This is a genomic window from Arthrobacter sp. ISL-30, assembly GCF_018613855.1.
GTDB lineage: Bacteria > Actinomycetota > Actinomycetes > Actinomycetales > Micrococcaceae > Arthrobacter.
In genome coordinates, this window is sequence record NZ_JAGGPK010000030.1 from 1 (window position 1) to 57,671 (window position 57,671).

The 57,671-nt window shown below is 63.8% G+C and carries 48 protein-coding genes and 1 tRNA gene (1 of these 49 running past the window's edge); 11 read left to right on the top strand and 38 right to left on the bottom strand.

Annotated features, from left to right (window positions below):
- Positions 1-1,035 (top strand): IS110 family transposase (locus J7E82_RS12400; RefSeq protein ID WP_214863061.1); only part of this gene is annotated, 1,035 nt, incomplete at its 5' end.
- Between the two features lie 78 nt (positions 1,036-1,113).
- On the opposite strand, the gene J7E82_RS12405 is transcribed toward J7E82_RS12400, so the two are convergent.
- The 4 genes from J7E82_RS12405 to galU form a co-directional block, all read right to left on the bottom strand.
- Positions 1,114-1,186, bottom strand: a tRNA-Ala gene (locus tag J7E82_RS12405).
- Between the two features lie 204 nt (positions 1,187-1,390).
- Positions 1,391-2,380, bottom strand: coding sequence for a hypothetical protein (locus J7E82_RS12410; RefSeq protein WP_308113793.1), 990 nt, complete (start codon positions 2,378-2,380; stop codon positions 1,391-1,393).
- A 130-nt stretch (positions 2,381-2,510) separates the two neighbouring features.
- The gene (locus J7E82_RS12415) at positions 2,511-3,158 is read right to left on the bottom strand and encodes a GNAT family N-acetyltransferase (protein WP_214863063.1); all 648 of its coding nucleotides are present in this window, start codon (positions 3,156-3,158) and stop codon (positions 2,511-2,513) included.
- A 6-nt stretch (positions 3,159-3,164) separates the two neighbouring features.
- Positions 3,165-4,070: a UTP--glucose-1-phosphate uridylyltransferase GalU gene (gene galU, locus J7E82_RS12420; protein WP_214863065.1), complete on the bottom strand. Its 906-nt coding sequence runs from the start codon at positions 4,068-4,070 to the stop codon at positions 3,165-3,167.
- A gap of 107 nt (positions 4,071-4,177) precedes the next feature.
- Between galU and J7E82_RS12425 the strand changes: the two genes are divergently transcribed.
- From J7E82_RS12425 to J7E82_RS12435, 3 genes are all read left to right on the top strand, one after another.
- The gene (locus J7E82_RS12425; RefSeq protein WP_214863067.1) at positions 4,178-4,780 is read left to right on the top strand and encodes a 5-formyltetrahydrofolate cyclo-ligase; all 603 of its coding nucleotides are present in this window, start codon (positions 4,178-4,180) and stop codon (positions 4,778-4,780) included.
- A gap of 102 nt (positions 4,781-4,882) precedes the next feature.
- Positions 4,883-5,179: an FmdB family zinc ribbon protein gene (locus tag J7E82_RS12430; protein ID WP_214863069.1), complete on the top strand. Its 297-nt coding sequence runs from the start codon at positions 4,883-4,885 to the stop codon at positions 5,177-5,179.
- 79 nt (positions 5,180-5,258) lie between these two features.
- Positions 5,259-6,056 carry an RcpC/CpaB family pilus assembly protein gene (locus tag J7E82_RS12435; protein WP_214863071.1) on the top strand — a complete coding sequence of 266 codons (798 nt, stop codon included), beginning with the start codon at positions 5,259-5,261 and terminating at the stop codon, positions 6,054-6,056.
- Between the two features lie 99 nt (positions 6,057-6,155).
- On the opposite strand, the gene J7E82_RS12440 is transcribed toward J7E82_RS12435, so the two are convergent.
- From J7E82_RS12440 to J7E82_RS12520, 17 genes are all read right to left on the bottom strand, one after another.
- Positions 6,156-10,226: an AAA family ATPase gene (locus J7E82_RS12440; protein ID WP_214863073.1), complete on the bottom strand. Its 4,071-nt coding sequence runs from the start codon at positions 10,224-10,226 to the stop codon at positions 6,156-6,158.
- Positions 10,227-10,363: 137 nt separating this feature from the next.
- Positions 10,364-11,953, bottom strand: a complete 1,590-nt coding sequence (guaA, locus tag J7E82_RS12445; RefSeq protein WP_308113794.1) for a glutamine-hydrolyzing GMP synthase — start codon at positions 11,951-11,953, stop codon at positions 10,364-10,366.
- A 119-nt stretch (positions 11,954-12,072) separates the two neighbouring features.
- Positions 12,073-12,594, bottom strand: coding sequence for a DUF3817 domain-containing protein (locus tag J7E82_RS12450; protein ID WP_214863077.1), 522 nt, complete (start codon positions 12,592-12,594; stop codon positions 12,073-12,075).
- On the bottom strand, positions 12,591-13,496 hold the full coding sequence (locus J7E82_RS12455) for an SURF1 family protein (RefSeq protein WP_214863079.1): 906 nt from the start codon (positions 13,494-13,496) through the stop codon (positions 12,591-12,593). The genes J7E82_RS12450 and J7E82_RS12455 overlap by 4 nt, the downstream gene beginning before the upstream one ends.
- Positions 13,497-13,592: 96 nt before the next feature.
- Entirely contained in the window at positions 13,593-14,081 is a 489-nt protein-coding gene (locus J7E82_RS12460; protein WP_214863081.1) for a PTS sugar transporter subunit IIA, read from the bottom strand.
- Positions 14,082-14,126: 45 nt separating this feature from the next.
- Positions 14,127-15,887, bottom strand: a complete 1,761-nt coding sequence (locus J7E82_RS12465; protein WP_214863083.1) for a glycerol-3-phosphate dehydrogenase/oxidase — start codon at positions 15,885-15,887, stop codon at positions 14,127-14,129.
- Positions 15,888-15,974: 87 nt separating this feature from the next.
- Complete coding sequence (locus J7E82_RS12470; RefSeq protein ID WP_214863085.1) at positions 15,975-17,111, bottom strand: GuaB3 family IMP dehydrogenase-related protein; 1,137 nt, start codon at positions 17,109-17,111, stop codon at positions 15,975-15,977.
- 49 nt (positions 17,112-17,160) lie between these two features.
- Positions 17,161-19,014, bottom strand: a complete 1,854-nt coding sequence (locus tag J7E82_RS12475; RefSeq protein ID WP_214863086.1) for an ABC transporter ATP-binding protein — start codon at positions 19,012-19,014, stop codon at positions 17,161-17,163.
- 182 nt (positions 19,015-19,196) lie between these two features.
- Positions 19,197-20,708 carry an IMP dehydrogenase gene (guaB, locus tag J7E82_RS12480; RefSeq protein WP_214863088.1) on the bottom strand — a complete coding sequence of 504 codons (1,512 nt, stop codon included), beginning with the start codon at positions 20,706-20,708 and terminating at the stop codon, positions 19,197-19,199.
- Between the two features lie 245 nt (positions 20,709-20,953).
- On the bottom strand, positions 20,954-23,056 hold the full coding sequence (locus tag J7E82_RS12485) for an acyltransferase family protein (RefSeq protein ID WP_214863090.1): 2,103 nt from the start codon (positions 23,054-23,056) through the stop codon (positions 20,954-20,956).
- A 104-nt stretch (positions 23,057-23,160) separates the two neighbouring features.
- Positions 23,161-23,610 (bottom strand): isoprenylcysteine carboxylmethyltransferase family protein, encoded by a 450-nt coding sequence (locus J7E82_RS12490; protein WP_214863092.1) that lies wholly within the window; start codon positions 23,608-23,610, stop codon positions 23,161-23,163.
- An 86-nt stretch (positions 23,611-23,696) separates the two neighbouring features.
- Positions 23,697-24,890 carry an NAD(P)/FAD-dependent oxidoreductase gene (locus J7E82_RS12495; protein WP_214863100.1) on the bottom strand — a complete coding sequence of 398 codons (1,194 nt, stop codon included), beginning with the start codon at positions 24,888-24,890 and terminating at the stop codon, positions 23,697-23,699.
- Positions 24,891-24,910: 20 nt separating this feature from the next.
- Positions 24,911-25,276, bottom strand: a complete 366-nt coding sequence (locus J7E82_RS12500) for a hypothetical protein (protein WP_251041826.1) — start codon at positions 25,274-25,276, stop codon at positions 24,911-24,913.
- A 127-nt stretch (positions 25,277-25,403) separates the two neighbouring features.
- Positions 25,404-27,035, bottom strand: coding sequence for a helix-turn-helix transcriptional regulator (locus J7E82_RS12505; RefSeq protein WP_214863102.1), 1,632 nt, complete (start codon positions 27,033-27,035; stop codon positions 25,404-25,406).
- A 185-nt stretch (positions 27,036-27,220) separates the two neighbouring features.
- Positions 27,221-28,831: a chaperonin GroEL gene (groL, locus tag J7E82_RS12510; RefSeq protein WP_214863104.1), complete on the bottom strand. Its 1,611-nt coding sequence runs from the start codon at positions 28,829-28,831 to the stop codon at positions 27,221-27,223.
- 84 nt (positions 28,832-28,915) lie between these two features.
- Positions 28,916-29,212 carry a co-chaperone GroES gene (groES, locus tag J7E82_RS12515; protein WP_211711208.1) on the bottom strand — a complete coding sequence of 99 codons (297 nt, stop codon included), beginning with the start codon at positions 29,210-29,212 and terminating at the stop codon, positions 28,916-28,918.
- Between the two features lie 224 nt (positions 29,213-29,436).
- Positions 29,437-29,850: a hypothetical protein gene (locus tag J7E82_RS12520; protein WP_251041827.1), complete on the bottom strand. Its 414-nt coding sequence runs from the start codon at positions 29,848-29,850 to the stop codon at positions 29,437-29,439.
- A gap of 93 nt (positions 29,851-29,943) precedes the next feature.
- Between J7E82_RS12520 and J7E82_RS12525 the strand changes: the two genes are divergently transcribed.
- The gene (locus J7E82_RS12525) at positions 29,944-31,176 is read left to right on the top strand and encodes a class I SAM-dependent methyltransferase (RefSeq protein ID WP_214863106.1); all 1,233 of its coding nucleotides are present in this window, start codon (positions 29,944-29,946) and stop codon (positions 31,174-31,176) included.
- Here J7E82_RS12525 and J7E82_RS12530 read toward each other — a convergent pair.
- The gene (locus J7E82_RS12530) at positions 31,160-31,957 is read right to left on the bottom strand and encodes a shikimate 5-dehydrogenase (protein WP_214863109.1); all 798 of its coding nucleotides are present in this window, start codon (positions 31,955-31,957) and stop codon (positions 31,160-31,162) included. The two genes, J7E82_RS12525 and J7E82_RS12530, sit on opposite strands and share 17 nt — an antisense overlap.
- Before the next feature lie 199 nt (positions 31,958-32,156).
- On the opposite strand from J7E82_RS12530, the gene J7E82_RS12535 reads away from it, so the two are divergent.
- Positions 32,157-33,677: a transposase gene (locus tag J7E82_RS12535; protein WP_251041828.1), complete on the top strand. Its 1,521-nt coding sequence runs from the start codon at positions 32,157-32,159 to the stop codon at positions 33,675-33,677.
- Between the two features lie 122 nt (positions 33,678-33,799).
- On the opposite strand, the gene J7E82_RS12540 is transcribed toward J7E82_RS12535, so the two are convergent.
- The 3 genes from J7E82_RS12540 to J7E82_RS12550 form a co-directional block, all read right to left on the bottom strand.
- A complete protein-coding gene (locus J7E82_RS12540) occupies positions 33,800-33,922 on the bottom strand; it encodes a ribosomal protein bL36 (RefSeq protein WP_214863113.1) in 123 nt (40 codons plus the stop codon).
- A 61-nt stretch (positions 33,923-33,983) separates the two neighbouring features.
- Positions 33,984-35,066: a GTP-binding protein gene (locus J7E82_RS12545; protein WP_214863115.1), complete on the bottom strand. Its 1,083-nt coding sequence runs from the start codon at positions 35,064-35,066 to the stop codon at positions 33,984-33,986.
- An 80-nt stretch (positions 35,067-35,146) separates the two neighbouring features.
- A complete protein-coding gene (locus J7E82_RS12550; RefSeq protein WP_251041829.1) occupies positions 35,147-36,922 on the bottom strand; it encodes a glycoside hydrolase family 3 protein in 1,776 nt (591 codons plus the stop codon).
- Between the two features lie 93 nt (positions 36,923-37,015).
- On the opposite strand from J7E82_RS12550, the gene J7E82_RS12555 reads away from it, so the two are divergent.
- The gene (locus tag J7E82_RS12555; protein WP_214863117.1) at positions 37,016-38,167 is read left to right on the top strand and encodes a glutamate--cysteine ligase; all 1,152 of its coding nucleotides are present in this window, start codon (positions 37,016-37,018) and stop codon (positions 38,165-38,167) included.
- 50 nt (positions 38,168-38,217) lie between these two features.
- Here J7E82_RS12555 and tsaD read toward each other — a convergent pair whose 3' ends face one another.
- The 6 genes from tsaD to J7E82_RS12585 form a co-directional block, all read right to left on the bottom strand.
- The gene (tsaD, locus tag J7E82_RS12560) at positions 38,218-39,336 is read right to left on the bottom strand and encodes a tRNA (adenosine(37)-N6)-threonylcarbamoyltransferase complex transferase subunit TsaD (RefSeq protein ID WP_214863119.1); all 1,119 of its coding nucleotides are present in this window, start codon (positions 39,334-39,336) and stop codon (positions 38,218-38,220) included.
- Complete coding sequence (gene rimI / locus J7E82_RS12565; protein WP_308113795.1) at positions 39,333-39,833, bottom strand: ribosomal protein S18-alanine N-acetyltransferase; 501 nt, start codon at positions 39,831-39,833, stop codon at positions 39,333-39,335. The genes tsaD and rimI overlap by 4 nt, the downstream gene beginning before the upstream one ends.
- Complete coding sequence (gene tsaB, locus J7E82_RS12570) at positions 39,830-40,501, bottom strand: tRNA (adenosine(37)-N6)-threonylcarbamoyltransferase complex dimerization subunit type 1 TsaB (RefSeq protein ID WP_214863121.1); 672 nt, start codon at positions 40,499-40,501, stop codon at positions 39,830-39,832. Before tsaB ends, rimI begins: the two co-directional genes overlap by 4 nt.
- Positions 40,501-41,139: a tRNA (adenosine(37)-N6)-threonylcarbamoyltransferase complex ATPase subunit type 1 TsaE gene (gene tsaE, locus J7E82_RS12575; RefSeq protein WP_214863441.1), complete on the bottom strand. Its 639-nt coding sequence runs from the start codon at positions 41,137-41,139 to the stop codon at positions 40,501-40,503. The genes tsaB and tsaE overlap by 1 nt, the downstream gene beginning before the upstream one ends.
- A 35-nt stretch (positions 41,140-41,174) precedes the next feature.
- The gene (gene alr / locus J7E82_RS12580) at positions 41,175-42,362 is read right to left on the bottom strand and encodes an alanine racemase (protein ID WP_214863443.1); all 1,188 of its coding nucleotides are present in this window, start codon (positions 42,360-42,362) and stop codon (positions 41,175-41,177) included.
- Positions 42,363-42,504: 142 nt separating this feature from the next.
- Positions 42,505-43,596, bottom strand: a complete 1,092-nt coding sequence (locus J7E82_RS12585; RefSeq protein WP_214863128.1) for a carbohydrate kinase family protein — start codon at positions 43,594-43,596, stop codon at positions 42,505-42,507.
- Between the two features lie 133 nt (positions 43,597-43,729).
- On the opposite strand from J7E82_RS12585, the gene J7E82_RS12590 reads away from it, so the two are divergent.
- On the top strand, positions 43,730-45,166 hold the full coding sequence (locus tag J7E82_RS12590) for a 6-phospho-beta-glucosidase (RefSeq protein ID WP_214863130.1): 1,437 nt from the start codon (positions 43,730-43,732) through the stop codon (positions 45,164-45,166).
- 123 nt (positions 45,167-45,289) lie between these two features.
- On the opposite strand, the gene J7E82_RS12595 is transcribed toward J7E82_RS12590, so the two are convergent.
- Positions 45,290-45,811, bottom strand: a complete 522-nt coding sequence (locus J7E82_RS12595) for a GNAT family N-acetyltransferase (protein WP_214863131.1) — start codon at positions 45,809-45,811, stop codon at positions 45,290-45,292.
- A 121-nt stretch (positions 45,812-45,932) separates the two neighbouring features.
- On the opposite strand from J7E82_RS12595, the gene mshA reads away from it, so the two are divergent.
- Both mshA and J7E82_RS12605 read left to right on the top strand, forming a co-directional pair.
- Positions 45,933-47,177 (top strand): D-inositol-3-phosphate glycosyltransferase, encoded by a 1,245-nt coding sequence (gene mshA, locus J7E82_RS12600; RefSeq protein ID WP_214863133.1) that lies wholly within the window; start codon positions 45,933-45,935, stop codon positions 47,175-47,177.
- Positions 47,178-47,246: 69 nt separating this feature from the next.
- Positions 47,247-48,959, top strand: coding sequence for a formate--tetrahydrofolate ligase (locus J7E82_RS12605; RefSeq protein ID WP_214863134.1), 1,713 nt, complete (start codon positions 47,247-47,249; stop codon positions 48,957-48,959).
- A gap of 29 nt (positions 48,960-48,988) precedes the next feature.
- On the opposite strand, the gene J7E82_RS12610 is transcribed toward J7E82_RS12605, so the two are convergent.
- Complete coding sequence (locus J7E82_RS12610) at positions 48,989-49,498, bottom strand: DUF2306 domain-containing protein (RefSeq protein WP_214863136.1); 510 nt, start codon at positions 49,496-49,498, stop codon at positions 48,989-48,991.
- Positions 49,499-49,581: 83 nt separating this feature from the next.
- On the opposite strand from J7E82_RS12610, the gene J7E82_RS12615 reads away from it, so the two are divergent.
- Entirely contained in the window at positions 49,582-50,202 is a 621-nt protein-coding gene (locus J7E82_RS12615; RefSeq protein ID WP_214863138.1) for a MerR family transcriptional regulator, read from the top strand.
- Between the two features lie 198 nt (positions 50,203-50,400).
- Here the strand turns inward: J7E82_RS12615 and J7E82_RS12620 are convergent, their stop codons facing one another.
- From J7E82_RS12620 to glgX, 5 genes are all read right to left on the bottom strand, one after another.
- Entirely contained in the window at positions 50,401-51,486 is a 1,086-nt protein-coding gene (locus J7E82_RS12620; RefSeq protein WP_214863140.1) for an inositol-3-phosphate synthase, read from the bottom strand.
- Positions 51,487-51,661: 175 nt separating this feature from the next.
- On the bottom strand, positions 51,662-52,708 hold the full coding sequence (gene mgrA, locus J7E82_RS12625; RefSeq protein ID WP_214863142.1) for an L-glyceraldehyde 3-phosphate reductase: 1,047 nt from the start codon (positions 52,706-52,708) through the stop codon (positions 51,662-51,664).
- 61 nt (positions 52,709-52,769) lie between these two features.
- Positions 52,770-54,578 carry a malto-oligosyltrehalose trehalohydrolase gene (gene treZ, locus J7E82_RS12630; RefSeq protein ID WP_214863144.1) on the bottom strand — a complete coding sequence of 603 codons (1,809 nt, stop codon included), beginning with the start codon at positions 54,576-54,578 and terminating at the stop codon, positions 52,770-52,772.
- A gap of 46 nt (positions 54,579-54,624) precedes the next feature.
- The gene (treY, locus tag J7E82_RS12635) at positions 54,625-56,955 is read right to left on the bottom strand and encodes a malto-oligosyltrehalose synthase (protein WP_214863146.1); all 2,331 of its coding nucleotides are present in this window, start codon (positions 56,953-56,955) and stop codon (positions 54,625-54,627) included.
- On the bottom strand, positions 56,952-57,671 hold the 3' portion of the coding sequence (gene glgX, locus J7E82_RS12640; protein WP_214863148.1) for a glycogen debranching protein GlgX. It continues 1,812 nt past the right edge of the window; only the last 720 of its 2,532 coding nucleotides appear in the window; its start codon lies off the right edge, out of view — the gene reads right to left on this strand; it ends in the stop codon at positions 56,952-56,954. The genes treY and glgX overlap by 4 nt, the downstream gene beginning before the upstream one ends.

Here is a 57,671-nt window from a genome sequence, read left to right on the forward strand (position 1 = left end):
GCCTTGGGCCGACTTCACTACTACCTCCTTGAGGACGCCGGGTTCGAGGTCATGCTGGTCAACGCCAGGCACGTCAAGAACTTGCCTGGCCGCAAGAGCGATGTCGCCGACGCGACGTGGCTGGCCCAGCTCGGCGCGCACGGCCTGGTCCGCGGGTCGTTCGTGCCCCCGGAGCCGATCCGCCAGTTGCGCGATCTGACCCGGGCCCGGACCGCGATCACCCGGGAACGTGGCCGGGAGATCCAACGGCTCGAGAAGCTGCTCGAGGACGCCAGCATCAAACTGTCCTCGGTCGCCTCCGACATCACTGGCGTCTCCGGACGGGCAATGCTCGAGGCGATGATCGCGGGGCAAGACGATCCCGCCGCACTCGCCGACCTGGCCAAGCGGCGGCTGCGCTCGAAGATCCCCGCGTTGACCGAGGCGCTGACCGGCCGGTTCACCGAACACCACGGCTTCCTGGCGCGGGTACATCTGGACCTGATCGACCGGCACACGAGGGCGATCGAGGACATCACCGCCCGGATCGAGGTGGTGATCGAACCCTTTCAGGGATTCCGGGACCTGATCGCCACCATCCCCGGCATCGGCACCCTCGTCGCCGACGTCGTCGTCGCCGAGACCGGCGCGGACATGACCAGGTTCGCCACCGCCGGGCACCTCGCGTCGTGGGCCGGGACCACACCGGGTCACAACGAGTCCGCCGGACGAGTCAAGTCGACCAAGACCCGGCCCGGAAACCCCTATCTCCAAGGAGCGCTCGGCGCTGCCGCGATGGCGTGCGCACAGAACCCCGGCACCTACCTGGGCGCCCGCTACCGCCGAATTTCGTCGCGGCGAGGCCCCATGAAAGCTAACGTTGCGATCCAACACACCATGCTCATCGCGATCTGGCACATGGGCCGCTACGGAACCCTCTACGAGGACCCGGGTGCAGACTTCTTCACCCGTCTCCACCCCGAACGCGCCAAGAACCGCGCACTCCACCAACTCGAGGCCATGGGCTACCAGGTCACCCTCGATCGGACGGGGTAACAAGACGCGATTCCCCTTTGACGCGAAAGGGGAATCTTCGCGTCAAAGGGGAATCTTCGCGTCAGAGGGCCTTTTCTGTGGAGCTAAGGAGATTCGAACTCCTGACCTCTTCGATGCGAACGAAGCGCTCTACCAACTGAGCTATAGCCCCGCGACAACTGCTTTCGCGGTTACCGGTGTCCCTAGGCTACAAAGTATCGCGTTGCTTTGCCAACCAAGCCTCAAAAGCCTCACTGCCGAACGGCCGCTCCGGGACCAAGTTCAACCCTTGTCTCAGGAATACGCCTGCCAGGCTACCTCCCGACCCAGCTGCCCGTCACGCCAGCGACACAGCTCCTTGCCAGCACCAGGACAATCAGGCCCGGCGGCGCTGAAGGACGTCGTCGAGGTTACTCAGGGCACTCTGGGTCTTTGCGGCGCCGTTCGACTGCGCTGCAATGTTGGGCTGGGCGGCGGGGGTCCCTGTTACAGACTGGGAACCGGGGGTGCTCATGGCGCCTTGCTTCAACGACGGCTTGCCAACGGGTTTGGGGGCTTCGGGCAGGTCCAGCGGTTCCGGCGCCGGTCGCTCGGCCTTGGCAGCGTCAACATATGTCGGCTTGGGCAATTCCACGGGCTCCCACGCCTCATCCTTCGCCATCGCCGCAGACTTTGACTCGGCCAGGGCGGATTCGTCCCCCGCTTCCCTGGCCACGGCAAGCGCTGCTTGTCGCAGTTCAAAGGCGCACAGCGGGGGCGGCGGTGCCTGCTTGCCGGCCTCGGCGTCGAAGACCTTCGCTTCCCTGCGATCAGCCGAAGGAGCACTGGACGGGGCGGCAACAGGTTTGGCCGACGGAGCAGTCATTGCTGCGGTGAAGGCCGCGCTGACCCTCCGACGCCGATCCCGCAGTGCGAGTCTCCTCAGGAGCAGGATTGAACCCATCGCGCCGGCAAGCCCGATAATCGGCAGCCAAATTGATCCGATACCGATGATCCGGAGTATGCCCGTGACGGGCACGGCCAGCAGCATCACCAGGCCCAGCAGGGCGATAGTGCAGCGGCCGTACTTGACTCGCAGGGGGGCCACTGCTGCCGCAGGATCCCGATGCCGGTCGTGTGTGGTTTTGGAGTCCAATCCTGTTGACGTGCTCTGCGAGGTATCCATAGATTTCTCCTGCTGGGCGGCCAGCATCAGAGCCGACCCGGCTTGCGATTCTTGTGGTTCATAGTCAGCGGCATGGCCCACCGCCTCGCCGACAGCCTCGAACTGCTGCCGGCCGTTCCTGAGCACATAGGGAGCTACCCACACAATCCACAGCGCGACAGCGACCATGAGGATCACTGAGCTGCTGAGAGGAAAGTCCACACTCAAAACGGTAGAAGCATTCCCTCGACCGTGGCCGCATTCCCCCCGGTGTGTCGTGGGACGAGCGGCAATTGATTGGACTTATAGCGGGCGGCCAAATCCGGGCTTTCCAGGATGGTCATGCCAGGTTTTAAGCTGAGCGCGTCGGCTCATCAGTGCCCCGGGCGCTACCCTTGAGCCATCTGTGGAGCAGGCCGTCCGGCACTTCCTCAGAAGTGAGGGCAAAGCTCCTGTGGTCAGCCCACTGTCCGTTGATATGCAAGAAGCGCTCACGATACCCCTCGTCGCGGAAATTCAGCTTTTCCACAACCCTCAGGCTCGCCCGGTTCTCCGGACGAATGTTGATTTCCATCCGGTGAAGTCCGAGCTCCTTGAAGCAATGATCCGTGGCCATCGCGACAGCCGTCGGCGCTATGCCTCGTCCTGCCCTTGCCTGGTCCACCCAGTAACCCAAGGTGGCCATCATGGCCGAACCCCAAACGATGGACGAGACAGTAAGCTGTCCGACGATCACGGGATCCTGATGACCTGGGGTTTGCTCGGTGATCAGAAAGGGAAGGGCAGTGGATTGGCGCGCCTGTGCGTTAAGGGACCGCACCATTTGCCGATAACTCGGCAGGCGTCCCCCGGGCGCAGGGTTCGAAGCCTCCCACGGCGCCAGCCACTCGTTATTGCGGGACCGGACCTGGGTCCATTCCTTCTGATCGCGGTACCGGATAGGCCGCAGGACAAGTTCGCCGCATTCCAGCGTCACCGGCCAAATGGACGGACCCCACATTGGGTCTTACTTATCCAGGCCGTTGGCGAATCCGGGCAACCACGCACGCAGGCCGGGGCCAAGGTCTTCACTGTCGCAAGCGAGTTCAACGCAGGCCTTCAGGTAGCTCAGCTTGTCTCCGGTGTCGTAGCGGCGTCCGCGGAAAACCACACCGTAAACACCGGAGCCTTCTCCCTCGCCGGCCGCGAGAACCTGGAGGGCGTCGGTCAGCTGAATCTCGTCGCCCCGACCCGGCTCGGTATGTTCCAGGACGTCGAAGACGGCCGGATGCAGCACATAGCGGCCAATCAATGCAAGGTTTGAGGGAGCCTCCTCCAATGAGGGCTTCTCCACAAGTTCGTTGATCCGGACATAGCCGTCTTCGCCGCTAGGCACGACGTCAGCACATCCATAGGCGCTGATCTGGTCCGGCTCCACCTCGATAAGCGCCACCACAGAACCGCCGGTCCTGGCCTGGACATCCATCATGACGCTGAGGAGGTCATCTCGGGGATCGATCAAGTCATCGCCCAGGAGGACCGCGAAGGGTTCATTGCCCACGTGCTGCTTTGCCCGAAGGACAGCATGGCCAAGGCCCTTGGGATCGCCCTGGCGGACATAGTGTATATCTCCGAGGTTGCTGGCGGACTGCACCGATTCAAGCTTCCCGGTGTCCCCCTTTTCCTCAAGGGTGGCCTCCAGCGCCGGTACCCGATCGAAGTGATCCTCGAGCGCCCGCTTGTTCCGACCAGTAATCATCAGGATGTCGTTCAGGCCAACATTTACTGCCTCCTCAACCACATACTGGATGGCAGGCTTATCCACCACGGGCAGCATTTCCTTGGGCATGGCCTTGGTAGCAGGCAGGAACCTGGTGCCAAGCCCGGCTGCGGGGATAACGGCTTTTCGGACAGATGAGTTATTCGAGATCACCGGACTAATCTATCGGAAGCAGCACCATTGCGGTAAAAGTCACAACGCCCTCGCATCCACTGCCGCACGCGGGCCCTAGCCCCGGCAACGTCCACAATTGGAGGATCATGCAGTCCAAGGAACTGATCCGTGCCGAGCATCGCGCTAGGCGGAAGTCGCTTACTGATGAGCAGATTGCCAGGGCGGGGAAAGCCCTGGCAAGGCACGGGGTGGAATGGGCCTCAGAATTCGCGGACGCCCCAGGATCGGCTTTTGCCGTCTATCTGGGCACAGGCTCCGAACCCCCGACCCTGCCGCTGATTACAGCCCTCTACGATTCCGGCTATCGTGTCCTGCTCCCGGTCTGTGAGCCGGAACGTCGGCTCAGCTGGGTTTACTGGACGCCGTCGACACCGCTCGTCCGCTCCCGCTACGCCCCAATCGACGAGCCCGACGGAGAGAAGTTGCCGCAGTTCCCGGCGGACGAAGTGGCCGGTATCTTCCTTCCGGCGACGGCGGTGTCCCTGGATGGCAGCCGAATCGGCCAAGGGGGCGGCTACTACGACCGGTTGCTGGCCTCGTTGGATTCGGAGGGACGGCGACCTCCCGCCGTCGCCCTGGTCTATGACGCCGAAGTGCTGGAGGCCGGGGCCATTCCAGCAGAACCCTTCGACCGTCCGGTTGCCAGCGCTCTAACACCGTCAGGACTGGTTCTCCTAAACCAGACTTAACGGATGATAGAATTAGCACTCAGGCCCCGGGACTGCTAAGTGCGCGGAACGTTTCGCGGACAGCCACCGGGACCTGATGTTCGTCCCGGAGGAGGATTATCAGTGCCTACATATGCCTACGCCTGCAAAGACTGCGGCCACGCCTTTGACATCGTCCAGGCCTTTACAGACAGTTCCCTGACCGCCTGCCCCGAATGCGGGGGTACGCTGCGCAAGAAGTTCAACAGTGTCGGCGTGGTTTTCAAGGGTTCAGGCTTCTACCGCACCGATTCGCGCGACTCCAAGGGAAGCTCCGTTAACGCTGCACCAGCAGCTCCGTCGACTGCTTCTGCCCCCGCGCCCTCTGCTGCCCCGGCAGCGACTGCTGCTTCGCCCGTTCCTGCCGCAGCAGCCAGCTAGCGCTCCGCGCGACCCCTTTTATCCACATAAGGACGAACTGTCCTAGGGGCCGGGGATGGCGTTGGCTAGCGTTGCGACCATGCCAGTTACATCCTCCGCCAGAAGATCGCTCCCGGACTCGAAATCCGGCACTGCACAATCCCCGCGGCCCGGCAAGCGGTACCAGGGCGGCAAGCTATTCCAGCCTCGGCTGGCTCCTCCGCGGCCCGGCTTCGGCGCGCGTTTCACGTGGCGGCAACGCTGGCGCGCACGCCTCAGCCGGAATCGTCGGCTCATTGTGGCTTTGCTTCTTTGCCTTGCCGCAGGCATCGCCGTGAACCAGCTGACCCCCGCTACAGAGCGACGCGTCGAGGTGATGTCAGCTGCACATGATCTTCCCGCCGGCTCCACGCTCGGTTCAGACGATATCGCTGTCCTCCACGTCGCACCGGGGGTAGCCCCCTCGGGCGCCTTCACAACCGTAGAGTCTCTCCAAGGCAAGCAATTGGCATCTCCGCTGCGCAAGGGACAGATCCCCACCGACGCCCAATTGCTCGGCCCGGGCCTGCTCGCTGGATCGCAGCCCGGTACAGCGGCGGTACCGTTGCGGATGGCTGATCCGTCTTCAGTGCAGCTCGTAGCGACGGGGCAACTCGTCAATGTGGTCATGACGTCCGACGGCGAGTATGGCCGAGTTGGGGCCAGCGAAGTTCTCGCCACTGCTGTCCCGGTCCTCTGGACATCATCCCAGGGTGGGAAGCCAGGTCAGTGGCTGGGAACCAACGAAACTGACGGCCTCCTTGTGGTGGCGGCAAATCCCGACCAGGCGGCGAAGCTTGCTGGAGCATCCACCCAGGGAAAGCTCTTCTTCACCCTGGTCAATGCACCACCACCTTGAAATCCGGCTGGGAGCCAACCAGCTGACTGGGGCAGCCCCAACGCCCGCGGGCCAGTAAGGCGAGCCGGCGATGGGCAGTATTTCGCGTGCCGGATGGCGTCAGCCCCAGTGCGGTGGCTTCTGTTCTTTCAGCCAGGCGTCGTGATCGTGACCGGATTCATCACCCCATCGGCGGGGATCGTCTTCCGCAGCCTTATTCGGCAGGATGCCGTCCCCGGACCCGGTATCCCCGGAACCCTTGGCCTCGCCGCCACGCTTCGTAGGCTCTTGTGCGCCATCCGCAGGCTCGTTGGCTTCGGACTCTCCTGGATGCTGCTGATCCGGGTCCATGGCAATTCCTTCCTCGCTGTCCACCCTCAATTGTTCAACGTCGACGTCAAGGAAGCCATGATCGGACTGGTTCCGAGCCGGCGAAGGCCGCTCGAGTCCAAGATAGGCACCGATCCTGTCCGCACACGCGGACGGATCCGTGAACACCTCAATGGTCCATAGGGACATGTAGCGCCAACCCATCCGCTCCAGAAGTTGCGGACGCAGCCTGCTCCGTTCCCGGACGGACATCCGACGGTAGCGTTCCGTGCCATCGGATTCGATCGCTACCGGGGTGGGAAGATCGGCATCATCGTGGCCAATGGTATGAATCGGATCAGCTGCCGCCACAACGTCCAGCACACCATCATAGTGATGCCAGACGCGCGCACCCCTGGCCCTGAGCCGTTCCCCAAGATCGGCTACCAGTGGGTCCTCCCCCAGAGCCTGTTCGCTTGCGGCGGCGCGGGAAGCCGGACTGCCCAGGTCGGTATTTCCGGACAGTTCGCGATCCAGGAGTTCATAGAAGTCTACGGCCCCGTGCGAGAGCCGGTCGAGGTCAAGATCCTCAGGCTTGAAGCAACTGAGCACGTGCATGGAGCGGCGGGCTCGAGTCATCGCAAGGGCGAAGCGGTTCCTGCCACCTTCGGCCGAAAGCGGACCGAAATTGTGCAGCGCCCGCCCATGCGGGGTGCGTCCATAGCCCAGGGAAAAAATCACATGGTCGCGAACGAGTCCATGGGCGCGCTCCAGGTCCACCACCCGGAAGGCTTCAGGTCCCGCACTGAAGAATCCCGCGAGGAGCGGATAATTGGGGAGCTGAAGCCGGATGGCCTCCCCGATCCTGGCGGCATGGCGCAGGCTGGCCGTCACAACAGCCAGGGATGTGCGAGGCCTCAGCCTTGCATGTTCGAACACGAGGTCCACCACGCGGTTGACCTCAGCCGCGACAGACTCCACGCCCTCCTGGTCAAAACTCGGCAGCCCTGTCCCGTTCGCAACGTATTCAACAATCACACCCCGCTCCAGGCCGGTGACAGACTGACCGTCCGGCAGCCGGCGGAGGGCGCCGTCGTAATAGTTCTTGCTCAGTTGCAGGACCAGGTCTTCATCCACGGATCGGTAGATCCAGTTCAACTGCCAGGAAGGCAGCACCCGGGCCAGGGCCTCGAAGGCACTGTCCACCGCCTGGTGTCCAGGCTCTCCCCGTGCCGGCAGTTCAACGGCCACACTAAAGGTCCGCGGGCTGGCGATCTTCGAATCGCCGAACGCAATGACCTGGCGTGCTCGGGCAATGGCAGGAAGGACTGCCTGGAGCGACGTCGTTTCGGCGTCCAGGATCACCACGGCGTCGAACTTCTGCTGGACGGGCAGGAGTCCGGTCAGCAGGTAGGGGCTGACGGCGCAGACCGGGACCAGCATCGGGACAAGTTGCGGTGCTTGGGCGCTCAGCGCTGCAAGCGTCACCCTGCCATCCTTAAGGAGGTTGCGGAGGAGTTCGGCCTGCCTCGGGTGTTCCGCGATGCCCTCCCGCCATCTTTCAGCGAGCTGCCACCGCAACCGCGCAGCTCCGCTGGCAATATGTGCGTTGTCCGCAAGCCTGAACTCGGCTTCGAGGCGGCGAAGGGATTCCCCATCGGCCATGGCGAGATAATCGTCCCCGCTAATCATGGCCTCCAGCGCCGACTGCCACCATGCCAGATCCAATTCGGCTGCCACGGATTCCGCAGGCACTTCCCGTTCCGCGAGGTCGGAGAGGAGCTCACCCAGGCCGTGCTCCCGCATGTTCTCCACAAGCAGGGTGCGTTCCGGGAGTGTCTCCAGGGTGCTTGTATCGGCGACCAGGCGCTCCAGCCGCGCCAGCAATTCCTCGTACGGAGTGTCCTTAAGTTTCCCGCCCTCCACGGTGTGCCTTATGGCATCTCCAAGCCGGCTCAGTTCGCTGTCCAGGCCCCGACAGGCAGCTCCCAGGTCGGCGAGTCCGGAGGGAACAGCAGGATGACGCTGGGTGGTCGCATACTCTGCCCACAGGGCCCGCTGTTCCTGGACGAGGAGCAACGAGCTGTGCAGGTCCGCGATATGCACTCCCGGACGCACGTACTCCTTGGCCACCCTGCGGAGACGGGATCGCTGCATGGAGGGCATCTCTATGCCGCGTTCGCGCCGCCACGCCGAGGTCGCCGTTGCCGAGATCAGATCGTGCACCGGGCGGTCAAAGATATCCGGTGTGAACTTGTCCAGGCTTTCACGGACAGCCATCAAAAGATCCAGCTGCGCGCCCCACTCGGCAAAAGTGGTGCCCAGGCGAATCTCGGCATGTTCGGCCAACTGTTGCATACGCTCGCGCAGGAGGGGAAGTTTCTCCGCCGCGGATTGCGCCAGGTGCTGGGCTTCCTCGGTCTCCTTGCGGGTAACCAGCCTGGCACCGTACCAGGGACTCGTGGTGGAGGCTCGGCTGAAACTGCCCAGTTCGGCGGCACGGCGGAGCCTGGTGGCAAGTTCCCCGCGATCCTTGATGTTGTCCAGGACACTGCGCTTGAGCCGGACTGTCGTGGCCGGCGGGGGCTGGATGGACGTCAGTTCAGCAAGGGACTGCATCGCCTGGTAAGGCGAGCACCCCCACCGCTCGCGCACGTTATGCAAGGACGCCACATGGTCTAGGAGCGCGTGACGGTGACCGATCAGCGTCTTGTGCAGATTGGCCAGCTGCGGTTCAAGGGACTTCTCGTTGCGGACAATTGCCCGAATCAGCTGCCCTTTGAGCTGCTGTGGCGTCGCACTTCCGCCCGGCCGCAGGAGCATCGAATCCAGGCCGAGGGCCTCAAACTGGGCTGCCAGCTCATTGAGGCTGGCTCGCCTGTCCCCCACCACGAGGACTGACTTGCCCTCCGCCACCAAGGCGCCTATCGCGTTGATAGCAGTCTGCGTCTGCCCGCTTCCGGGCGGGGTGCTCACTACAAGGGAATCCCCTGCACGCACCGCATCCACCACATATTGCTGGTCAGGGTCTGCATCAAGCAGCAGGAACTCGTCGGCCGGATCCCGTTCGTCCAGGCTTGGAAAGCGTCCTGACTTCACCGGTTCGGGCTCAATGTCCTCGCCCGCAGCCACATTGGCCAATGCTGTAACAATGTGGTGGTTTTGATTGATCCAGGGGTCGTCAAGGTTGCCCGAAAGGTCCGCGAACGTGGACAGCAGCAGGTTGTACTGCACGTCGGCGCCATGAATCGGCTGCACAAGTGTGGCAATCCGGTCCAGCACCGGCTGCGGATTCAGCCGTGCGGTGCTGTAGGCCATGCGGGTTACCGCATTGACATCGAACACGATCCCGTGGACCGTCTTCAGGTGCCGGATCAGGGCGGGATTGATTTTTGCCTGCTCGGTGAACTGCAGTTCATAATCGTCTTCGCCCGGACGGAGCGTCAAGGAGACTGCGGTCAGCATGACCGGCGCTGAGATGCGCTGTGGCTTTCCTCCGACGGCGGAGGTCCAGACTACGGTGCCGGCGGACAAGTAGCCGACGTCGATGCCGCGATCGTTGCCGAGTTCGAAGATCTTGGATCTGATGTTTCGCGCGGCGCGGGCAGCGACGACGTACTGCTGCCGGTCTCGAATCAGGGTGGAGAGCCTGGTTTTCCGCCCGGCCATCAGCTGCGCGAGTCCTGAGGGGTGGGCGTTGCTGAGATCGATGGAACCTTCCGGCGTCTTGACGAACCGAAGCATGGTGTCGGCGCCGGTGACCGGTTTGAGCCCCGACAGCCATTTCCTGAGCTCTTCCGAGCCCTCTTCGTGGCTTTGTCCTACTGACACTACTGCCTTCTTTTCTGTACTAACACGAGACGCCTTGGTCCATACCGGCATACTTTCGAGGGTAGCGGGAATCCCCCTGCTGTCCGGGTCGCAACACTGCAGCGGCCGGAAATTGCCGCTGATTTGACGAGCTTAAGCAAAGTGGCCGGCCCCGCAACAGGGGGCCGGCCACTTTGCTTAGCCTGGTGCTATTCCCACTCGATGGTTCCCGGGGGCTTGCTGGTGACGTCCAGCACCACCCGGTTTACGCCGTCGACCTCGTTGGTGATCCGGTTCGAAATCCGGGCCAGCAGTTCGTAAGGCAGGCGAGACCAATCAGCGGTCATCGCGTCCTCAGAGGAAACCGGACGCAGCACGATCGGGTGACCGTAGGTGCGCCCGTCGCCCTGGACACCAACACTGCGCACATCCGCCAGCAGGACCACGGGCATCTGCCACACATCGTGATCCAAGCCGGCCTCGGTAAGCTCCGCGCGGGCAATCGCGTCGGCTTTGCGGAGGAGTTCGAGGCGCTCGTGGTTGACCTCTCCCACGATCCGAATGCCGAGGCCCGGACCAGGGAACGGCTGCCGTCCAACGATCTCCTGTGGCAGACCAAGCTGAGCCCCAACGGCACGGACCTCGTCCTTGAAAAGGGCGCGCAGCGGTTCAACGAGTTCGAACTGCAGGTCCTCGGGAAGCCCGCCGACGTTGTGGTGGCTCTTGATGTTGGCGGCGCCTTCGCCGCCGCCGGACTCAACGACGTCGGGATAGAGCGTGCCTTGAACGAGGAACCTGATCTTCTCGCCCTCGGCTTCAGCCTGCTCGATGATGGCGCGTTCCGCTTCCTCGAAGGCACGAATGAACTCGCGGCCGATGATCTTGCGCTTGGTCTCGGGGTCGCTGACTCCGGCCAGGGCGGAAAGGAAGCGTTCCTGCTCGTTGGCGACGTAGAGGTTGACGCCGGTGGCGGCGACGAAATCGCGTTCGACCTGCTCGGCCTCGCCCTCGCGCAAGAGGCCATGGTCCACGAACACACAGGTCAGCTGGTCACCGACGGCCCGCTGGACAAGGGCTGCGGCCACGGCCGAGTCGACGCCGCCGGACAGTCCACAGATGACCTTGGAATCGCCAATCTGGCGGCGGATCCGTTCCACCTGCTCTTCGACGATGTTGCCCGTGGTCCAGTTCGGCTGCAGCTTCGCGCCCTTGAACAGGAAGTTCTCCAGCACCTGCTGCCCATAGGCAGAGTGCTTGACCTCGGGATGCCATTGCACGCCGTACAGGCACTTTTCCTCATTCGCAAAGGCGGCAACCGGGGCGCCTGCGGTGGTTGCCAGCACTTCGAAGCCCTCGGGGGCTTCGTGGACCGAGTCCCCATGGCTCATCCAGGTGTTTTGGGTTTCCGGAACACCGGCGAGGATGGAGCGGGCATCGCCAACTACCTTTGCCTCGGTGGCGCCATATTCCCGCAGACCCGTCTTTGCGACCTTGCCGCCGAGGGCATTGGCCATGGCCTGGAAGCCATAGCAGATGCCAAATACGGGAACGCCTGCCTCGAAGAGGTCGGCGCCGACGTTCGGCGCTCCGTCAGCGTAAACACTGGACGGCCCTCCAGAAAGGATTATTGCTGCCGGATTCTTGGCCAGGAGCTGCTCGGTGGTGAAGGTGTGCGGAACGATTTCCGAGTACACGTTCGCTTCACGGACGCGGCGGGCAATCAGCTGCGCGTATTGGGCACCGTAGTCAACAACCAGCACCGGCTTCTGTGAAGTCTGGGGTGCGGAGGGAATAGTCACCGTCATAGCCTACTTTGCACGACCGTCCCGGTGCATCTTCGCGACCGTCCGCAACCCCCTGGAGACGCCTCGAGTTAGGCATCTCACAGTGCCGTGCAGTGCCCGACGGCGGCACCGGTTCAGTAGCGCCTGGACGCCCCTGGATTATCGGCGATCTCGGCCTCTACTTCGGCATGGAACTTCTTCTCGACGATGAAGGACATCAGCGGAACTACCCCGCCGAGGGCGAGCAGCACGAGCTTGGTGAACGGCCAGCGCATCAGCGACCACAGGCGGAAGTTCGAGATGAGGTAGACGACATACATCCAGCCATGGACGATCAACACGGCCACCGAAATATTGGCCCCGCCGATCACGCCCTTGGGTTCAGCCTCGGCGAATCCGAGGCCAAAGGGCTGCCCTGTGACAGCGTTGGTCCCGCCGGCATAGAGGTAGACGCCAAAGGCGTAACGGGCTACGAGCTCCGCGCAAAGAAGCAGGAGCATGGCACCGGTGAGGTAGGCCAGTACCTTATAGAACTTCAGGGCCGAACGGATCTGCGGGATGGTCCCCCCGAAACGGCGTTTCTTGTTCCTGGCCGACTTGTTCCCGGCGGAGCCTCCCGACTGTTCGGGCTGGATGGCGGGTTTGGGATCAATCATTGCTGCACCTTTTGTTCGGTATCGCCTGCAGTTAGTTCAGGCTGGCCTGCAGGGAAATGGTCTCCGGGCTGAAGCTGGTCGGGGCCGTCTTCATGGCGATCGTCTTCGTGGTCCTCGAATTCGTGGCGATCGTCTTCCTGGTCCTCGAGGTCCCGGCGGTAATCGTCGGCAACCATGCGCCACCAGATATAGAGGGCAAATCCGGCAAAAACTACCCATTCGACCGAGTAGAAGACATTCAGCCAATTGACCTGCTGGGCTGGAGGCTGGGCAGGAATATTCAGGGCCTTCAGGTCGCCGCTCGCTCCCACGTCCTTCCCGCCCGATAACTCGGATGTGGCGGCGACAAAACCGGGGTAACTGGAGACTTCCCACTTGTTGATTAGTTCCGCGACGGAAACGGCCGAAGCCCGGCCGGGACCGGCGTCGACGTTTGGCAGCGGCGCCTCCGATGGCAACAGGCGACCGGTGAGTTCAATAGGGCCTGACGGCGGCGGCACGGCTTGCGCCGGATCAGCCACCCAAGCCCGGGCTACCGGAATCCAAGTCTCCGCGGAAGCCCCCATGCCGCTTAGGCGTGGAGCATCGTCCACCCTAAAGGCCGACACGATCCAGTAACCCTTTTGGCCCCCCTGCAGCCGGCCCTCCACCAGCACTTGTCGGGAGGAGTCGTAGCTTCCAGTGGCGCTGACCATCTGGTCCGACACGGAGCCGGGGAAGAACTGCCCGGGCTTCAGCACCTGCGTGAGGGGTTTCACTTCCTCCACCGACGGCGAGACCGGGCCTTCGCTCTGAATGGACCTGCCGAACTGCCATTGGCTGAGCAGGACGAACACCCCTGAAAGGAGGATCGCGAACACAAGTCCTACGATCCAACGGGGCTTCAGAGCGGTTTTCAACACCCCTTAACCGTACTTCGTCAAGCTGTAGAACAACGAAACGAAGCAAAGAAAGCCGCCGCTCAAAGGACTGCCTCAAAGGGCCTGCCCCAACTCGCGCTAGTGATCGAAGAAGACGAGGCTGGAGTTGATGAGCTCGGCGATCACTTCGGGGTCGTGTGCCCGACGCAGGGACTCCCGGAACGACTCCTTGGACAAGGACCGCGCCATAGTCGCTAGTACCTCGAGGTGGTCGGAGAATGAACTTGCCGGGGTGGCGATCAGCAGGACAAGGGTTGCGGGACCATCGCTGGCGCCGAAATCAAGGGAGTAGCCGTACCTCGTCACGCCGACCGCGATGGAGATTCTCGACACGAATTCGCTGCGTGCGTGGGGCAGCCCGATCCCGCCGGGAAGCCCGGTGGCCAGCTGATGCTCCCGGGAATTGACCTGCTGAAGGAAGCCATCAAGGTCGGACACCCTGCCGGCGGCGTGAAGCCTCCTGGCAAGCTGGGCCGCGGCATCCAGTTTGTCCGATGCTTCCAGCTCAAGGATCACCATGTCCGGCGTCGTAAGCTCGGCATCGTAGGGGTCCAGTGGTTCCGCCAAGTCGTGTCCCTTCAGAGTGGCCTGGCAGGCAGCGGACAGCGTTCTTCAGCGCAGGGGCACGATGTCGTCCACGCCCATTCGGGCGGCATCAGCGGACTCGTCGTCCGGCTGTTGCTGGCTTAGCCTTTCGGCCTCGACCCGTGCCAGATAGTGCTTGATCTCGCTTTCCCGCTGTGCCTCGCTCCAGCCAAGAATTTCTCCCATCAGCTTAGCGACAACCGGGACCGCAGACACACCTCGGTCCCACGCCTCAATCGAGATGCGTGTCCTTCGCGTGAGGACATCGTGAACGTGGCGCGCACCTTCATGGGTGGTGGCGTAGACAACCTCGGCCGCAAGGTAGTCGTCGGCGCCAGGCAGAGGTTTGGCGAGCTCCGGGTTCGTCGCGATCAGGTCCAGGACCTCCGGGGCCATGGAGCCATATCGGTTGAGGAGATGTTCCACCCGCGCCACATGCACTCCGGCCTCCTCAGCCGAGCGGACCCTGCGGTTCCAGGCGGCCTTGAAGCCCTCCGCGCCAAGGAGCGGGATGGTGTCGGTGCAACTGGCCGGTACGCGCTCGTCCATGGCGCGCGTGGCTTCATCAACTGCATCCTTGGCCATGACCCGATAGGTAGTCAGCTTGCCGCCGGCCACAACCACGAGTCCCGGGACGGGATGCGCCACCACATGCTCACGTGAAAGCTTCGCAGTGGAGTCGTTCTCCCCTGCCAGCAACGGGCGGAGGCCGGCATAGACTCCTTCGACGTCTTCCCGTGTCAAGGGCCGCTTGAGAACCCTGTTGACATGTTCCAGGACATAATCGATGTCCCTGCTGGACGCGGCCGGATGGGCCTTGTCCAGGTTCCAGTCAGTATCCGTAGTGCCGATGATCCAGTGGCGTCCCCACGGAATGACGAATAGCACCGATTTCTCGGTGCGCAGGATGAGGCCAACGGTGGATTGGAAGCGGTCGCGCGGAACCACCAGATGGATTCCCTTTGAGGCCCGGACCTTCAGTTGGCCCCGCTCGGTGACCATGGCCTGGGTCTCATCAGTCCAGACACCCGTAGCGTTGAGCACTTGCTTGGCGCGCACCTCAAAGACTGTTCCGTCCTCCTGGTTTTCCACCTTTGCGCCCACTACCCGCTCGCCTTCGCGGAGGAACTCAACCACGCGCATGCGGTTTACGGCATGCGCGCCATAGTGGGCAGCGGTCCGCACAATGTTGACCACCAGCCTGGCGTCATCGACCTGGGCGTCGTAGTAGCGGATGGAGCCTACCAGGGCGTCGTCCTTCAGGCTCGGCGCGGCGCGCAGGGTTCCCCGGCGGAACAAGTGCTTATGCATCGGCACTCCGCGGCTATGCCCGGACGTCATGCCCAATGTGTCGTAGAGGATGATGCCGAGGCCCACGTAGGGCCGTTCCCAGAAACGGCGTGTCAGCGGGTACAGGAAGGGTACAGGACGGACAAGGTGCGGGGCGATCCGCTGGATCAGCAGCCCACGTTCCTGCAGCGCTTCCTGGACGAGTCCGAAGTCAAGCATCTCGAGGTAGCGCAGGCCGCCGTGGATGAGCTTGGAGGACCGGGAGGACGTGCCGGAAGACCAGTCGCGTGCCTCCACGATGCCCACCGTCAGTCCGCGGGTGACCGCATCCAGGGCGGCCCCGGCGCCGACGACGCCACCTCCCACAATCAGGATGTCCAGTTCCTTGCCCGGCTCAATAGTGCTGCGCAGCGCTTCTATGGATGCGGCGCGGGCTTCCGGGCTAAGTGCTCCAGGATCAGGCACCTTGCTTTGGGAACCACTTGCAGCGTTTCTCATTGGAAGCCTCCTGTCGTGCGAAAGACCGTAGTCCACCCACAGTACTTGCTGGCCGCGGCCTTTGGCAGGGTTGGCTAGCTCCCTTGGTTAACGCCCGGCATATGGCGAGACCACGACGTCGACCCGCTGGAATTCCTTTAGGTCCGAATAGCCGGTAGTCGCCATTGAGCGCCGAAGCGCGCCAACCAGGTTGGACGTTCCGTCCGTGTGATGACCCGGGCCGAAGAGCACTTCCTCAAGCGGGCCGACTGTTCCCACATTAACGCGGTCCCCGCGCGGAAGTTCGAGGTGGTGGGCTTCCTGCCCCCAGTGCCAGCCCTTGCCCGGTGCTTCTTCAGCGCGGGCCAGCGCACTTCCGAGCATCACGGCGTCGGCGCCCATCGCGATGGCCTTCACGATGTCTCCCGAGGCGCCCATGCCGCCGTCGGCAATTACGTGTACGTAACGGCCGCCGGACTCGTCCATATAATCGCGGCGAGCGGCCGCGACGTCGGAGATGGCAGACGCCATGGGCGAGTGGATTCCGAGCGCCCGGCGGGTGGTGGTGGTGGCACCGCCGCCGAAGCCGACCAGTACACCGGCGGCGCCTGTCCGCATCAGGTGCAGGGCAGGCGTGTAGCCGGCCGCACCGCCGACAATGACCGGAACGTCGAGTTCATAGATGAACTGCTTCAGGTTCAGCGGTTCGTGGTTCTTCGAGACGTGTTCGGCTGAAACCGTGGTGCCGCGGATCACGAAGATGTCGACGCCGGCGGCGACGACGGTCTTGTAGTGTTCCTGGGTGCGCTGTGGGGTGAGGGAACCGGCCACGGTGATTCCGGCTGCACGGATTTCCGCAAGGCGGGAACTGATGAGATGCGGCTGGATGGGAGCCTGGTAGAGCTCCTGCATGCGTCGGGTGACGGCGGGACTGGCGGTTTCATCGGCGAGTCCGGCGATTTCGTCCAGTACCGACTGCGGGTCCTCGTACCGGGTCCAGAGGCCCTCGAGGTCCAGCACTCCCAGTCCGCCGAGTCGTCCCAGGGCTATTACGGTATCCGGGGACATGGCAGAGTCCATGGGGGCAGCGATGACGGGCATGTCGAACTTGTAGGCATCAATCTGCCAGGAGACCGAAACGTCCTTGGGGTCGCGCGTCCGGCGGTTGGGAACAATCGCGATGTCATCCAGGGAGTAGGCACGACGCCCACGCTTGCCACGGCCGATTTCAATCTCATAAGTCACGGGTTCTACCTTACTGGACCCTGCCGTTTACCCCGTCCGTGAACGTCCCTCAGACTTCCTCGTCCACCGTCAGCTGGGATTCGAACATCCGGTAATAGCGGCCTCGGAGCGCAACGAGTTCCTTGTGCGTGCCCTGTTCCACGATCCTGCCCTCCTCCAGCATGTAGACGACGTCGGCCTTCTCAATGGTGGCGAGGCGATGGCTGATGGCGATGATCGTCCTGCTTCGGTCGGCGAAAAGACGCGTGAAGATCCGGTGTTCCGCCAGTGCGTCGATGGCCGACGTGGGTTCGTCCATGACCATGAACTGGGCGTTCCGGTAGAAGTTCCGGGCCATGGCCAGCCGCTGCCATTCTCCTCCGGAGAGGCCGCTGCCCTTGCGGCCCCGCGGGTCCTCCATCCAGTTGCTGACGTGGTTGTCCAGTCCATTGGGGAGCTTGTTGATGAAGTCCAGGGCCTCCGCGTCTCCCGCGGCGCGCTGTACCCGGTGGTCGTCGCGGGGAGTCGAGGCATCTCCAAAGTAGATGTTGTCCGCAGCGGTGGCGAACTCATACTTGAGGAACTCCTGGCTCAATACCGCAAGGTGGCGGTGCCAGCTGGTGACGTCCAGTCCGGCGAGGTCGACGCCGTCGAGCAGTACTTGCCCCGAATCGGGACGGTAGAGTCCGGCCAGGATCCGGATAAGCGTGGACTTGCCTGCCCCGTTCTCCCCAACAATGGCGATGTGCTGGCCGGCCCGGATGGTCAGCGAAACGCCCTTGATGACTTCGATGTCGCTGCCGGTATAGCTGAAGCGGATGTTCCGCAGCTCGATCGTGTGTGGCGGCTTCACTAGTGGCGGATTTTTCGGCGAATGGACCGGCAGGGCCATGAACAGCTCATAATCCTTGAGGTTAGCCAGGTCTTCATCAATGGAGCTTAGGGACGACACAAGGTTGTTGGCGGTGGACAGCGCCCTGCTGACGATCTGCTGGACGTACAGGAACTGGCCCACCGGCTGGGCACGGGCGATGATCTGGCCTACCACCCAAATAAGGGAGACCACTTCGGCGCCATATTGCAGGGCGTCGGCGGCGAGCTGCTTGGGAATGTAGCGCTTTTGGAAGTCAAGGCGGCGGCGTTCATCGGCGTCGCGCAGGCGTGAGCGAAGCCCCATCAGGAACCCGACGATTCCGTACAGGCGCATTTCGGCAATGTGCTGGGGCCGCAGGAGGTTGGTCTCGATCATCCTTCGCTGCCTGCGGGAATCCACCTGGGTGTTCCAGTGGGCGATCTGTTCGCGAGAGAGCTTGAACTGCAAATAGACGCTGGGCACAACGGCGATGAGCACGATCACCGCTATCCACCAGCTGACGAGCATGAGGGCACCGACGGCCAGCACCACGGAAACAAGCTGCGTGAAGATAGCGGCAATTCGATCAAGGACCCGGGCATACGAGTCAGAGAACCTCTTGGCCCTGTCATAGAGGTCCACGGTCTCTTTGTCGTCATACCGCCAGAACTCGAGCGCAAGGAATTTCTCGTACATCAGGTCGCCCACGATGGCGCCCACCTTGAAGCTCATGAGCTGCTGGATGTAGCGGTCCACGCTGCTGAACGCACCCCAAAACAGGCCCAGCGCGGCCGTGATGATGACGTAGAGGATTGCCTGTGGCCCGGCCTGCGGGTCGCCGGCATAGCCGGCGGCGAGCGCCGTGGTTGTCAGCGCCGCGAAATAGGTGGTGACCAGGGGCAGCAGCGCCGAGATAAGCGAGCCCGCCACCTTCATGACCACGGCGCCGGGCGATGCCTTGAAGCTGACTTTCAGGACCTGCCCGACGGCGCGCGCGTACGGTCTGAGGGCAAGCTTGCGCTGGGCGTCCCTTTTGGGGGTCAGCTCGGCGGGGTGCCGTGGTTGGGACATGGCTTCAACCTAGCCCTCTGGAATGTGCGGTGGTTGATCCCCAACCGCTCCCTAACCTCGCAAGTCCCCACCGCCTCCCGGCCTTCGCAAGCTCAGGCCGGGACCCTCGGCGGCGTGGGCCCCCGGTCAGGGAAGCCGGCGGTCGTGGCCCCTGGGGCAGGCCCAACCACCGCCGGAAGTGGTTAGCGGGATCCGTAATTGGGTGCTTCGACGGTCATCTGGATGTCGTGGGGGTGCGATTCCTTCAGGCCGGCCGCGGTGATGCGGACAAACTTTCCGCGCACCTTGAGCTCTGCGATGGTGGGCGCACCAGTGTAGAACATCGTCTGGCGCAGTCCGCCGACCAGCTGGTAGGCCACCGAGGACAACGGCCCCCGGTAGGCCACCCGACCCTCGATGCCCTCCGGGATCAGCTTGTCGTCGCCGGAAACGTCCGCCTGGAAGTAACGGTCCTTCGAGTACGAGGTGTTCTTCCCGCGGGACTGCATGGCGCCCAGGGAACCCATCCCCCGGTAGCTCTTGAACTGCTTGCCGTTGACGAAGATCAGCTCACCCGGGGACTCGTCGCAGCCTGCCAGCAGCGAACCCAGCATCACGGTGTCGGCTCCAGCCACGAGGGCCTTGCCGATGTCGCCGGAGTACTGCAGGCCGCCGTCGGCAATCAGCGGCACGCCGGCCGGAATGGCGGCCTTGGCCGACTCGTAGATGGCCGTGATCTGCGGAACGCCTACGCCAGCCACAACACGGGTGGTGCAGATCGATCCGGGACCGACGCCCACCTTGATGCCGTCGGCACCGGCGTCGATCAACGCCTGGGCGCCTTCGCGCGTGGCAGCCTGGCCGCCGATAATGTCCACGTGCGCCGCGGCCTTTTCGTTCTTGAGGCGGCTGATCATGTCCAGCACGCCCTGCGAATGGCCATTCGCGGTATCCACGAACAGTGCATCGACGCCGGCGTCGATCAGCTTCATCGCACGTTCCCAGCCGTCACCGAAGAAGCCAATGGCGGCGCCCACGCGGAGGCGGCCTTCGTCGTCCTTGGTTGCCAGCGGGTACTGTTCCGCCTTGGTGAAGTCCTTGGTGGTGATGAGGCCCCTGAGGCGGCCCTGCTCGTCGACCAGCGGAAGCTTCTCGATCTTGTTCGTGGCCAGCTTGGCAGAAGCCTCGTCGCGGCTGATGCCCACATGCCCCGTGATGAGGGGCATCTTGGTCATGACGTCGCTGACGCGGCGCAGCGGGAAATCGGACTCGGGAACGAAACGGGTGTCGCGGTTCGTGACGATGCCCAGAAGGCGGCCGTCAGGATCGACGACGGGCAGGCCCGACACGCGGTAGCGGGAGCAGAGCTGGTCCAGCTCCTGCAGGGTAGCTTCCGGGTGGATGGTCAGCGGGTTCGTGATCATGCCGGACTCGGAGCGCTTGACGCGGTCAACGTGGTCCGCCTGGTCATCGATGGACAGGTTGCGGTGGATGACGCCGAGTCCACCCTGGCGCGCCATGGCGATGGCCATGCGAGATTCGGTGACAGTGTCCATGGCCGCGGAAAGCAGCGGAGTCTGCACGGTGATCCGCTTGGAGATTCGCGACGACGTGTCAGCTTCCGAGGGGATGACGTCCGTGTGCCCGGGAAGGAGCAGGACGTCGTCGTAGGTCAGGCCGATAAAGCCGAAGGGATCGTGCTCGGGCTGGGTCATGAGTGCGCCTCTTACCTTGGGTTTCTGGGGGTTTCTGGTAGGGGTTGCAGCTGATGACCAGCCCGTCATTACGGGACTGGCCTGTGCAGAAGGTGGTGCGGGGGTATTGAATAAATAGTAGAACCTCCACGCCGATCCCCATATTCCACGCGGGTAATGTGAGCAACCGCACCCTGCCGGGGACAGTCAGGTGCCCCGGCCGGGGACCGCTGCGGCGGCACCGCCGGAGACCTCGACGGCGGTACTCACCGCCAGCCGGTAGCGGCCAACAACCGTTCCTGGAACATTGGGATCATGCTTTGGACATACGTCTTGGTGAGGTGGTTGTCGTCCTTATACACATAGACGTTGCCAACAACGGCGGGACAAGTGCCTCTCGCACAGATGAAATCGCTGAGGTCCATCAAATAGAGCCGCTGGACCTTGCCCGCGTAGTCGTCCAGTGGTGACGATTTTGCCAGGGACTGCTCCAGGGGCGGATTGCAGTCGGGCGAATCCTCCCCCTTCTTCTGGACGCATTCGGGCATGTTCTCGTGAAAGCGTGGATTGTCCCGGATGCCGACGACGTCGATCCCGGCGTCGGTGAACGGTTTGATGCCTTCCAGGTACCCGGGGACCTCAGTCTCGAAAGGCGCCTCAACGTGGGTCAGTGAAGCGACCGTAAAGACGGCGTCCGGGCGGTGCTTCATCACGTAGGCGGAGCTGGCCGCGTTAAACGCGTTGCACTCGGCATTGCGTTCCGCCGACTCGGCGCCGAAGCGGCAGTTACCCTTCAGCAGCGTCACCACTTCCCAGCCGTGCTCCTTGGCAATGGGCCCCAACGCCGCCATGTACTGCTGTGCATGGGAATCACCGAGCACGACGATCCGCTTGGTGACCACCTCTGGCCGGGTGTTCTGCAGGCACCCTTCCAGCAACGGGTCATCGGGAACGTTTCCGTCGGTGCACAGCCCATCGATATCGGCCCACTCATTCTCCATGGCGGCCGGCGCTGGAATGATCATGGCCTGCGGCGTCGGCTTTCCGGCGTTCTCGGGCTTGAGCGCGGCCGCTCCCGGAGTCAGTTCCCTCGGTTGGGCGGCGATGGCCGCATCCTCCGCGTACAAGAGGTTCTGCCAGACTGACACCGGACCGGCAAGGAGTGCCCCACAAGCAACGACCACGATCGCGGTCCGCCTGGCACGCACTTTCGGCCACTTCCAATCCCTCAGCGGACGCTCGACAAGACGGGTGGTAGCAACGGCCAGCACCAGCGACGTCGCGAGCACTGCCAGGCCCTGCCCCACGTCAGGTGCGGAGGTGCCTGTGGCCGCAAGGAAAAATACCAGGACTGGCCAGTGCCAGAGGTAGAGCGCGTAGGAGTTATCTCCGAGCCCCACCAGCACCCTGCCGCTGAGGAAGCGATCTGCTCCGAAGCGGCTGCCGCTCTGGCCGGCAATAATGATGGCGGCCGCCGCGAGGGTGGGCCATAGCGCCACGAATCCCGGGAACGAGCGATCGACCGTAAGCAGGAGCCCGCAGCTCACCATTGCCGCCAAGCCTGCCCAGCCAAGTACAACCCGCATCCACTTTCCAGGCTTCAGGTGGGGCACCGCAAGGGCCAGCAACGAGCCCAGGGCAAACTCCCAGAGGCGGGTGCGGGTGTCGAAATAGGCGTAGGCCTGATTGTGGGCTGTCTGCTCAATGGAAAAGGCAAGGGACGCCGCAAACAGGGTACCGAACGCTGTTGCGAGCAACTGCGGATAGCTGATTCCCGCGAGCCATCGGCCGGCCTTTCCGGGAAGGCTGTAGCCATAGCCGGCCAGGAGCGACCGCAGGATTGCGGTGGCGGCGAAAATTAGGGGCCACAGAATGAACACTTGGCCCTGGATGGAAAGGGACCAGAAATGCTGCAAGGGGCTGGCGCCTGAATGGTCCTGTGCGTAGTAGTCCACCGCATTGTCCGCCAGCAGCCAGTTCTGGCGATAGAGCAACGAAGCCCACGCCTCGTCGAGGATATCGGGCCAGCGGCCTTGCGGCAGGATGAGCCAGGTACCGATCAGGACGCCCAGGACCACCACGACGACGGCGGGAAGCAGCCGCGTGAAAACGTGGAGCCAGTGGCGCAGGAGTTGCAAGGGCCTCCCACTCTCGACCTTTCGGGCGAAGGAAAGGGTGAGCAGGAACGCCGAGATGAGCAGGAATACGTCCACGCCGCCCGATACCCGGCCCAGCCAGATATGGTAGGTGGCTACCATGAGGACGGCCAGCGCCCGCAGGCCCTGCACCTCCGGCCGGTAATGGGCGTTGCGGATGCCCTGTTCGGCCCGCGTGAGGCCCGGTGGAGAAGCATGGATCCGTGCAGTCATGACCTAAAAAATTCCTCAACGCTCTTTGCCCAAAGCATCCATGTTACCGGTTTGTTATAAGCGCGGACCAATCGATGCCCAGGAGGCAAAGCCGCCACAGGCCATTAAGGCACCACTTTCCGGGAATTTCCGGTGCCGGTTCGCCATCTCGGAAGATAGCGGGGTACGCGGGCACTGTAGTCGAGGTAGGCGTCTCCAAACCTCTTGGCGGTTGCCGCCTCCTCGGCGGGGATGCCCAGGAATTCGGCTGCCATTGCGGCCGGGAACGTGACCAGGACCCAGGAGGTGCCTAGCCCCACCCCCGTACCCAAATGGATCAACCGCCACCCAAGGTACATCGGATGGCGGTTGATGGCATAGGGACCGGTGGTGACGAGTTCTTCGGGCTGCTCCAGGTCGAAGTCGCCGAGCGTTCGACGTCGGCGTTCTTCCCAAGCCCAGTACGTGAGGGCGGCACCAGCCAATACAAGTCCGGTACCTGCCGAGCGCTGGACGGAACGGCGGCCAGGTAGCGGCGCGGACAAGAGCCTCTCAAGGGCAAAATCCAGAGCCACCCCTGCCGCCTGGTTAGCCGGCTGGGGGAGGTTTCCATAGAATCGCTTCCACCATCGGATGGCGCGGCTTGCCCTGTTGGCCGCGGTCATCGGACTTCCGATGGCCGCCGGGACTGGCGGATGGACCTGGCCGAATCGTTCGACGTCGAGACAGGTGCCTGGGCAGAGACAGGTGCCGGAAGGTGCGCTGCCAGGTACTGTGCGTCCCTGCATGCGCCGGGCAGGGTGGCCGAGGTCGCCGCGTAGAGGAACTCCTGCCCCAGGAAGAACAGCCCGGGAGCCGACGTCGAGATGCCGCGACGTTGGCTGGGCTGTCCGTCGTCGCCCAGCAGGGACTTGTCCATCCACTCAAAGTTCTCCCGGTAGCCCGTGCACCAGATCACGTTCGCCACATCGAGGGCCTCTGCGGTGTCATCCGCTACGCCGCCCACAACCGGCTTGCCTTCGCGCACACCGGTGACCCTGTGGACGGATTGGACCCCCACGGCCTCCAGGTCCCGAAGCCTTGTGCGGATCAGAGGGGCGTGAATTGGCATCGCGGCCACCTTCCGTCCGATGGGGGTATTGCGGGTCAGGACATGAAGTCCCACAAAGCGGATGATGGGCAGGAAGTACCGGGCCGCCGTGCGTCCGTGCCGGAAAGGAATCTCGCCATTAGGCTTTCCAGCCAGGAGGACTTCGTGGCTGTGGCTGATATCGAGTGCGATCTCCGCCCCGGAATTGCCAACGCCGACAACAAGGACCCTGCCGGGCTGAAGCTGGGACGGGTTGCGGTAGGCGGTGGAGTGGAGGCTCACGATGGAAGGATCCAGTTGGGCGGCGAAGGCGGGGAACTTAGGGTCCTGGCATCCTCCCGTGGCGACGACGACGTTGCGCGCCTCCCAGCGCCGCTCACCGGCGCGGATGACATAGTGGGAGTCCTCCCTCCACAGTCCGTCCACCCGGGCTCCAAGAATCACCGGGAGTTCAAAGTCACGTGCATAGTCCTCAAGGAAGTCCGCCAGTTCGTCCTTATGGGGAAATGCCAGGCGATCACCGGGGAAAGGCCGGCCCGGCAGCCCGTCGTACTTGGCCGGCGTGAAAAGTCGCAGCGAATCCCAGCGGGTCCGCCAGGCATCCCCTACCCGCTGATGGGCGTCAAGGATCAGGAAAGTGCGGCCCTTCCGTGCCAAGTGGTAACCCATGGCAAGCCCGGCCTGTCCGCCTCCGATGACCACGGTGTCCAGCATTCCGCCGAATCCGCTGTCCTGGCCGAATCCGCTGTCCTGGCCGATGTTCATGACTGTTCTCCTTTGCAAAATTAGTGATTGAGGGAAGGAATGGCTACGGACGTTCCAGTTGTCGCGGCCCCCAGTAGTCTTTCGGCGGCGCTTCTTTCGGAGGCTTCTTGGGCTCGGTCCTGGCCACTGTCCTGCCTGTAGCGAAGGCACCAGACGAGCATGAGTGCGGACGCGACCACATAGAACGAGTGGAGGAGCCAGACCGGACCGGCCGGCAGGTCGAAAACGTAGACCGAATGCACGGCGTTGGCGACGTTCGTCATCACGATGTTGCCTACGCTGTAGGACGTGAGGTCCTTCGTGCGCGCCGCCTTGAGCAGCATGGGCAGCATGCTGGCCGCGAAGAGCATCGTGGAGATCATGCCGGCGACAACTGGAATGTTCATGTGCTCAACGGTACGAGCCGGCAATGCCTCGCCGCGTCGGTAGAATTACCCATTCTGTATGGCGGGACGTGGGTATTTTTGGAGGGCGGGCCGGATGCCAGTGTCCTAGTGCCGGCAGGGAGCCTCGTCAATGGAACAGGCCGTGATCGTACGCGTACTTGGTAGCCGCCACGCGGGACTGGACCCCGAGCTTCATGAAGATGTTGCTGACATGCCTCGCCACGGTTTTTTCACTCAGGTACAGCTCGGCCGCAACCATCCGGTTGGCCTTCCCGGCGGCGACGAGCCGAAGGACCTCCACCTCGCGTGCGGTGAGCGGCCCGGACTTCCCGACTCTGTCATTGCCCGTCAGGCTGTCCACGTACATTGCTGCGGGAGCCGCTCCCAGATCCAGGAAATCCGTCTTCGCGGCCTCGTACTCCATCAGGGCAGTGTCCGGATCGCCGAGAGCGGCGAAGGCCCTGCCCACAAGCACCCGGCACCTTGCAGCTTCGAAGGGAGCCTCCAGCTCGCGCCAAAGGCTCCAGGCCCGGCGGATGTTCCTTAGGGCAGCGGCGGGATCCCCTTCTTCCAGCAGGACCGCTCCCTCTGCCTGGGCAGCGATGGCCTGCTCCAGGGGTTTGGGGTTTTCCGACGCGGCCAGTTCGTCCGCCGCCGCCCTGGCGGCAGGCACCTGACCGGCGGCGAGTTCAATCTCGACGACGGACGGCAGCAGAGTGCGCCTGCTGGTTGGATCGGCCATTTCGACAGCCTGCCCAATTAAGCTTTGCGCCTGGGAAATCTTTCCTTGGGCAAGTCGCAGGAGGGCAAGTCCTGGCTGCGGCTCATAACCGCCCTGGCGTGCACGACGATAGGACTCCTCTGCGGCCGCGAAGTCGCCGCGCAGCCTTTCCACCTCGCCTTGATGGTAGTAGGCGCCGAACGCGGCCCAGCCGTCCCCACGACCCGCACGGTCCTGAGCTATCCGGGTGGCAGCCAAGGCCTCTTCCCAAGCTCCGTGCAGGATATACAGTTCGGCCCGGTGCGATTGGCACTGCCCGCTGAACATCACCATGTCCGGCCGGCCGCCGCACCAATGATCCAACGCGGCAGTCCATTCCTGGGCGCGTTGCACGTCGAAGGCCATGCGACAGCTTCCGATGACGGCGCAGTAAATGATGCCTGAAGGAATGGGGGAAACCTCCCCCGCTGTCACAGCCACCATGGCCTCATCCAACAGCGCGAGTCCCTCATCACGGAAGCCAAGGATGATGCGGGACGTTCCTTGCCCCAGTTGCGCCAGGGCGGAAATGTCCTTGTCATTGAAACGCTTCCCATAGCCGAGGGCCTGCCCGAAAAGACCGGCCGCGGCATGGGGATCACCGCCGTACATGGTGCCCAATGCCACCGGAATCAGGAGGAAGCCCTCCTCCGGGCACGTCTCCTCCAGCTCTCCGAGCAGGCGCTGTCCGCGGGACAACCACCCGGAGCTACGTGCCTTTTCCCCCTGGTTCATGAAGTGCATCACCAACCAGCCTGCACAACGCGCAGCCGAAGGAATGTCGCCCATCAGCAGGAATTCTTCGTGGGCCCTTGTCAGGGTGTCGATGCCTTCTGTGGAATGTCCCAGCAGGATGGCGACGGTAGCCAGCCGTTCGAGGTCCTGCGGCGGGATCCCTCCCTCACGTTCGGCCTCACTGAAGTGCGCAAGGGCGTCGCTCCAGCGGTGCTCCGCGTACGCGCTCCGCCCCAAGTCAAGGGCTGTTCCAGGCAGGTTCATGAGGCCTCCCGATACAGAACTGTGCTCGGACGTCGTTGCCCATATCCGTCTTCTACGCGTCACGCTACGCCTGCGGCCGGGCACGCGAAAGGCCCCGACCAGCAGTTCAGTGCTGGTCGGGGCCCTCCGGTTAGAGCGACTCTAGCGAGTGGCTTTAACGAGTGCCTTCGGCAGAGTGGGGGCGATTAGTGCTTGTGGCCCGCGTGTTCGTCTTCCTCGGCGGGCTTCTCTGCAACCAGGGTCTCGGTGGTGAGAACCAGTGCCGCGATAGAGGCCGCGTTGCGAAGGGCTGAGCGTGTGACCTTGACGGGGTCGATCACGCCGGCCCCGATCAGGTCCTCGTATTCACCGCTCTTGGCGTTGAAACCGTGGTTGTCTTCCAGCTCGGAAACCTTGTTGACCACGACGAAGCCGTCGAAGCCGGCGTTCTGGGCAATCCAGCGCAGCGGCTGGACCAAGGCGCGGCGGACGATACCAACGGCGGCTGCCGCGTCACCCTCCAAGGCCTTGACTGCGGAATCCTCGTCCAGCGCCTTGAGGGCGTGGATGAGGGCTGAACCGCCACCGGATACGATGCCTTCTTCGAGGGCAGCGCGGGTGGAGGACACGGCGTCCTCGATCCGGTGCTTCTTTTCCTTCAGCTCGACCTCAGTGGCTGCACCAACCTTGATGACGCCGATGCCACCGGCGAGCTTCGCCAGGCGTTCCTGCAGCTTTTCCTTGTCCCAGTCGGAGTCGGTACGTGCAAGCTCAGCTCGCAGCTGTGCAACACGGTCCGCAACGTCCTCGGCTGAGCCTGCGCCGTCGACGATGGTGGTGTTGTCCTTGGTGACCGTGATGCGGCGGGCGGTGCCGAGAACTTCGAGGCCCACGGTGTCCAGGGAGAGACCCAGTTCGGGGGAAACAACCTGTGCGCCGGTCAGGGTCGCGATGTCCTGCAGCATGGCCTTGCGGCGGTCGCCGAAGCCCGGTGCCTTGACTGCAACAACGTTCAGGGTGCCGCGGATGCGGTTGACGATCAGCGTGGACAGTGCCTCGCCGTCGATGTCCTCTGCAATGATGAACAGCGGCTTGGATGCCTGCAGGGCCTTCTCCAGCAGCGGCAGGAATTCCTGCAGCGAGGAGATCTTGCCCTGGTTGATCAGGATCTGCGCGTCCTCAAGGACGGCTTCCTGCCGCTCAGCGTCGGTGACGAAGTACGGGGACAGGTACCCCTTGTCGAACTGCATACCCTCAGTGAGGACCAGTTCGGTCTGGGTGGTGGAGGATTCCTCAATGGTGATGACACCATCCTTGCCCACCTTGCCAAAGGCCTCGGCCAGCAGTTCGCCGACCTCGTCGCTCTGCGCCGAGATGGCTGCAACGCTGGCAACCTGGGTCCCTTCAACTTCGCTGGCGTTCTCCAGGAGGCGGGCGGCAACGGCTTCAACCGCAACCTCGATGCCTCGCTTGATCTCGCCTGGGGCGGCGCCGGCGGCAACATTCCGCAGGCCTTCCTTGACGAGGGCCTGCGCCAGGACCGTTGCGGTGGTGGTTCCGTCACCGGCGACATCGTTGGTCTTCGTGGCAACTTCCTTGGCCAGCTGGGCACCAAGGTTCTCGTAGGGGTCGTCAAGTTCGACCTCGCGGGCGATCGTCACGCCGTCGTTGGTGATAGTGGGGGCACCCCACTTCTTGTCCAGTACGACGTTGCGGCCGCGCGGGCCGAGGGTCACCTTGACGGTGTTGGCCAGCTTGTCGATGCCGGCTTCGAGCGCACGGCGGGCTGCGTCATCAAACGCAAGCTGTTTTGCCATGGTTTTGTCCTTTCAAGACGGAAATCCCGCACCACGGAATCGGCCAAAGACTTTGACTCGATCTATGGTGCGGGATCCAGGAAGTTACTTTACGACGATCGCCAGAACGTCGCGGGCGGACAGCACGAGGTACTCGTTGCCGCCGGTCTTGACTTCGGTTCCGCCGTACTTGGAGTAGATGACAACGTCACCCACGGTTACGTCAACCGGCACTCGGTTGCCATTGTCATCGAAACGGCCGGGGCCGATTGCAACAACTTCGCCTTCCTGCGGCTTCTCCTGTGCGGAGTCCGGAATTACCAGGCCGGAAGCCGTGGTCTGCTCTGCTTCGAGCGGGCGAACAACAATACGATCCTCAAGAGGCTTAATCGAGACCGACACTCGGATCTCTCCTTTTCATGAGCTAATTCATGGACTAACAGACTAGGGGTGCCGTGGCGTGCAAACCGTCGTCGCGGTGCCGGTTGCTGCCTGGCGGTATTTATTAGCAGCCTCCTAGGGAGAGTGCTAATGAAGACTCTATGTAAGCCATTAGCACTCGGTCAAGGCGAGTGCCAGCGTTTCGTCTCAGGTGAACGCTCGGCGGGGATTCCCCTGCCTGCCGCCTAGCGGCCGGTGAGGTCGTCGAGGTCCACGTCCTCGCCGTCGTCGTCAGTGTTCCGGGGCGTCTTTCCGCGGTTCAGGAACAGGGCTGCTCCACTGGCCAGGGCGACGACGGCGGCAGCCACCAGTCCCACGACCGCTCCAAAGCGGGTCCCGGCGTAGCTGTCACGGATCTCCCGCGCCTCTTCCGTGGCGTCCTGGATGTCCTTGCCGTTCACGGAATAGACGGTTGCATTGAAGGAATCAAGGGCGAAGACAATCATCAGCAGCGCGAGGCAAACGAGGGCTATGGTGATGCCGGCAATCAGGGCGGGCCGGGCGATCCGGGAAAGGGTAGGGGCGGGGGAATGCTCCGCAGGGGCCAGGGTTTCCGGTCGTTTGTTGTCGATGGGCTGCCATGCTGCGTTGTCTTCCATGCTTCAACCCTATCGGCAGGATCCCGCCTCCGAGGATCGGATTACGAGCGCCGAGGGTCGGTGGCGGCAGGACCTGACAGTAGGCTTGTTGCCATGGCTGAAGCATCCCCGGACCAGATTGCCCCGTTGCTCACGACGGAAGGCTGGGAGCTCCTCGCGTCCCTTGGACCCTACAACGAGGCCGAATCGTTCAGCCTGAATGCGGAGCTGCGCAAGGCCGGCCACCCGGCGGAACTCGTGTCCGCCGTCCTGACGCAGTCACGGCTGCGGACCAAAGCCGAGGCAAAATTCGGGGAGTTCGCCAGGCAGATGCTTTTCACCCAGGCTGGGCTCGAACAGGCCACGCGGCTCAACGTCGCGGCGAGGCATGCGGAGCGCTTCGTGAAGGCAGGCGCGTCGCATGTGGCGGATCTCGGTTGCGGCTTGGGCGCCGATTCCATGGCCCTGGCTTCGATGGACATCAAGGTGACCGCAGTCGAGCGGGATGAGACCACCGCAGCCTGCGCCACGATCAATCTGATGGCATTTCCGCACGCAACGGTAGTCCACGCCGACGCGACGGCCATTTCCCTCGACGGTGTGGACGGCGTCTGGCTTGACCCTGCCCGCCGCACCACATCCACGTCGGGAACGAAGCGGATCTGGGACCCTGAGGACTTCTCTCCCCCGCTGTCCTATGTTGAATCCCTCGCGGCCTCTGGCCGGGCAGTTGGAGTCAAGATGGGTCCCGGCATGCCCCACGATTCGATTCCCAAGGGGTGCGAGGCCCAGTGGGTGTCCGTGGGCGGCGACGTCACAGAGGTAAGCCTGTGGTTTAACCGCGTTGCGCGCCCGGGCATCCGGCGCTCAGCGCTGGTGCTGGGGCCCCAGGGCGCGGCGGAAATCAACAGTGCAGAAGACTTCGACGGCGGCCCGGTGGCCGGAGTGGGACCGGTAGAGGGCTTCCTTTACGAACCCGACGGCGCCGTGATACGCGCGGGACTGGTCGCCGACGTCGCTCTCCGGCTGGGCGGCCATCTGGTGGATGAGCACATCGCCTACTTCTGTGCCCCCGAACTCCATGACACTCCCTTCGCGCGGGCCTATCGAGTGTTGGAGGTCATGCCCTACAACATCAAGACCCTCAAGACCTGGGTCCGGGCCAACGGAATCGGCGTACTGGATATCAAGAAGCGGGGCACGGCCGTCACGCCGGAAGAGCTTCGGAAGCAGCTCCTTGGGGGCGGCAAGTCCCGGAACGGCAGAACAGCCACCCTGGTCCTCACCCGGATCGGCGAGGAAAGAGTGGCTGTTGCGGTAGAGCCCGTCACTACTGGGCGCGCATAAACTCTTCCGCGGCACGTACCTGCTCTGTTGTGGGCCGCACTCCGGTGTAGAGCACGAATTGCTCCAGTGCCTGGATAGTGGCCACTTCGGCCCCGGTGATCACGACTTTCCCTGCTGCCCGCGCCGCCTTGATAAGCGGAGTCTCAGCAGGCAGGGCCACCACATCGAACACCACTTTTGCGGCATCCACCGTCTCCAACGGAAATGACAGCGAGTTTTCCTCCATGCCTCCGGCCATGCCTATCGGCGTCACGTTGATGATCATGTCCGCAGTGGCGCCATCGAGTTCCGGCCTCCAACGGAAGCCATACAGCCCGGCGAGTGAGCGGCCGGTTTGCTCGTTGCGGGCAACAACGGTGACGTCCTTGAAGCCGGCATCGCGAAGGGCCGCCACGGTCGCTTTGGCCATGCCTCCGGCTCCCTGGACGACCACTGAGTAATTGGTGGGCACTGCATTCTGCTCGAGCAGTTGTTCGATCGCGGTGTAGTCAGTGTTGTACGCGGTCAGCCTCCCGCCGTCGTTCACGATCGTGTTGACTGAGTCGATGGCCTTGGCCGATGGATCCATGGCATCAACGAGGGCGATGACGTCTTCCTTGTACGGCATCGAGATGGCGCAGCCGCGGATGCCCAGTCCCCTGACCCCTGCAATTGCCAAAGCGAGGTCAGTGGGAGCGAACGCCTTGTAAATCCAATTCAGGCCCAGCTGCTCGTAAAGATGGTTATGGAAGCGCGTCCCGTTGTTGCTGGGGCGGGCGGAGAGCGAAATGCACAAGGTCATGTCTTTATTCAGAATTGGCACAGGCTCCATTTAATCAGTCCGCACCCAACTGAGTAGCAGTTGTTGTCGTTATGGAGGCTGTTGCAGAATCGCTCGGTGTTGCTCCAATCCTTCGTAGGCATGCTCTTGGATGATGGTGTTCATGGCGAAATCGTTCCGGCCGGTGCTTCGGGATCAGGGGTTCTTGCTTCCTGTGGACATGAGGGAATGGCTACCGCCTGACCATCTGGCGTGGTTCCTGATCGATACCATCGAGGCGTTGGATACGACAGGGCTGGAGAAGAGCCGCAAGGTCGGCGGTGCTGGCGCTGCCGGCTATGACCCTCGGATGCTGCTGGCTCTGCTGATGTACGCGTACTGCCGTGGGGTGAGATCCTCTCGCCAGATCGAGCGGCTGTGCTCCACGGATGTCGCTTTCCGGGTCCTGTGCGCACAGGACGGACCGGACCACTGCACGATCGCCAGATTCCGCTCCGACTGCCAGGACGCATTCGAAGACCTCTTCGCCCAGGTGCTGCTGGTCGCCGCCCGGGCCGGACTAGCCCGGTTCGGCACGGTCGCGATCGACGGGACGAAGATCTCCGCGAACGCCTCGATCGACGCGAACCGTAGCCAGGAATGGCTGCAGCAGAAAGTGCGGGAGATGGTCGCCGAGGCGGAAGCAGCCGACGCTGCCGAAGACGCGGCCCGGTCCACCGACGACGTGCTGGAGGACCGGGTCCCACCAGGGCTCGCCGACCCGTCCGGACGGCAGGCCCGGATCCGCGCCGCAGTGAAGGAGATCGCCGAGCAGGCCCGACGCCGCAAGACTGACGAGGCGGCACGGGAGGACGCGGCCCTGGCGCGGCGGCGCCGTTCCGAGGAGGGGAAGCCGGTGGTAGGCCGGATCCCCGAGGGACCGCACCGGCTGGCCGAGGCCGAGGCTCACCTGGCCCGCGAGATCGGCATGCATCAGGCCAAGCTCGACCGGTACGCCGGGCTCCTGGCGGCTGGGAAGAAGCCCATGGGCCGTCCGCCTGTGCCCTTGGATGAAAGCACGCGGGTCCGGCGGGCGGAACGGGTGGTCAAGGCGGCCCGGGCCGCGCAGCAGCAGCGGGAGGGATCCGATGTGAATGCCGGCACTAAGATGCCTTCTGCGGTGGCGAACACCACCGACCCGCAGTCACGGATCATGCCCACACGCCGCGGGTTCCTGCAGGGGTACAACGCGCAGGTCGCGGTCACCGGCGATCACCTCATCGTCGCGGTCAGCCTCGGGCAGTCAACCAGCGACCTGCGCTGCCTGGTGCCAATGATGCGCGCGGCGCAGGACGCGGCGACACGCTGCCATGAGACCACCGGCAGCCCGGTGCACAGAATCGGAACCGTGCTGGCCGACGCCGGCTACGCCAGCAACGCCAACCTGGGCGCTCCCGGGCCCGACCGGCTTATCGCGCTGGGTAAGGGACGCGACCAGGCCAAAGCCGCCGCAACGGAGAAAATGGACGGACCGCCACCCGAAGGGGCGACGCCAAGGCAGTCGATGGCACACAGGCTGCGCACCGAAGAGGGACACTCCCTCTATAAACGCCGCGGAGCGACAGTGGAGCCTACGGTCGGGAACCTAAAGAAGATCCTCGACAGGTTCTCACGCCGCGGGCTCAAACAAGCAGCCAGCGAACTCCACCTGGCCGCCACCGCACATAACCTGATGAAGCTCCACCGAGCCCAAGCGGCCTGACCGGGCAGGGCCGAGCCCATTCGTCGGGCAGCAACCCCTGGCATCGACCTCGGCCTGCATCAGTACCGGACGATTCTGCAACAGCCTCTTTAACGACAACAACTGCCAGCTGGTTGGGCCGCCTAACCCTGGCGTGCTTTGAACCTCGGATTCTTCTTGTTGATCACGAAGGTGCGTCTGCGTCGCCTGACCACCTGGGCGCCGGGAATCTTCTTGAGGGCTCGAAGCGAGTTTCTGACTTTCATGGTTCTCCTTATGGTTGTAGGCGATGGTTGTACACTCTGTTGCCGCACGGATGTAGCGGATTTAAAGGCTGCTTTCCAGCCCGAGCGGATCTTCCAGGACCCCAAGACCGGAAGACATTTCATCTGCCGACACCTGGCACGAATCCAGAAGCGAACGGATCTCCCCAGCGTCGACGTCATCCTGCCGGCCCGTCACTGCGATGACTGTGCCGCGGTCGTCGATCTGCGGCTGCCAATCTCCGGTGCTCTCCAGCCATACCCTTGGGCCCACTCCTTGGACGGCAATCCTCTTGCTCGCCGCAGACGCAATCCAGAGGCGACCGCGCAACCAGTGCGAGCCGGCCGCCAACTCCGGCAGCGCCTGGGTGAAGCGGCCGGGATGCAATGGCCTGGGCACCGAGTGGAGCACAGTGTGGAAGGGACCTGTTGCTGCCTCCTCTGGAACCCTGACGGTTCCGCGCCGGGTCCTGGCCCGCGCCTCGGTAGGGTTGTAGCAGCCTGGCCGGAAGACATCGTGGGCCTCCGAGACCGTGGCATGCGGAGCAAGCTGCCTGATGAGGGCATTGCCGTGACCCCAAGCTTCGGACGCTTCTGCCGGTCCGCCACCAAGGATGGGGCCAAGCCTGGAACCGATGCCAGGCTGGGCCATCACCGTATCCACACGCAGCAATTCCCCCACAAGGAACTCGCCACTGGTACGGTCATCCTCCGGCATCGAGGTGAAGCCGGATTCGTAAAGCGTGTGCTTGTCCCAAATGTGGTCCTCAAGCTCCGCCGGGTCCACTGCGAGCACCGCGTTGTCAATCGTCACGGCGGAACCCAGGGCACGACGGATGTCCGTGAGCGCAGCTTCAACGGAAACCCCGGGCGGCAGGCCCAGTACGGCGTGACCATAGCCGAGCCCGGCCAGCCGTTCCACTGTGGGGACCACGTCCAAGCGCACCGTGCAGCTAAGGCATCCGTGCTCAAGGATGGTTTCGGACCTTTCCAGGAGTGATTGACCCAGCCGGATCCTGCGGAGCACGACGGAGCCCTCCAGCAGGTCATGGTGGACCACAACGGATCCTGGATTAGCGACCGCCACCCGCTCTGAAGCTTCTTCGCGGCATTCGGAATCAAGCGAACTTACAACGGAAAGGTGCATTCCTTCATGCTAAATGGAAACCATTCTCATTAGCAAAAGAAGCAGGCAATTCGTGAATGCGTTCTGGTCGCGGGTAACCGTTACTCGCACCCGCTGCCTTCGGGATAGTCCCCGACGTCGGCGGGCAGCTTTCCGGGGGCCGCAGCCTTGCCGGTCAGGACGGCCAGCAGGGCGTCGAAGGCGGCCGGCGTCCGCCCATACAGAGCGATTTTCGTCGGCGCCGTGGATCCTGCCAGCGGCGAGGGAGTGTCCAGCGCAACGGCAACGTGCCCCGTCACGGCGCCACTGCCGTACCCGGCCAGGGAGACCATCGGCCCTGTTCCCACAGCGACGCCCGCCCTGCGGGCCGCGGCGGTGAAGCGCTCACGTTCCAGTGCAGAGCCTCCCGAGAGCGACACGGAGGACGGAATCAGCCGCCCGGTGCATGGTCCTTTCACGACTGTGACGGCGGCGGCGGAGACAGCAGCCGATGTGGCCGCCCCTCCACCAACCGGAGCGGGCGCAGGGCGGGATCGAGTGTGCCACATCATCATTGCCACAACCCTGACCGCGGCTTCATCCAGCCTCTCGGCACTCAGCCGACCCTCCCGCAAGGCCGCCAGGATTCCTGCATGGGCGGCGCGGACGTTCCCCGGCATCAGCAGCAGGTCCGCACCCGCGGTCAGGGCGAGTGCAGCGGCCGATTCGCCCGGATACGACGTGGTGATCGCGCCCATATTCAGGGCGTCCGTCACGATGACCCCTTGGAAGCCCAGGCTTCGGAGGGCATCATAGTTCGCCTTGGAGACGGAAGCCGGCACTCCTGGTTCCAGTGCCGGCACCGCGATGTGCCCCATCATGATCATCGGCAGGCCGGCGTCGATGGCTTTCCGAAACGGCTTCCAGTCCCGCGCCTGCAACTGCTCAAGGGATGCGCTCTGGACGGGAAGTCCCTTATGGGAGTCGACGGTGACGGACCCGTGGCCGGGAAAGTGCTTCACGGCGGGCAGCACTCCGGATGTCAGCATGCCGGCTCCGAACGCTACGGCCAGCCGGCCCGCCAGCTCTGGATTCCCTGCCATGGACCGTGAGCCGATGGTAGGATCAGCGGCGCCCATGGTGACGTCCGCGTTGGGCGCGAAGTCCACAGTAAAGCCCAGTCCGGCCAGCTCGGCACCAAGGGATCTTCCTCCCTCGGCGGCAAGGGAGTCCTTTCCCGCTGCCCCGTAGCTCAGTGGCGTGGGCCATTCGGTAACGGGTGCTCCCAGCCGGGACACGAGGCCTCCCTCCTGGTCCACCCCGACCAGCCCCTTCCACGGCCTGCCGTCCGCCCTGGCAGCCTCTCCCAATTGCCTGGTCACCGTTGCCAGGGCAGCCGTATCCACCCCGCCATCGGGCGCCTTGGGCACGTTGTCGCCCATCACGATGCTGCCGGAAAGATGGAGGTCCCTGATCGCTGCGAGTTGCGCCGCCGGGTCCTTTCCCGTGTAAACCGGCATCAGCACCTGCCCGGCCTTTTGCTCGGGAGTCATGGCGGCCACTGCAGCACGTGCCGCCTCCAGGTCCTTACGCAGGGGCCCCCAGCCCAAGGGCTGCTCACCGCCCGGCGTGGCGTCCGACGTCGGGCGTCCAGCGTCTGCGGGACCAGGCGATGTTCCGGTGGGGTCAGGAGAGGAGTTCGGCCCGGACTGCGGAGAGCTTTCAGGCCCTGTAGAGGCGTGGGGTTTGGGGGCCGGCGTCGAGCAGGAGGTTGCTGCGAGCGCGATGCCGACGGAGGCCGTCATCACCATCATGCGCGTCCGGCCGGGGCCGTTGAGAAGACGGTTGAGAAGGCCGGTGACAAGGCCGTTGAGAAGGCCGTTGAGAAGCTGTGCCATTAGTTCGATGCTACCCCTGCACTAGACTGGAGCCATCCGCTGGCGGCCCCTGCGGTCGTTGCAACGGGAATTTCTCAATACCGAGGGGACCACGTGCAGATCGACTTCGCTACTTCCAGGCAATCGACCCTTGGGGTCGAGTGGGAGCTTGCCCTGGTCAACGCGCGCACTGGTGAATTGGTCTCCGTAGCCAACGAGGTCCTGAGCGGCGTCAAAGCCAAACACCCCGAGCTCAACGAAGACGACGAGCACCCCCACATCAAACGGGAACTGCTGCTCAACACTGTGGAGCTGGTGACAGGGATCTGCGAGACGGTCAAGGAAGCCAAGGAAGACCTCCGCCGCTCCGTGGAGGCCGTCCGGGACGTTACTGATCCCATGGGCGTGGAACTGTTCTGCGCGGGCAGCCATCCCTTCAGCCCGCCGCAGCTTCAGCCCGTGACGGATAAACAACGCTATGCCAAGCTCATCGACCGCACGCAGTGGTGGGGCCGGCAAATGGTGATCTACGGGGTACACGTCCACATCGGCCTGGACCGCCGGGACAAGGCACTCCCCGTGCTCGACGGTCTGGTCAACTACTTCCCGCACTTTCAGGCGTTATCCGCTTCCAGTCCGTTTTGGGGCGGGGAGGACACCGGCTATGCCTCCCAGCGTGCGCTGATGTTCCAGCAGCTTCCGACGGCGGGACTTCCGTTCCAGTTCGGCACCTGGGCAGAGTACGAGTCCTACGTCCAGGACATGTTCACCACCGGCGTCATCGACACCCTCTCCGAAATCCGCTGGGACATCCGGCCGGTGCCCGCCCTGGGCACCATTGAAATGCGGATCTGCGACGGCCTGGCCACTCTTGAGGAAGTGGGTGCCATTGCGGCCCTGACCCAGTGCCTGGTGGATGAATTCTCCTCGACCCTGGACGCAGGCGGCAGCATCCCCACCATGCCTCCCTGGCATGTCCAGGAGAACAAGTGGCGGGCGGCACGTTACGGCATGGACGCCATCATCATCCTGGACGCCGCCAACAACGAAATGCTGGTCACCGACCACCTGCTGGAGACCCTGAACCGCCTGGAACCGGTTGCCGCCAAGCTCGGCTGCAGCGATGAACTGGCCGATGTTGAAAAAATCATCGCCCGGGGCGCGGGCTATCAGCGGCAGCGCAGGGTAGCCGCCGAACACGGCGGCGACCTACAGGCTGTGGTGCTGGACCTCGTTCGGCAGATGCGGCAGGGACCCGACGCCTAAAGGGCATTCCCGGTGCGGCACTCGTAAAGAGGCGCCGTGGAGGGAATCCCTTAGAGCGACACCCTGCTCACCGGCATCGACGAATCCGGCGCGAAGCGCAAGCCGCTGGGGCCGATCCCGGCCATGATCAGCTGGGCACCAAGGGCTGCCACCATCGCCCCGTTATCCGTGCACAGTGGCAGCGGCGGAACATGGAGCCGAATCCCCGCGGAGGTGCAGCGCTGCTCGGTGAGCTCCCGGAGCCGCGAATTGGCGGCGACGCCCCCGCCCAGCAGGACATCAGTAATGCCATTCTCACGGCAGGCCAGGACGGCCTTGGACGTAATGACGTCCACCACGGCCTCCTGGAAGGCGGCCGCGATGTCGGCTACCGGTATCTGCTCTCCGCTCGCCTCGAACTGCTCCACGCAGCGTGCCACCGCAGTCTTGAGCCCGCTAAAGGACCAGTCGTACCGGTGTGGTCCCGGTTCTTCCGCCGTTCCCATGTACTTGGGCTGAGTCAGTCCGCGCGGAAAACGGATGGCCTTGGGATTGCCCTGGCGGGCAAGCTTGTCGATTACGGGTCCGCCCGGATAGCCGAGGCCGAGGATGCGGGCAACCTTGTCGTAGGCCTCGCCTGCGGCGTCGTCAATCGTTGACCCCAGGAGCTCCACGTCATCCGTGATGCTGCGAATCCGCAGAATTTCCGTGTGCCCGCCGGAAACCAGCAGTGCGCCAAGGGTGTCGGGGAGCAGCTTCCTGCCGCCGCCCGCGGACGTCGCCGGGGTGCCGTCCAGCAGGCCGACGCCGACGTGGGCCACCAGGTGATTGATGGCATACAAGGGCTTTTCCGTTGCTACGGACAGTGCCTTGGCTGCGCATACCCCGACCATGAGGGCACCAGCCAGCCCTGGTCCGGACGTGACGGCGATCGCGTCGATGTCCTCTAGGCTCACCCGTGCCTCATGGAGCGCCTCCTCCAAGGTGGGAATGAACGCGTCCAGGTGGGCCCGTGACGCGATCTCCGGGATCACCCCGCCAAAGCGCACATGCTCATCCATGGAGGAGGAGACGGTGTTGGTCAGCAGGGCCGTCCCCCGCACAATTCCGACGCCGGTCTCATCGCAGGAGGATTCGATTCCCAAAACCAACGGAGCAGCCTTGCCATTGATGCCGCTGAGCGTGTTCATACCGCAGTCCCTCCGCCTTCAGGCAGATCCAGCTGCAACCTCATGATGAGGGCGTCGACGCCGTCGCGATAGTAGCGGGGGCGCACATGGATCTGCTCAAACCCGAAACGCGTGTACAGTTCCTGGGCGCGCGGGTTATCCCGGCGGACCTCGAGGAGTACATCCGCTGCCTTCCGGCGTCGAGCTTCTTCGATGAGTTCAGTCAGCAGCGCTGATCCTATTCCCTTACCCTCGAACTCCGGGACCACGGCAATGGTCTGGATGTCTGCGATCGGTTCGATGCACATCAGCCCCGCATAGGCCACCACCGAGCCCGCCGCTTCCGCCACGAGGTACCGGCGGGTATCGGTCTGGGACAGTTCGTCGAAGAACATCTGCATGGGCCAGGCATCCACGGGAAAGAGACGGCGCTCAAGGGCTTCGACCGCGGGAACGTCGTCCATGGTCATGTCTCGGATGGCGATGCCGGGCAGGACCGGCTTGGGGGAGGTTTTCACAAGGCACGCTTCCTGGGACCCGGGACCTGGGCATCCGATTCCCGCAGATACAGCGGTGTGGAGTCGAGCAGGATATCTCCAGCCGCCAGCTTGGCCAGGGCGGCCTGGCCCAGTGAGGCGGCATCAGGCTGCCGTTCCCTGAAGTCCTCGACAGCGTTGACGACGTCGGCGTACAGGCCTGCCCCTGCTCCAAAGACGGGCAGTTCGGGAAGCTCCGTTGCATGTCCGACATGGGGGCCGTCCATGAGGATCGGCAATTGTCCCTCGCTAAGCGTGTACCGGGCCCAGTAGACCTCCTTGCGCCGGGCGTCGGTAGCCACCAGGAACTCCGGAACGGCCGAGGTTGATTCCGCCACTTCCAGGGCAATGGCGTCCAGGCTCATGAGGCCATAGAGGGGTTTGCCCCATACGAAGGCCAGGGTCCGCGCCGTCGCGATGCCGGACCTGAGCCCGGTGAAGGGTCCGGGTCCCACACCCGTCACGATTGCGTCGATCTCTTCACCGCTAACCTCGGCGGAGGCGAGCAGCTGTTGAATGCCGGGCGCAAGGACTTCCGCGTGGCTCCTGGTGTCTTCGGTGGAAAAGGAGTCCACCACCAGTTCCATGGCTTCATCCGAAATGAGCGCGGCGCTGGCCACCGCGGAAGTATCAATGGACAGAATCAGCATCAGTTGCCGCCTCCCGGAGTGCCCTGAACACCGGCGTCCTGAGCTTCGGCGTCCTGAACTTCGGTGTCCTGCGCGGACGTGGGGAGTGCCGGGGCCTCAGCCCAGCGGGGCCCATAGCCCCTCAGTACGATCGTTCGCGGCTCGTCGTCGTCCTCGGATCCGAAGTCCAGCGTGCCTTCACCTGAGCTGCCGGAGCCTGAGCCCGCCGAGACTGAGCCGACAGTTCGGTGCAGTTCGATATCGAGACGGCTTTCGGACAGATGCTCAACCCTTCCGCGGCCCCATTCCACAACGGTCACGGCCGAGTCCATGGTGTTTTCGAGATCGATATCGTCAATCTCGGCAGCCGACTCCAGCCGGTAGGCGTCGACGTGCACCAGGTCCGGACCTCCGGGGCGGGGTCCGTCGGGAAGGTTGGGATGAATGCGCACCAGCACGAACGTCGGGGAAATGATGCCCGCCCGGACGCCCAGTCCCTCTCCCAGGCCCTGGGTGAACGTGGTTTTCCCGGCCCCCAGCTCACCAGTGAGCACCAGGAGGTCTCCGGCTTCCAGTACCCGCGCAAGAGCTGCGCCGAACGCGTGAGTCTCCTCCGCCGTCGACACCCTGAACGAGCGCTCCCAGAGGGCCTCGCTCATGACGCGGTCAGCCTCGCCCATGATCCGTCCCTCCTTCATGATTCGACGACGGCGGTGGCCGGGGATACTTCGTTCACGTACGTCCGGGGTACCCGGGGACTAATCCGGGTGACGATCTCGTAGTTGTTCGTTTGGGCGGCCTCGGCCCAATGGTCGGCAGTGGGGCCGCCGTCCAGGCCGTCGCCGAACATCACGGCTTCAGCGCCGAGCAGGCTGCCGTCACGTGGGGCGTCGGCCCCGAGGTCCAGGACCATCTGGTCCATCGCGATCCGGCCGACCACCGGGTAGTTGGTGCCGTTGATGCGGACGGGACCGCCCGTGGCGATCCGGGGGACACCATCGGCGTAGCCAAGCGGAATCAGCGCCAGCGAGCTTTCTCCGGACGTGTGATAGTTCAGTCCGTAGGAGACGCCCTGGCCCTCCGGAACCACCTTGCAGTTGGACACAAGGGTCCGTACGGTCATCGCCGGACGCAGGCCGAGCTCCTCGGATGTCTGGCCGATGAAGGGGGAAAGTCCGTAAATGCCCAGACCCACGCGGACCAGGTCGAAGTGCGTGTCAGGGCGCGACAGGGTGGCCGGGGTATTGGCCAGATGGCGGACTTCGGTGTCCACGCCGGCATCGGCGGCAATCGCGAGGGCCGCGCGGAACGCCTCAAGCTGCTCGTCCGTCTCCGGGCGGTGCGGCTCGTCTGCCACGGCAAGATGCGAGAAGATCCCCACCACCCGCAGCAGTCCCTGGTCCTGGTATTCCATCGCTTCGCCCACCAGGCTGTCCCAGCGGGCGATGGTGACGCCGTTGCGGCCCAGGCCGGTATCCACTTTGAGGTGGACACGGGCGGGACGCTCCTGCTCGCGAGCAGCCGCGACGACGCGGTCCAGCTCCCAGCCGGAAATGCCAATATCGACGCCGGCAGCGACAGCCGCCGCGAAGTTGCTTTCGCGTGTGTGCAGCCAGGCGAGCAAAGGCGAGTCGATACCGGCGGCACGAAGGACGAGCGCCTCAGAGATGTGGGCCACGCCCAGCCAGCTCGCCCCGGCCTCGACTGCCGCCCGAGCCACCGGGACGGCGCCATGGCCGTACCCATCGGCCTTCACAACTGCCATCACCTTGGCGGGGGATGCTGCTGCCGCAAGCCTGCGGACGTTGTGGCGGATCGCTTCGAGATCGATGACTGCGGAGCGCTCCAATACCCGTGCTGGCTGTGTTTCAGTTTCGGGCATGGAGTTGGGTGCTGCTTGGTAAGTCACCCTAGAGATTCTAGTGGCGGGGCGGCGCCACTAATTAACGAGCCCCACTAAGGGACCAGTCATGCTGCGGCGGCGGCCCATGTTTTGCTCAAGGGGTTAGTTTTGCCGCAAGCAGTCACGCGTCCGAGAGATGCGCGATGGTAGCGGTGGCGCGCCGCTGGGCAGTCTGGGGCACGTCGCTGATGATCTCCTCCAGGAACGTGAAGCGCCTCAGCCACTGGCTCGATTGCCGCTCCGGCCGGGAGTGGGCGCGTTGCCACCAGTCAGCGATGTCGCCCCAGCCCGGCGCCGCGAGCGATCCCCCGACCTGTTGCACGGCGAGGGACGCGCACAGATTGGCGAATCGGAGCCGGTCACCGAGCCGCCAGCCCGCAAGGCTGCCCAGGATGAACGCGGCGCTGAAGCAGTCCCCCGCGCCAGTGGGGTCGTACGCGGTCACTGGGAGCGACGGCACCCACTCCTCTTCGCCGGTTTCGGAGTCAACGGCCATTGCGCCCTGCGCGCCGAGGGTAACGACGGCCACCGGCACACGGTCCGCGAGCGCGTAGAGCGCCGACCAGGGGTCGTTCTTCCCGGTGAAGGCCATGGCTTCGAGCTGGTTGGGCATGAACGCGTGGAAGTGCTCCAGTTGCTGGAGGCGCCTCTCCGACCATTGCCCACTGGGGTCCCAGCCGACATCGCCGAACAGTTTGGTCCCCGCGTCCTTGGCCGCCAGCATCCAGGGTTCCATTTCCTCCCCCAGGTCCGCGACGGCGGCGAGCGCGGTGGGCGGTTCGCCGATCAGCTCCGAATTGGTCACCGGGGCGGGGTGCCCGTGCGTCACCATCGACCGGTCATGGTTGATGCTCATGGAAACAGTCACCGGCGAATGCCAGCCTGGAACTCGCCGTGAACGGGAGAGATCCACATGCTCCTGGCTCTCGAGGATCTTCCAGTTGTAGTCCCCATAGCCGTCGTCTCCGAAGGCTGCGGCCAGGCTGGTGCGCAATCCGAGCCTCGTGGCGGCGATGGCTTGGTTGGCTACTCCCCCGGGACAGGTGCCCATCCCGTCACTCCACACTTCCGTGCCCGGCTCGGGCGCCTTCTTCAATCCCGTAAAGATGATGTCCTGGAAGACCGTCCCCGCCAGGAAAAGGTCGCAGTGGCTCGCCTCTGCTTCCCTGACGGCAGCGAGGGGATCGAACGGTTGCCTTGGCTTGGCCTCCATGCACCGCAGACTACGCCGTGCATGCGTCGCTGCAAAGTGACGGCCCAAATGTCCAATGCAGGTTTCACTGCCCAGGCACCGCTCGTTCACCTAAGGTCCGCCTGAGGACGGCAGCTGAGCATAGACTGCTGGCATGCGGCTCATGATTGCCGGTGGCGGCGGGTTTCGGGTTCCTTTGATCTACAGGGCATTGTGTTCCGCCCGCTATGGCGGTCTGGTGGAGGACGTGGTGCTTTACGACGTCGATCCTGCCCGGCTGGACGCCATCACCGTAGTGCTGGACGCCATGCCCGTGAAGGGGTCCGCCACTCCCCCGGCGGTGACGGCCACGACGTCGCTATCGGATGCGCTCGACGGAACGGACGCCGTGTTCGCCGCGATCAGGCCCGGCGGGACAGCGGGCAGGGTGGCGGACGAGAAAGTAGCCCTGGACCTTGGCCTGCTTGGCCAGGAAACCACCGGCGCCGGTGGCATCTCCTACGCGCTGCGCTCTATTCCGCCCATGCTGGAACTGGCCACGGCCATGCAGGAACACTCCCCGGAAGCATGGCTGATCAACTTCACCAACCCCGCGGGGATGATTACAGAAGCCCTCGTTCCCGTGCTGGGCCACAGGGTCATCGGAATCTGCGACTCGGCGGGTGCCCTGGTCAAGCATGCCGCAAGGGCTGCCGGGGTGCGGCTGCCGGAGGGGCGGCTCGACGGCGTCGGCTACTACGGGCTGAACCACCTCGGCTGGCTGTACAGGCTTGTTGTGGAAGGCCGCGATGTGCTTCCCCAACTGATCGCCGATGCCGAGGCCCTCGCCAGCTTCGAGGAGGGCCGCCTGTTCGGCAAGCAGCTGTTGGAACGCCTGGGATGCATTCCCAACGAGTACCTGTTCTACTACTACGAGACTGCCCGCGCCACGAGCGCCATCAAGGCGATGCCGGAAAGCCGGGGCGAGTCTATCCATCGCCAGCAGGCGGATCTCTACCCTCGCCTGGCCGCCGCAGTGCCCGCGTCTGGCTCTGCCCCCGCTTCAGGTTCAGGTCAGGACGAAGCCGATGCCTTCCGGCTCTGGGATCAGGCGAGGAAGTCGCGTGAGGAAGGCTACCTGGCTGAAAGCCGCAACAAAGATGAGCGGCGGGACGAAGAAGATCTCGTGGGCGGCGGTTACGAGGACGTTGCGCTGTCCGTCCTGCAGGCAGTCGCTGGCGGCGGAAAGATTGACCTCATCCTGAATCGGCCCAATGTACTAGTCTCCGCAGACGCTGGCACCCTAGACTCCGTTCCCGTGGCGGTGCCCGGACTCCCCGCGGACGCCGTCGTCGAGGTTCCCTGCACGGTAAGCCACGACGGCGCCGCTCCCCTGCCGCAGGACAGTCCCGGAGGCGCGCAGCTGACCCTGATGAAGCACGTGAAGGAAGTGGAGCGGCTGACCATCCGTGCCGTCAAGGAAGGGGATCGTGCGGCGGCGGTACAAGCTTTCGCAGAGCATCCCCTGGTGGGCTCGGAGGCTTTGGGTCGCAGCCTCCTCGCCGGGTACGAAGAGGCCTTCCCCGCGCTCCGGAACCTGTGGAAGGCCTGAGGCTTCCCCATCCCCAACTGAGTCGCAGTTGTGGTCGTTAAAACGCGTTTTTAACGACCACAACTGCCAGTCACTTGGGTGCTCCGGGCGTTCCGGTCGCATGAGGTTTGGGGTGCCGGGCGCCTAGAGTTTCCTGTACATCACGTGGAGGCCGACATAGCCCAGCTTCGGGTGGCGGAACGCGTCAGGGATGGTGGCGAGGATCCGGAAACCCATCGATTGCCACAGCCCCACAGCGCGGACGTTGCTCTCAACCACGGCATTGAACTGCATCGCCTCGAAGCCCGCCCGGCGCGCAGTTTCCAGCGAGTAGGCGCAGAGGGCACGTGCCACACCTTTGCCACCGTGGTCCTGGTGGACCATGTATCCGGCATTTGCCACATGGCTTCCCCCGCCGCCCTGGTTGGGGTGAAGCTCTCCGGTACCAATGACCACGCCGTCCTGAACAGCCACGAAGGTTTGTCCGGGGGCGGCCTTGAACCAGCGTGAACGGGCCTCGTCCTCGCCTGTGTCACGTTCCCAGGTGAAGGTCTCGCCGGCACGGATGACCGGTTCCAGGATGGCCCAGATACCCGGCCAGTCGCCGGTTACTGCCTCTCGGATCTCGAAGTCCGGCCGCCGCTCGGCTTTACTCGTCTCAGTCACAGCCGCCACGATAGCAGCCCCGTCAGACGACCTCGCCACAGGGCGTTCCCCGCCCGCCCAGGAGTAGTGTTTTGTCCATGACCGCCCCACACGCGAACGCCGACGGCTTGGAAGGACAGCCGTGTCCCTGATCCGCCGCGTCGCGTTCCTCTCCCTCCACACTTCTCCCCTTGAACAGCCGGGCTCCGGCGACGCGGGAGGTATGAACGTCTATGTGCGTTCCCTTGCTGCAGCCCTGGCAGACCATGGGGTGGAAGTGGAGATATTCACGAGGTCGACGTCGGTGGGCCAACCCGCCGTAGAACATCCCGCCCCGGGCGTGTGCGTCCACAATGTGATGGCGGGCCCCCCGCGAAAGCTGCCGAAAGAGGAGCTGCCCGAGCTGCTGCACAGCATGGTCGCGGAGATCGACAGGATCCGGCAGCGCCAGCCGCACGGGCGCTATGACGTCGTCCATTCCCACTACTGGGTTTCCGGAGTGGCCGGCCTGGAGCTGTCGCAGCTGTGGAACGTCCCGCTGGTGCACACCATGCACACCATGGCGAAGGTGAAGAACCAGCTGCTGCATTCGGGCGAGCGGCCGGAACCGCGCCGCCGGGAAGAGGGCGAGCAAAGGATCGTGGACGGGGCTACGAGGCTTGTGGCCAATACCCCGGCAGAAGCCGCCGAGCTCGTTTCGCACTACCATGCCGACTTCGACCGCATCGACATAGCTCCTCCCGGCGTAGACCTGGCCGTTTTTACGCCGGCGTTCCGCGCCAAAGCCCGTGCCGTCCACGGGATCCGGCCGGGCAGCTTCCATCTGCTGTTCGCCGGACGCATCCAGCGCCTCAAGGGGCCGCAGATCTTCATCCAGGCGGCGGCGCTGCTGCGTGAACGCAGGCCGGACATTGATCTGCAGCTCACCGTCCTGGGGGCGTTGAGCGGGGCCAAGGACTTCAACTTCAAGTCGCTCGTCACCGCGGCCGGGATGGACGACGTCGTAACGCAGCACCCTCCGGTAGGCGCCGTCAAGCTGGCCAGCTGGTTCCGCTCCGCCGACGTCGTTGTTATGCCCTCCTACAGCGAGTCGTTCGGGCTCGTGGCCCTGGAGGCACAGGCTTGCGGCACGCCTGTCGTCGCTACCAACGTCGGCGGCCTGTCCCGAGCGGTATCGGACGGCAGGACAGGGATGCTCGTCGACGGCCACAAGCCCTCGCACTGGGCGGATGCCTTGGAGGCCCTCTACGACGATCCCCGCACCCGGGAAGACATGGGACGGGCTGCAGCTGTCCACGCTGAATCCTTTGGATGGCCGCGGACCGCCGCGATCTCGCTCGAAAGCTACCATGCGGCAACGGGGAGTGTCCTGGTGCCGCCCGTCTGAGTCCCGTTCGGATGGTTCACCTCAGTTCGTTAGTTCGGGTAGCGCCAAAGAGAAAGTTGGAGGACAAGGATGTCTGAAGCCACCCCGCAGCCGCGCCAAGGCCTTACTGATCTCGAGATTGCCCGAAATGCGGGGATCCTGCCTATTGAGGAGATTGCGGGCAAGGCGGGAATTCCTGCCGACGCCCTCGAGCTTTATGGCCGCTTCAAAGCGAAGATCGATCCCGCTCGGCTTCGACTCCCCGGAGGTGCGCAGGGCAAGGCGCAGGGCAAGGTTGTCCTTGTTTCGGCGATGTCCCCTACGCCCGCCGGAGAAGGGAAGTCCACCACAACGGTGGGCCTTGCGGATTCCCTCGCGCGCGCCGGCCACAAAGTGATGATTGCCCTGCGCGAGCCGTCGCTGGGACCCATCCTCGGTATGAAGGGCTGCGCCACTGGAGGCGGGTACTCCCAGGTGCTGCCCATGGACGAGATAAACCTGCATTTCACCGGGGACTTCCATGCGATTACGTCGGCCAACAATGCGCTCATGGCCCTCGTGGACAACCACATCTTCCACGGCAACGAGCTCAACATCGATCCCCGGCGAATGACGTTCAAACGTGTCCTGGACATGAATGACCGCGCACTGCGCGAAGTGGTCATCGGGCTGGGAGGGCCCTCCCAGGGCGTCCCGCGCCAGGACGGGTTCGACATCACAGTGGCGTCGGAGATCATGGCAGTGTTCTGCCTTGCCACCGATATCATCGACCTGCGGGAACGCCTGGGCCGCATCACCTTCGGCTACAGCTATGACCGGGAACCGATCACCGTCGCCGACCTGGGAGTCCAGGGTGTCCTGGCAATGCTCCTGAAGGATGCCATCAAGCCCAACCTCGTCCAGTCCATCGCCGGGACTCCGGCACTGGTCCACGGAGGGCCCTTCGCGAACATAGCCCATGGCTGCAATTCGCTCATCGCCACCCGCACGGCGCAGCAGCTGTCCGACATCGTGGTGACGGAAGCAGGCTTCGGCGCGGACCTCGGCGCAGAAAAGTACATGGACATCAAGTCGAGGGTGGCGGACGTGGCGCCCTCCGCCGTCGTGGTTGTGGCGACGATCCGAGCCCTCAAAATGCAGGGCGGCGTACCCAAGGAGCGGCTCGCCGAGCCGAATATCGAAGCCCTTGCCTCCGGGGTGGACAACCTGCGGCGGCACGTGCGGAACGTGGAGAAGTTTGGCATCGCGCCGGTGGTGTCCATCAACCGTTTTGCCAGCGACGCGCCCGAGGAACTGGATTGGCTCCTCCAGTGGTGCTCGCAGGAGGGCGTGGACGCTGCCGTCGCCGATGTGTGGGGTCGTGGGGGCGGGGGCGACGGCGGAGATGAGCTCGCGGCCAAAGTCGCCAAGGCGGTATCGGCGTCGTCGTCTTTTCGACATCTGTATCCGCTGGACCTGTCTGTGGAGGACAAAATCCGCACCATCGCCCAGGAGATCTACGGAGCCGACGGCGTCGAATTTTCCGTCCCGGCCCAAAGGCGGCTGGCCGATATCGAGAAGAACGGTTGGGGCCGACTGCCTGTCTGCATGGCCAAGACTCAGTATTCCTTCACTGACGACGCCACCCGGCTGGGAGCACCCAAAGGCTTCATCATCCACGTGCGCGAGCTGATACCGAAGACGGGGGCGGGCTTCATCGTGGTCCTGACCGGCGCGGTGATGACCATGCCCGGGCTGCCGAAGGAACCGGCGGCCATGCGGATGGACGTGGACAACGAGGGCAGGCCGGTAGGGCTCTTCTGACACCTAGGCTGCCGGCTGCCATCAATGCTTCATAGCTTGTTCTTGCCCAACAGAAGCGGAGAGCGCGACGGCGGCGGGACTTCACGGGAACCTGTCCTGAACAGTGAGACGTACATAACGGCGACTGCGAGTAGTACGAGTGCCGCAACGAAGACGGCCGACGCCGGATCTGTCGCCAGGAGTTGCGGTATGGCCCGGCCGGGCACGCCCACGGCGAAGCCGAACGCCACAAGAATGCCGATATAGCTTCCGATCATGTTTCCCCGATGGGCAGCGATGTTGTGGCGGATCGCGCTGACCAGCCCCAAAGTGACGGTAACGATCGTAAAGGCAGACAGTCCATGCAGCCACGTGAAGTGCCCTTCTGTGATGATCCCGAAGCTGCTGAAGCAGACGTAGTACATGGATGCTACCCAGAGGTACCCCATAGTCCTGTGGATGCGGTCGCGGCGAGAATGCAGAATCTGGATGGGACCGATCGCGAGGGCGTAGAGAGCAGCGACAACATGGCTGACAAGCAGGACATTCCAGTGTTCCATACGCCTAAGATAGAGCTACTATCCAATGGCTGTAAATCAAGATAGTGATGCCGCTGGCCGCTATCTAAAGGGGCGGAGGTGGCATGCAGCTCAAGGAACTGAGCGAACGAACGGCAACCACCCCGGCGAGCATCAAATACTATCTGCGCGAAGGGCTTCTGCCGCCGGGAGAAACGGTCCATGCAACCCGTGCCCGCTACTCCCAGCGACATGTCAAGCGGCTGGAACTCATCCATGCACTCAGGCACATCGTGCACCTGAACATCGAACAGATTCGCACCATTATCGAAATGGCCGACGACGGTGCACCACGCCTCGCAGTGCTGGCCACCGTTCAACGAGTTGTTCTGGGACTCGAACCGAACGTGCGCGAAGGTGCCGAACGCACGTACTTGGGTGACGCCGTCGTCCGCCTCCGCGGGTGGCCAGACAGGGACAGTGATGCCCGAAACGCCTTGGATGTGCAGATTTCCCTTATGGAGGGCCTGGGCATATCCATGCCCCTGGAGTTACTCGACGCTTACAGCCAAGCTCTGGACACTATCGCAGGACTGGACCTCAGTTTGACTACAGCTACGGACGACGTCGATGACATCATCCTCACGGCCGCAGTGGGGATGCACATGCACTCGCAACTCGTTCTCAGGCTCCTGGCTTTGGCACAGGCAAGCCACGCTATCCGCCGCCTCGAAATCGCCCCTTAAACGGCTGCCGCTCCCCCAATATGAGAGAGCGTCAGTCGCGAACCCGCGAAAGGTGAGAGAGCGTACGGGAAATGCCCGTCAAAGGTGAGAGAGCGTCCCCGGAACACCCGTCAAAGGTGAGAGAGCGTCCCCGGAACACCCGTCAAAGGTGAGAGAGCGTCCCCGGAAAACTCGCTAAAGGTGAGAGAGCGTGGCGGCTTAGCGCTCCAGCTCGCCGCGGATGAAGGCTTCTACTTTTTCGCGGCCGAGGTCGTCGTTGTACTGCTCCGGCGGGGACTTCATGAAGTAGCTGGAGGCAGAAAGCAGGGGTCCGCCGATGCCGCGGTCCAGGCCGATCTTTGCGGCGCGGATGGCGTCGATGATCACGCCGGCCGAGTTCGGGGAATCCCAGACTTCGAGCTTGTATTCGAGCGACACGGGGGCGTCACCGAAGTTGCGGCCCTCGAGGCGGACAAAGGCCCACTTGCGGTCGTCGAGCCACTGGACATAATCCGACGGGCCGATGTGTACATCCTTGGCGGCAAGCTCGGCCTCAACGTTGGACGTAACGGCCTGCGTCTTGGAGATCTTCTTGGACTCGAGGCGGTCGCGCTCCAGCATGTTCTTGAAGTCCATGTTGCCGCCGACGTTCAACTGGTAGGTGCGGTCCAACGTGACGCCGCGGTCTTCGAAGAGCTTGGCCATGACACGGTGTGTGATGGTGGCGCCAATCTGGCTCTTGATGTCATCGCCCACGATCGGCACGCCGGCCGCGGTGAACTTGTCGGCCCACTCCTTGGTGCCGGCAATGAACACCGGGAGGGCGTTGACGAAGGCAACGCCGGCGTCGATGGCGCATTGCGCGTAGAACTCAGCTGCTTCCTGGGAGCCTACGGGCAGGTAGCAGACCAGGACGTCAACCTTGGCGTCCTTGAGTGCCTGCACTACGTCAACGGGCGCTTCGGTGGATTCCTCGATGGTCTCGAGGTAGTACTTGCCCAGGCCGTCCAGGGTGTGTCCGCGCTGAACGATGACGCCGGTGGGCGGAACATCGGCGATCTTGATGGTGTTGTTTTCGCTCGCGAGGATGGCGTGGGCGAGGTCGACGCCGACCTTCTTGCCGTCCACGTCGAAGGCAGCAACAAACTTCACATCGTTGACGTGGTACTTGCCGAACTCCACGTGCATCAGACCGGGAATCGTGGCCTGAGGGTCGGCGTCCCGGTAGTAATGGACACCCTGGACCAGCGAAGCAGCGCAGTTTCCAACGCCGACAATGGCAACACGAATCGGATTCGTAGACACGGAACTCCTTTGAGAACTTACCTCTGGTGCCCGGCGTGGTCGTAGCAGAAGATACGACGGCGGCTTGCGGCACAGCGCCAGTCGGCGCCCTTGCATTGTATTCCAAGTTGGCGGGGGCGGGCCTTGTTCGGCCCGCCCCCGCCCTTTGCGTTACCTTATGACGCCAGGCTCTGCCTTATGACGTCAGGCTCTGCGCCCACAGGTTGATGTCGGATTCGACTGCGAACTCGTCGATCGCCAGCAGTTCTTCCTCGGTGAACCCCAGGTTGTCGATTGCTGCCAGGGTGTCCTCGAGCTGTGCGACGCTGGAGGCACCGATCAATGCCGAAGTCACCGACGAGCCCTTGGGCTGGTCCCTCAAGATCCACGCGATCGCCATCTGCGCGAGTGTCTGGCTACGGCCTGCGGCGATCTCATTGAGCCCACGGATCCGGTCGAGCTTTTCCTCAGTGATGGCAGTCTCGGAGAGGAAGCGTGCTTTAGCGGCGCGGGAGTCTGACGGAATGCCGTTGAGGTAGCGGCTGGTGAGCATGCCTTGGGCCAAGGGCGAGAAGGCGATGCAGCCGGCGCCCACTTGGTCCAGCGCCTCATACAGGTTGGGGCTGCCGTTCTCTGTCCAGCGGTTGAGCATTGAATAGCTGGGCTGGTGGATCAGCAGGGGCGTGCCGAGGTCCTTCAGGATCCGGGCGGCCTCTATCGTCTGTTCGGGCGTGTAGGAGGAGATGCCCGCGTAGAGTGCCTTACCGGAACGAACCGCGTAGTCCAGGGCGCCCATCGTCTCCTCAAGGGGCGTTTCGGGATCCGGGCGGTGGCTGTAGAAGATATCCACGTAGTCCAGTCCCATGCGCTCCAGCGACTGGTCCAGGCTGGAGATCAGGTATTTGCGGGATCCCCACTCTCCGTAGGGGCCGGGCCACATGTAGTAGCCGGCCTTGGTGGAGATGATGAGTTCGTCGCGGTACGGCTTGAAGTCGTCCTTCAGGTGGCGGCCGAAGTTGGTTTCGGCGGAGCCGTCGGGCGGGCCGTAGTTGTTTGCGAGGTCGAAGTGGTTGACGCCAAGGTCAAAGGCACGGCGAAGGATGGCGCGCTGTTCATCAAAGCGCTTGTCGTCACCGAAGTTGTGCCAAAGCCCCAGTGAAATGGCGGGAAGCTTGAGACCGCTGCGTCCGACGCGGCGGTAGGGCATGGTGTCGTAGCGGTTTTCCGCAGCCGAAAAAGTCATACGTACTATCCTGCCATCGCCGTTTGGAGCGATGGTGTGGGCGTCCGCTATGTGGTCATCGTCACGCCATATCAACTACCTCTGTGACCTCCGGCACCTGGATCCTTAGGACGGCAGCGCTTTCGGCGGGGACGGTCAGGGTCCCGTCGTCGAGGGTTGTCTTGGGATCCGTGGCCAGCAGAAGGTCGCCGTCGAGGTTCGTGGCCATTTCTTCGGCGCCGAAGTTGTAGACCACACGGACGGTCCCGCGAACCAGGATCAGCCATTGTTCGTCGTCGTCGAATTCAACTTCCGTGCCCTGGAACCCTCCCGCGGAGAGTTCGGGGGTGGATCGCCTGAGCGCGCCCAGGGCGCGGTACAGGTCCAGGAGCCTGGCGTGTTCCCCTTGGCTGGCCTCTTCCCACTTGAGCTTGGAGCGGCTGAAGGTTTCAGGGTCCTGCGGGTTGGGCACCACTGCCGGATCCCAGCCCATCCGTTCGAATTCCTTGAGCCGGCCCTTCGCGGTCGCCTCCGCGAGCCATTCCTCGGGATGGGATGTGAAGAACTGCCATGGCGTGGAGGCGCCGAACTCCTCCCCCATGAAAAGCATGGGGGTGAACGGTGATGTCATAGTCAGCACCGCGGCAAGCGAGAGCCTTCCGTAGGAGAGGGTCTCGGTGAGCCGGTCTCCTGTGGCGCGATTGCCGATCTGGTCATGGTTTTGGCTGCAGACCACGAGGGCTGACGGGTGGGCGAGATCGGCACGAATGGGCCGCCCATGGTGCCGTCCCCTGAAGCTGGAGTAGCTTCCGTCGTGGTAGAAACCGTGCTCGAGGACTTTGGCCAGCGCCGTCAATGACTGGAAATCCGAATAGTAGCCCGCTGTCTCGCCCGTCAGGTTGACGTGGACCGCATGGTGGAAGTCGTCGCTCCACTGCCCCTCAAGGCCGTACCCGTTGGCCTCCTGGGGGTAAATCAGGCGCGGGTTATTGAGGTCGGATTCCGCGATGAGAGTCCGCGGAATGCCGGTGACCGCTTCGATCTTGTCCGCGACGACGGCCAGGTCCTCCAGGATGTGAACAGCACGCTCGTCCCTGAGTGCATGGACCGCGTCCAGGCGGAGCCCGTCCACATGGAAGTCCCGCAGCCACATGGCGGCATTGTCCAGGATGTAGCCGCGGACTTCATCCGACCCCGGACCGTCCAGGTTCACCGAGTCTCCCCACGTGTTGCCTTCGCCGGACTTAAGGTACGGGCCAAACTTGGCTAGGTAGTTTCCGCTGGGACCGAGATGGTTGTAGACGACGTCCTGGATCACTCCGAGCCCCACAGCGTGGGCGGCGTCGACAAATCGCTGGTAGGCCTCCGGTCCGCCGTAGGCCTCATGAACTGCGAACCACAGGACGCCGTCGTAGCCCCAGTTGTGGGTGCCGTTGAAGGCATTGACGGGAAGGAGCTCCACGAAGTCCACGCCGAGATCCACCAGGTAGTCCAGCTTCTCGCTGGCGGCATCGAGGGTTCCTTCGGGTGTGAACGTCCCGATGTGGAGTTCATAGATGACCGAACCCTGGAGTTCGCGTCCCTTCCAGGGGGCATCTGTCCAGGCGTATTCCGTGGGGTCGAAGGTGCGTGACAGCTCGTGCACACCGCGGGGTTGACGCAACGAACGGGGGTCAGGGAACGGCCCCTCGCCATCTACGAGGTAGCCATAGTCCGTCTCGTGCCCGGAACCCTCCTTGCCGGGCCCTGTGTCCCGAACCGTCCACCAGCCGTCCGGTCCGCCCTCCAGCTTGTGCATCGGATGTTCCTGTCCGTCTGCGAGCAGCGTGACCGAGCCTGCGACCGGCGCCCACACGTCGAATCCGATTCGTGAAGTTCGTTCCTGCGACATATTTCCCCTAGCGATCGTTCGGTTCCAGCCGTGCCTTCGGTTCCAGCTATGCCTCGGGTACCAGCAGCGCCACTGGATAGGTGGCCAGCAGATCAGCCACCTGGACACGACCCGCGGCAAAACTCGCACCCGTAAGTTCGTCACGGACCGGGCCCTCAAGGCTGATCGCCGTATCCCTCCAGCCGCCATCGCGTTGCAGCCGCAGCGGCAATCGAGTCGCTAGGGTAATAGCAGCGCTTTGCGCCGTGCCGCGGTCGAAGGCTATAAGGTGCTGGGCGGCAGCACCCTCCGCCTGGATCGGCCGGTAACCGGTGAACAGTTCCGGACGGTCCCGGCGCAAGCGCAGGGCGCGCGATGTCACCAGGAGCTTCGCCAACTCGTCCTGGTACGATTCCGGCTGTCCGCCCGCATCCAGCTCCGCGAGGGCACCCTGCCGGCGCTTGAAGTCCACTGGACGCCGGTTGTCCGGGTCCGTCAGTGAACGGTCCCAAAACTCGGTGCCCTGGTACACATCGGGCACTCCCGGCATGGTCAGCTGCACGATCTTGGCGGACAGTGAATTGGAAGCACCAAAGCGGTCCAGCACCTCCACGAAGGCCGTGAGTTCGGCGTGCACGTCCGGGACGTCAAAGGCGGCGTCGACGGCGGCTGCCAGCTTCAGCTCGAACTCCTCGTCCGGGTCAGTCCACGTCGTAGAGTTTCCGGCTTCGCGGGCGGCTTTCCGGGCATACGACTGGAGCCGCTCGCGGCTGGCAGGCCATGCTGCGGCAATAGCCTGCCACAGAAGGCTGGCCAGCGGCCCATCGGGAAGCGGAGCCAGCAATTGCAGCCTCTCCAGGACAGCCGTCCACTCCTCGGCGAGTTCGGAGATCACCGAGATACGGGCCCTGGCGTCCTCACTGCGCTTCGTGTCATGAGTGCTCAGGGTGGTCATGGACAGCGGCCGCTCAGCCAGTCGGGCCGCCATCCGGGAGTGGAAGTCCGACGGCGATAGGGCAAATTCCGTGGGATCGGCGCCAACCTCGGTGAGGGTTCCAAGCCGGGTGTAGCGGTAAAAGGCTGTGTCTTCGACGCCCTTCGCCATCACCATGCCCGATGTCTGCTGGAAGCGGCGGCCGAACTCGGCATCCGGATCGAGCAACAGCGGGAGGAGGACCTTCACGGTTCCGGCAAGATCCGGCCGGGCCACGGACGCCTTTTCACACGCGCCCTCCAGGATCTCTTTACCTTGGGGAAGGTAGGTCCGGTAGACGGGGAAGTTGGCGATAATCTCGGCGATTGAATCAGCAACAGCGTCAAGCGGCAGCTCCGGTTCGGGCGCCCTCGGATGTGCCGGAACGAGTCGTGCCAGGCGCAGGATCTCGGAGCGGAGGATGCCGTCCGTGATGGCCCGCTTGGTGCCGTGGATCATGTCACCGTAATCGGCTGCCGTGTCACTTCCCCGCAGGGAGGCGTCCAGTTTGTCGAGGATCTGCTCGGCCTCCGGATCAACGAAGAGCCGGTCGACGTCGGCTAGCGCGTCATAGCCGGTGGTTCCCTCGCAGGCGAACGATTCAGGCAGGTCCTCGCCCGGTTCCAGGATTTTCTCAACCAGGACGTAGGCGCCGCCTGTAGCCTGCTTGAGTCGCGTCAGGTAATCGGCCGGATACGCAAGCCCGTCCGGGTGGTCAATACGGAGCCCGTCAACGAGGCCTTCCCGGAACCAGCGAAGGACCTCGGCGTGCGATTCGTCAAAGACCCACGGGACTTCGACCCTGACCCCCGCCAACGTATTTACGCCAAAGAAGCGGCGATAGTTCAACTCGGCGTCGGCCCTGCGCCAGCCCATCAGTTCATAGTGCTGGCGGTCATGGACGGCACGGGGAGAGTCGCCGTCGTCGTATGTGCCGTCCGCAAGCGGGAAGCGGTGCTCAAAGTACCTCAGCTCGCCATCCTCTACAGTGAGCTTGTCCAGGTCGTCGTCGCTGCCGAGCACAGGAAGCCTGATCTTTCCGCCACCAAAATCCCAGTCGACGTCGAACGCCTCCGCGTACCTGGACTGGCGGCCCTCCTTAAGCAGGGACCACCACCAGGGGTTTTGCGATGGCGTTGCGACACCCACGTGGTTGGGGACGATATCCACCAGGATGCCCATCCCTGCTTCCCTCACCGCCCGGGAGAGGGAAGCCAGGCCCTCGGCCCCGCCCCTCGCCGGGTCCACCAGCGAGGGATCCGTGACGTCGTAGCCGTGGTCGGACCCCTCCTCCGCCTTGAGGATCGGAGAAAGGTAAACCCAGTCGACGCCGAGGGAACGCAAGTAACCGGTCAGTTCTGCCGCATCCTGCAGAGTGAGGCTCGGCCGGATCTGCAGCCTGTAGGTGGAAACCGGCGCCCTCATGATTCGGCCTTTTTGCCTGCCCGCTTTCCCTTGCCTGGCCCCTTGGACTTCGTTTGGCCGGGGGCTTTCGGGCCGGCTGGCGGGATGTCCGTGCTGGCGGTATCAGCAGGCGCCCCCTCAGCAGGCGCGACGTCGGCAGCCGCCCCCTCGGCCGGCGCCACCCCAGCAGGCGCGACGTCGGCAGCCGCCGCCGTATCGGCGGTATCAGCAGGCGCCGCCTCGGCAGGCGCCACCTCAGCAGGCGTCCCCGTAACGTCGAAGCCGATCTCGCTGTAAGGCGTCGTCGATGTTGTCGGAGCCGGCTGCTTGGTGGTTTTCGGTTCCGGAATTGCCGGTGCCGTCAAAGTGGCGGTCTCGGGCGTTGCGGTTTGCGATAGTGCCGCGAGGGAGGCTGCCACGGAGTGGTCCGGCTCCGGCTCGGGAGTGCTGTGCGCCCTCATGACCACCAGGGATTTGGCCGCCACGTGAAGGACGCCGCCGGCCTTGACCGGTTCCGTGTCGGCGTTTTCACCGGCGGTGTCGATGATGATGTCCCAGGCAGGAGCGTATTCGTCGGATGGCAGCGTGAAGTCCACCTCGTCGTCGTGCGCGTTGAAGTAGAGCAGGAAGTTCACGTCGGTAATGCGGCGACCACGATCGTCCCTTGCCCGAATGCCATCGCCGTTCAGGAAAACGCCAACCGAGCGACCGAAAGCGCTGTCCCAGTCCTCTGGTTG

Coding starts and splice junctions, on each gene's coding strand:
- J7E82_RS12520 (WP_251041827.1), bottom strand. CDS start 29,850: ATGGAAGACAACGCAGCATGGCAGCCCATCGACAACAAACGACCGGAA.
- J7E82_RS12525 (WP_214863106.1), top strand. CDS start 29,944: ATGGCTGAAGCATCCCCGGACCAGATTGCCCCGTTGCTCACGACGGAA.
- J7E82_RS12435 (WP_214863071.1), top strand. CDS start 5,259: ATGCCAGTTACATCCTCCGCCAGAAGATCGCTCCCGGACTCGAAATCC.
- mgrA (WP_214863142.1), bottom strand. CDS start 52,708: ATGACTTTTTCGGCTGCGGAAAACCGCTACGACACCATGCCCTACCGC.
- treZ (WP_214863144.1), bottom strand. CDS start 54,578: ATGTCGCAGGAACGAACTTCACGAATCGGATTCGACGTGTGGGCGCCG.
- guaB (WP_214863088.1), bottom strand. CDS start 20,708: ATGACCCAGCCCGAGCACGATCCCTTCGGCTTTATCGGCCTGACCTAC.
- J7E82_RS12415 (WP_214863063.1), bottom strand. CDS start 3,158: ATGTGGGGTCCGTCCATTTGGCCGGTGACGCTGGAATGCGGCGAACTT.
- J7E82_RS12590 (WP_214863130.1), top strand. CDS start 43,730: ATGCGGCTCATGATTGCCGGTGGCGGCGGGTTTCGGGTTCCTTTGATC.
- J7E82_RS12495 (WP_214863100.1), bottom strand. CDS start 24,890: ATGAACATCGGCCAGGACAGCGGATTCGGCCAGGACAGCGGATTCGGC.
- tsaB (WP_214863121.1), bottom strand. CDS start 40,501: ATGCTGATTCTGTCCATTGATACTTCCGCGGTGGCCAGCGCCGCGCTC.
- J7E82_RS12530 (WP_214863109.1), bottom strand. CDS start 31,957: ATGACCTTGTGCATTTCGCTCTCCGCCCGCCCCAGCAACAACGGGACG.
- J7E82_RS12540 (WP_214863113.1), bottom strand. CDS start 33,922: ATGAAAGTCAGAAACTCGCTTCGAGCCCTCAAGAAGATTCCCGGCGCC.
- J7E82_RS12450 (WP_214863077.1), bottom strand. CDS start 12,594: ATGATTGATCCCAAACCCGCCATCCAGCCCGAACAGTCGGGAGGCTCC.
- J7E82_RS12535 (WP_251041828.1), top strand. CDS start 32,157: ATGAGGGAATGGCTACCGCCTGACCATCTGGCGTGGTTCCTGATCGAT.
- J7E82_RS12585 (WP_214863128.1), bottom strand. CDS start 43,596: ATGGAGGCCAAGCCAAGGCAACCGTTCGATCCCCTCGCTGCCGTCAGG.
- J7E82_RS12505 (WP_214863102.1), bottom strand. CDS start 27,035: ATGAACCTGCCTGGAACAGCCCTTGACTTGGGGCGGAGCGCGTACGCG.
- alr (WP_214863443.1), bottom strand. CDS start 42,362: ATGCCCGAAACTGAAACACAGCCAGCACGGGTATTGGAGCGCTCCGCA.
- J7E82_RS12610 (WP_214863136.1), bottom strand. CDS start 49,498: ATGGAACACTGGAATGTCCTGCTTGTCAGCCATGTTGTCGCTGCTCTC.
- J7E82_RS12500 (WP_251041826.1), bottom strand. CDS start 25,276: ATGAACATTCCAGTTGTCGCCGGCATGATCTCCACGATGCTCTTCGCG.
- J7E82_RS12545 (WP_214863115.1), bottom strand. CDS start 35,066: ATGCACCTTTCCGTTGTAAGTTCGCTTGATTCCGAATGCCGCGAAGAA.
- J7E82_RS12485 (WP_214863090.1), bottom strand. CDS start 23,056: ATGACTGCACGGATCCATGCTTCTCCACCGGGCCTCACGCGGGCCGAA.
- J7E82_RS12615 (WP_214863138.1), top strand. CDS start 49,582: ATGCAGCTCAAGGAACTGAGCGAACGAACGGCAACCACCCCGGCGAGC.
- J7E82_RS12440 (WP_214863073.1), bottom strand. CDS start 10,226: ATGCCGGTATGGACCAAGGCGTCTCGTGTTAGTACAGAAAAGAAGGCA.
- J7E82_RS12465 (WP_214863083.1), bottom strand. CDS start 15,887: ATGAGAAACGCTGCAAGTGGTTCCCAAAGCAAGGTGCCTGATCCTGGA.
- tsaD (WP_214863119.1), bottom strand. CDS start 39,336: ATGAACACGCTCAGCGGCATCAATGGCAAGGCTGCTCCGTTGGTTTTG.
- treY (WP_214863146.1), bottom strand. CDS start 56,955: ATGAGGGCGCCGGTTTCCACCTACAGGCTGCAGATCCGGCCGAGCCTC.
- J7E82_RS12425 (WP_214863067.1), top strand. CDS start 4,178: ATGCAGTCCAAGGAACTGATCCGTGCCGAGCATCGCGCTAGGCGGAAG.
- J7E82_RS12605 (WP_214863134.1), top strand. CDS start 47,247: ATGTCTGAAGCCACCCCGCAGCCGCGCCAAGGCCTTACTGATCTCGAG.
- J7E82_RS12550 (WP_251041829.1), bottom strand. CDS start 36,922: ATGGCACAGCTTCTCAACGGCCTTCTCAACGGCCTTGTCACCGGCCTT.
- groL (WP_214863104.1), bottom strand. CDS start 28,831: ATGGCAAAACAGCTTGCGTTTGATGACGCAGCCCGCCGTGCGCTCGAA.
- J7E82_RS12475 (WP_214863086.1), bottom strand. CDS start 19,014: ATGTCCCAACCACGGCACCCCGCCGAGCTGACCCCCAAAAGGGACGCC.
- tsaE (WP_214863441.1), bottom strand. CDS start 41,139: ATGAGCGAGGCCCTCTGGGAGCGCTCGTTCAGGGTGTCGACGGCGGAG.